Source organism: Kitasatospora sp. NBC_01246 (genome assembly GCF_036226505.1).
In the GTDB taxonomy this organism is placed as follows: domain Bacteria; phylum Actinomycetota; class Actinomycetes; order Streptomycetales; family Streptomycetaceae; genus Kitasatospora.
On the sequence record NZ_CP108484.1, the window covers coordinates 514,960 to 572,630 of the forward strand.

General features: G+C 73.4%; 45 protein-coding genes and 3 pseudogenes (1 of these 48 running past the window's edge). 22 read left to right on the plus strand and 26 right to left on the minus strand.

Annotated elements, in window-relative coordinates; all coding sequences use genetic code 11:
- Positions 1-110 carry the 3' end of an alpha-N-acetylglucosaminidase C-terminal domain-containing protein gene (locus OG618_RS02270; RefSeq protein ID WP_329491985.1) on the plus strand. It extends 718 nt beyond the left edge of the window, so only the last 110 of its 828 coding nucleotides appear in the window; the start codon falls outside the window, past its left edge; it ends in the stop codon at positions 108-110.
- Positions 111-245: 135 nt separating this feature from the next.
- Here the strand turns inward: OG618_RS02270 and OG618_RS02275 are convergent, their stop codons facing one another.
- Positions 246-476, minus strand: a complete 231-nt coding sequence (locus tag OG618_RS02275) for a hypothetical protein (RefSeq protein WP_329485413.1) — start codon at positions 474-476, stop codon at positions 246-248.
- Positions 477-1,248: 772 nt separating this feature from the next.
- Here OG618_RS02275 and rph point away from each other — a divergent pair.
- Positions 1,249-3,846, plus strand: a complete 2,598-nt coding sequence (gene rph, locus OG618_RS02280; RefSeq protein ID WP_329485414.1) for a rifamycin-inactivating phosphotransferase — start codon at positions 1,249-1,251, stop codon at positions 3,844-3,846.
- Positions 3,847-3,924: 78 nt separating this feature from the next.
- On the opposite strand, the gene OG618_RS02285 is transcribed toward rph, so the two are convergent.
- Positions 3,925-5,148 carry a saccharopine dehydrogenase family protein gene (locus OG618_RS02285; protein ID WP_329485415.1) on the minus strand — a complete coding sequence of 408 codons (1,224 nt, stop codon included), beginning with the start codon at positions 5,146-5,148 and terminating at the stop codon, positions 3,925-3,927.
- 165 nt (positions 5,149-5,313) lie between these two features.
- Between OG618_RS02285 and OG618_RS02290 the strand changes: the two genes are divergently transcribed.
- Positions 5,314-6,573: a pyroglutamyl peptidase gene (locus OG618_RS02290; protein ID WP_329485416.1), complete on the plus strand. Its 1,260-nt coding sequence runs from the start codon at positions 5,314-5,316 to the stop codon at positions 6,571-6,573.
- Between the two features lie 75 nt (positions 6,574-6,648).
- On the opposite strand, the gene OG618_RS02295 is transcribed toward OG618_RS02290, so the two are convergent.
- The 8 genes from OG618_RS02295 to OG618_RS02330 form a co-directional block, all read right to left on the minus strand.
- Positions 6,649-7,416 (minus strand): isocitrate lyase/PEP mutase family protein, encoded by a 768-nt coding sequence (locus OG618_RS02295; protein ID WP_329485417.1) that lies wholly within the window; start codon positions 7,414-7,416, stop codon positions 6,649-6,651.
- On the minus strand, positions 7,413-8,030 hold the full coding sequence (locus OG618_RS02300; protein ID WP_329485418.1) for a hypothetical protein: 618 nt from the start codon (positions 8,028-8,030) through the stop codon (positions 7,413-7,415). Before OG618_RS02300 ends, OG618_RS02295 begins: the two co-directional genes overlap by 4 nt.
- A 134-nt stretch (positions 8,031-8,164) precedes the next feature.
- Complete coding sequence (locus OG618_RS02305; protein WP_329485419.1) at positions 8,165-10,255, minus strand: transglycosylase domain-containing protein; 2,091 nt, start codon at positions 10,253-10,255, stop codon at positions 8,165-8,167.
- Between the two features lie 598 nt (positions 10,256-10,853).
- Complete coding sequence (locus OG618_RS02310; RefSeq protein WP_442906737.1) at positions 10,854-11,630, minus strand: 3-oxoacyl-ACP reductase; 777 nt, start codon at positions 11,628-11,630, stop codon at positions 10,854-10,856.
- The gene (locus OG618_RS02315) at positions 11,627-13,000 is read right to left on the minus strand and encodes an aldehyde dehydrogenase family protein (RefSeq protein ID WP_329485421.1); all 1,374 of its coding nucleotides are present in this window, start codon (positions 12,998-13,000) and stop codon (positions 11,627-11,629) included. Before OG618_RS02315 ends, OG618_RS02310 begins: the two co-directional genes overlap by 4 nt.
- Entirely contained in the window at positions 12,997-13,734 is a 738-nt protein-coding gene (locus OG618_RS02320) for a gamma-glutamyl-gamma-aminobutyrate hydrolase family protein (RefSeq protein ID WP_329485422.1), read from the minus strand. The genes OG618_RS02315 and OG618_RS02320 overlap by 4 nt, the downstream gene beginning before the upstream one ends.
- Positions 13,735-13,908: 174 nt before the next feature.
- Positions 13,909-15,264 (minus strand): glutamine synthetase family protein, encoded by a 1,356-nt coding sequence (locus tag OG618_RS02325; RefSeq protein WP_329485423.1) that lies wholly within the window; start codon positions 15,262-15,264, stop codon positions 13,909-13,911.
- Positions 15,261-16,835, minus strand: a complete 1,575-nt coding sequence (locus tag OG618_RS02330; protein ID WP_442906738.1) for an amino acid permease — start codon at positions 16,833-16,835, stop codon at positions 15,261-15,263. The genes OG618_RS02325 and OG618_RS02330 overlap by 4 nt, the downstream gene beginning before the upstream one ends.
- 225 nt (positions 16,836-17,060) lie before the next feature.
- Here OG618_RS02330 and OG618_RS02335 point away from each other — a divergent pair, with 225 nt between their 5' ends.
- Positions 17,061-17,810 carry a FadR/GntR family transcriptional regulator gene (locus OG618_RS02335; protein WP_329485424.1) on the plus strand — a complete coding sequence of 250 codons (750 nt, stop codon included), beginning with the start codon at positions 17,061-17,063 and terminating at the stop codon, positions 17,808-17,810.
- 411 nt (positions 17,811-18,221) lie between these two features.
- A complete protein-coding gene (locus OG618_RS02340; protein ID WP_329485425.1) occupies positions 18,222-20,147 on the plus strand; it encodes a family 20 glycosylhydrolase in 1,926 nt (641 codons plus the stop codon).
- Between the two features lie 16 nt (positions 20,148-20,163).
- On the opposite strand, the gene OG618_RS02345 is transcribed toward OG618_RS02340, so the two are convergent.
- The 4 genes and pseudogenes from OG618_RS02345 to OG618_RS02360 all read right to left on the minus strand — a co-directional run bounded on the left by OG618_RS02345 (position 20,164) and on the right by OG618_RS02360 (position 23,984).
- Positions 20,164-20,823: a hypothetical protein gene (locus OG618_RS02345; protein WP_329485426.1), complete on the minus strand. Its 660-nt coding sequence runs from the start codon at positions 20,821-20,823 to the stop codon at positions 20,164-20,166.
- Positions 20,824-20,896: 73 nt separating this feature from the next.
- Positions 20,897-21,001, minus strand: a pseudogene (locus tag OG618_RS02350) (IS5 family transposase); the annotation flags it as partial.
- 324 nt (positions 21,002-21,325) lie between these two features.
- A complete protein-coding gene (locus OG618_RS02355) occupies positions 21,326-22,537 on the minus strand; it encodes a S8 family peptidase (protein WP_329485427.1) in 1,212 nt (403 codons plus the stop codon).
- 289 nt (positions 22,538-22,826) lie between these two features.
- Positions 22,827-23,984, minus strand: coding sequence for a Dyp-type peroxidase (locus OG618_RS02360; RefSeq protein ID WP_329485428.1), 1,158 nt, complete (start codon positions 23,982-23,984; stop codon positions 22,827-22,829).
- A gap of 172 nt (positions 23,985-24,156) precedes the next feature.
- Here OG618_RS02360 and OG618_RS02365 point away from each other — a divergent pair, with 172 nt between their 5' ends.
- Entirely contained in the window at positions 24,157-25,443 is a 1,287-nt protein-coding gene (locus OG618_RS02365) for a right-handed parallel beta-helix repeat-containing protein (RefSeq protein WP_329485430.1), read from the plus strand.
- A 78-nt stretch (positions 25,444-25,521) separates the two neighbouring features.
- Here the strand turns inward: OG618_RS02365 and OG618_RS02370 are convergent, their stop codons facing one another.
- Positions 25,522-26,400 (minus strand): hypothetical protein, encoded by an 879-nt coding sequence (locus tag OG618_RS02370; protein WP_329485431.1) that lies wholly within the window; start codon positions 26,398-26,400, stop codon positions 25,522-25,524.
- A 125-nt stretch (positions 26,401-26,525) separates the two neighbouring features.
- Positions 26,526-29,225, minus strand: coding sequence for an SdrD B-like domain-containing protein (locus OG618_RS02375; protein ID WP_329485432.1), 2,700 nt, complete (start codon positions 29,223-29,225; stop codon positions 26,526-26,528).
- A gap of 783 nt (positions 29,226-30,008) precedes the next feature.
- On the opposite strand from OG618_RS02375, the gene OG618_RS02380 reads away from it, so the two are divergent.
- From OG618_RS02380 to OG618_RS02410, 7 genes are all read left to right on the plus strand, one after another.
- The gene (locus OG618_RS02380; RefSeq protein WP_329485433.1) at positions 30,009-30,494 is read left to right on the plus strand and encodes an NUDIX domain-containing protein; all 486 of its coding nucleotides are present in this window, start codon (positions 30,009-30,011) and stop codon (positions 30,492-30,494) included.
- A gap of 5 nt (positions 30,495-30,499) precedes the next feature.
- On the plus strand, positions 30,500-30,736 hold the full coding sequence (locus OG618_RS02385; protein WP_329485434.1) for a hypothetical protein: 237 nt from the start codon (positions 30,500-30,502) through the stop codon (positions 30,734-30,736).
- 213 nt (positions 30,737-30,949) lie between these two features.
- Positions 30,950-31,513 (plus strand): papain-like cysteine protease family protein, encoded by a 564-nt coding sequence (locus OG618_RS02390; protein ID WP_329485435.1) that lies wholly within the window; start codon positions 30,950-30,952, stop codon positions 31,511-31,513.
- Positions 31,514-31,538: 25 nt separating this feature from the next.
- Positions 31,539-32,399 (plus strand): hypothetical protein, encoded by an 861-nt coding sequence (locus OG618_RS02395; RefSeq protein ID WP_329485436.1) that lies wholly within the window; start codon positions 31,539-31,541, stop codon positions 32,397-32,399.
- 274 nt (positions 32,400-32,673) lie between these two features.
- On the plus strand, positions 32,674-33,054 hold the full coding sequence (locus tag OG618_RS02400) for a nucleotide pyrophosphohydrolase (RefSeq protein WP_329485437.1): 381 nt from the start codon (positions 32,674-32,676) through the stop codon (positions 33,052-33,054).
- Positions 33,055-33,170: 116 nt separating this feature from the next.
- Positions 33,171-33,659 (plus strand): GNAT family N-acetyltransferase, encoded by a 489-nt coding sequence (locus OG618_RS02405; RefSeq protein WP_329485438.1) that lies wholly within the window; start codon positions 33,171-33,173, stop codon positions 33,657-33,659.
- Between the two features lie 169 nt (positions 33,660-33,828).
- Positions 33,829-34,998, plus strand: coding sequence for a hypothetical protein (locus OG618_RS02410; RefSeq protein WP_329485439.1), 1,170 nt, complete (start codon positions 33,829-33,831; stop codon positions 34,996-34,998).
- Between the two features lie 126 nt (positions 34,999-35,124).
- Here the strand turns inward: OG618_RS02410 and OG618_RS02415 are convergent, their stop codons facing one another.
- A complete protein-coding gene (locus OG618_RS02415) occupies positions 35,125-36,108 on the minus strand; it encodes an SDR family NAD(P)-dependent oxidoreductase (RefSeq protein ID WP_329485440.1) in 984 nt (327 codons plus the stop codon).
- Positions 36,109-36,189: 81 nt separating this feature from the next.
- A complete protein-coding gene (locus OG618_RS02420) occupies positions 36,190-37,374 on the minus strand; it encodes a zinc-dependent alcohol dehydrogenase (protein WP_329485441.1) in 1,185 nt (394 codons plus the stop codon).
- A gap of 334 nt (positions 37,375-37,708) precedes the next feature.
- Here OG618_RS02420 and OG618_RS02425 point away from each other — a divergent pair.
- Positions 37,709-37,912, plus strand: a pseudogene (locus tag OG618_RS02425) (alcohol dehydrogenase); the annotation flags it as partial.
- Positions 37,913-37,984: 72 nt separating this feature from the next.
- On the opposite strand, the gene gndA reads toward OG618_RS02425, so the two are convergent.
- From gndA to OG618_RS02445, 4 genes are all read right to left on the minus strand, one after another.
- Positions 37,985-39,430 carry an NADP-dependent phosphogluconate dehydrogenase gene (gndA, locus tag OG618_RS02430; protein ID WP_329485442.1) on the minus strand — a complete coding sequence of 482 codons (1,446 nt, stop codon included), beginning with the start codon at positions 39,428-39,430 and terminating at the stop codon, positions 37,985-37,987.
- A gap of 24 nt (positions 39,431-39,454) precedes the next feature.
- Positions 39,455-39,715 carry a co-chaperone GroES gene (locus OG618_RS02435; RefSeq protein WP_329485443.1) on the minus strand — a complete coding sequence of 87 codons (261 nt, stop codon included), beginning with the start codon at positions 39,713-39,715 and terminating at the stop codon, positions 39,455-39,457.
- 257 nt (positions 39,716-39,972) lie between these two features.
- Entirely contained in the window at positions 39,973-40,359 is a 387-nt protein-coding gene (locus OG618_RS02440; protein ID WP_329485444.1) for a VOC family protein, read from the minus strand.
- A gap of 122 nt (positions 40,360-40,481) precedes the next feature.
- Positions 40,482-41,699 (minus strand): aminotransferase class V-fold PLP-dependent enzyme, encoded by a 1,218-nt coding sequence (locus OG618_RS02445; protein ID WP_329485445.1) that lies wholly within the window; start codon positions 41,697-41,699, stop codon positions 40,482-40,484.
- Positions 41,700-41,893: 194 nt separating this feature from the next.
- Here OG618_RS02445 and OG618_RS02450 point away from each other — a divergent pair, with 194 nt between their 5' ends.
- The 7 genes and pseudogenes from OG618_RS02450 to OG618_RS37970 all read left to right on the plus strand — a co-directional run.
- On the plus strand, positions 41,894-42,403 hold the full coding sequence (locus OG618_RS02450; protein WP_329485446.1) for a GNAT family N-acetyltransferase: 510 nt from the start codon (positions 41,894-41,896) through the stop codon (positions 42,401-42,403).
- 224 nt (positions 42,404-42,627) lie between these two features.
- Positions 42,628-44,127 (plus strand): FAD-dependent oxidoreductase, encoded by a 1,500-nt coding sequence (locus OG618_RS02455; protein ID WP_329485447.1) that lies wholly within the window; start codon positions 42,628-42,630, stop codon positions 44,125-44,127.
- Positions 44,128-44,307: 180 nt separating this feature from the next.
- The gene (locus OG618_RS02460; protein WP_329485448.1) at positions 44,308-46,557 is read left to right on the plus strand and encodes a protein kinase domain-containing protein; all 2,250 of its coding nucleotides are present in this window, start codon (positions 44,308-44,310) and stop codon (positions 46,555-46,557) included.
- A 2-nt stretch (positions 46,558-46,559) separates the two neighbouring features.
- Positions 46,560-48,935, plus strand: a complete 2,376-nt coding sequence (locus tag OG618_RS02465) for a protein kinase domain-containing protein (RefSeq protein WP_329485449.1) — start codon at positions 46,560-46,562, stop codon at positions 48,933-48,935.
- A gap of 156 nt (positions 48,936-49,091) precedes the next feature.
- A complete protein-coding gene (locus tag OG618_RS02470) occupies positions 49,092-49,406 on the plus strand; it encodes a hypothetical protein (protein WP_329485450.1) in 315 nt (104 codons plus the stop codon).
- A 170-nt stretch (positions 49,407-49,576) separates the two neighbouring features.
- Positions 49,577-50,746, plus strand: a complete 1,170-nt coding sequence (locus tag OG618_RS02475; RefSeq protein WP_329485452.1) for an acyl-CoA dehydrogenase family protein — start codon at positions 49,577-49,579, stop codon at positions 50,744-50,746.
- Positions 50,747-50,823: 77 nt separating this feature from the next.
- Positions 50,824-51,072, plus strand: a pseudogene (locus OG618_RS37970) (NAD(P)H-binding protein); the annotation flags it as partial.
- A 27-nt stretch (positions 51,073-51,099) separates the two neighbouring features.
- Here OG618_RS37970 and OG618_RS02480 read toward each other — a convergent pair.
- A complete protein-coding gene (locus OG618_RS02480) occupies positions 51,100-51,972 on the minus strand; it encodes a serine hydrolase (protein ID WP_329485453.1) in 873 nt (290 codons plus the stop codon).
- Positions 51,973-52,135: 163 nt separating this feature from the next.
- On the opposite strand from OG618_RS02480, the gene OG618_RS02485 reads away from it, so the two are divergent.
- Positions 52,136-52,996 (plus strand): NAD(+)/NADH kinase, encoded by an 861-nt coding sequence (locus OG618_RS02485; RefSeq protein ID WP_329485454.1) that lies wholly within the window; start codon positions 52,136-52,138, stop codon positions 52,994-52,996.
- Positions 52,997-53,169: 173 nt separating this feature from the next.
- Here the strand turns inward: OG618_RS02485 and OG618_RS02490 are convergent, their stop codons facing one another.
- The 3 genes from OG618_RS02490 to OG618_RS02500 all read right to left on the minus strand — a co-directional run bounded on the left by OG618_RS02490 (position 53,170) and on the right by OG618_RS02500 (position 57,053).
- A complete protein-coding gene (locus OG618_RS02490) occupies positions 53,170-54,573 on the minus strand; it encodes an amidohydrolase family protein (protein WP_329485455.1) in 1,404 nt (467 codons plus the stop codon).
- 241 nt (positions 54,574-54,814) lie between these two features.
- The gene (locus OG618_RS02495) at positions 54,815-55,678 is read right to left on the minus strand and encodes a helix-turn-helix domain-containing protein (protein WP_329485456.1); all 864 of its coding nucleotides are present in this window, start codon (positions 55,676-55,678) and stop codon (positions 54,815-54,817) included.
- Positions 55,679-56,069: 391 nt separating this feature from the next.
- Positions 56,070-57,053 (minus strand): aldo/keto reductase, encoded by a 984-nt coding sequence (locus tag OG618_RS02500; protein WP_329485457.1) that lies wholly within the window; start codon positions 57,051-57,053, stop codon positions 56,070-56,072.
- Positions 57,054-57,671 lie beyond the last annotated feature (618 nt).

The window sequence follows — 57,671 nt, forward strand, 5'->3', positions numbered from 1 at the left end:
GGTTCGCCATGGACGACGCATGGTCGCGGCAGACCGCGCCGCTTCCGACCTCCCCCTCGGGGGACCAGGTGGACCTGGCGCGGGAGGTCGCGAAGGCCCTGCCGGGCTGAACGGGGCGGTGAGCGCCACCCGTTCCACGCGGTTCCGACAACGGCCGGGCCCTACCGGTGACATGCCCCCCTCGGCGGACCGCGGGGCCGGCACCCTTCCGGGTACCGGCCCCGCGGGTCAATACAGCTGGCGGATCAGTAGAACCAGACGGAGAGGCGGGCCGTGTTCGGGGCCGCGTCACAGAAGTAGGTGACCGCCTGGCCCGACGACACGTAGGCCTTGCCCGCGGTCTCGCACGCGGCAGCGCTCGGGTACATCCCGATGTAGGTGAAGCCGGTCGCCTGGGCGGCCGGGGCCGCCAGGAGCGCGCCACCGGCCAGGACGCCGGCCAGGGCCACGGAGGAGACCACTCTGCGAATCGCCATGATGGTGTAGTCCAATCTCGTAGAGGAACACCTGGAGGCCGCACCCTCGCTGTCTGAAGGGGAGCCTCCACCAGTCCCGGCACCTGCGGCAATGGGCCTCGGGAAGTTCGGCCGGAAGCCATCGGATCATGGAGCACCGCAAACCGGAACCGGCGCCGCCACCTGTGAAAACGCCTACACAACCCACCCGGGTCCGACGCGGCTCGGCCGAAAACAGCAGCACCGCTGGTGCGGACCCGGCACGTGCCCACCTCACGCACCACGCCGGGCGAACCACCCCACCCGCCCCACCCGCTCCACGTCCGAATCCGGCGGACGGCGGTGGGCCCGCACGTGCGAGAAGCTCGTCATTCCATCGGACGGGAATGGGCCCGGAAATGGCGAAGGCAAGGAGAAGACTCTCCTTGCCGTTATCAAGATATAGCGCAGCGGGGGGCTTGCCGCAAGGCCCCCGGCACGGTGCAGAATCGTCGGCCGAAGCCACCACCTGCGGAAATCGGGGTGCGCCGGCCGTGTGTCGCTGTCGACGCACGGCGGGCACGGTGGCGTCGAATCAGTGGCAGGACCAGAGTCGGGGCCAGCGGCGGGACCAGCGGTGGAGTCGCCGGTGCCCGGTGCGGATGCGTGGGGGCACGCCCCGGCCGACACGCCGGCGGAACGGCCGGCGGGAATGAGGAACGTGCTCGACAGGAAGTTCGACGAAATCGCGGGCGCCGGTGATCCGACCGGCCGCCGCAGCGCAAGGGAACACGGCTGCCCCGGAGGTACGGCAATGAGTGAGCAGTACGTGCGGGATCTTCATGAGCTGGACGAGAGCCAGAGCGCGGTCGTCGGTGGCAAGGGCGCGCACCTGGGCGCGCTCTCGCGGATCGAAGGCGTCCACGTACCGGACGGCTTCTGCGTGACGACGGACGCCTTCCGGCGGATCATGGCGGAGGCTCCGTCGATCGACGGTCTGCTCGACCGGCTCTCGCGCCTTGACCCGGACGACCGCGAGGGGGTCCGCACCCTCAGCGCGCGGATTCGCCGGGCCGTCGAGGAGATCGCCCTCCCCCACGACCTCGCGGCGGAGATCACCGGCGCACTCGGCCGGTTCGGCGAGCGGGCCGCCTACGCCGTCCGCTCCAGCGCGACGGCGGAGGACCTGCCGACGGCCTCCTTCGCCGGCCAGCAGGACACCTATCTGAACGTCGTGGGGCCGGCGGCGATCCTCCGGCACGTCAGCCTGTGCTGGGCCTCGCTGTTCACCGAGCGGGCGGTGGTCTACCGCCGGCGCAACGGCATCGACGACCGTACGGTCCGGATGGCCGTGGTCGTGCAGCGGATGGTCCTCCCGGAGGCGGCCGGCATCCTGTTCACGGCCGACCCCGTCACGGGCGACCGGACGGTCGCCACCGTGGACGCCGGTTTCGGCCTCGGCGAGGCCCTGGTCTCCGGGCTGGTGAACCCGGACGTCTTCAAGGTGCGGGGCGACGAGATCGTCGTCCGGACGATCGCCGCCAAGCAGCGCGCCCTGTACGCCCTGCCGGGCGGCGGTACGCGGGAGGTGGCGGTCGAGCCGCGGCGCCGCGAGCAGCCCGCGCTGACGGATGCGCAGGTCCTCCGGCTCGTGCGGCTCGGGCGGCGGATCGAGGCGCACTTCGGCACCCCGCAGGACATCGAGTGGTGCCTGGTCGACGACGGCTTCCGGATCGTGCAGAGCCGGCCGGTCACGACGCTGTTCCCCGTCCCCGAGCGCGGCGACCGGGAGAACCACGTCTACGTCTCCGTCGGTCACGGTCAGATGATGACCGACCCCATGAAGCCGCTGGGGTACTCCATGTGGCAGCTGACGGCCATGGTCGCGATGCACGAGGCCGGCGGCAGGCTGTTCGTGGACGTCACCCCGCGCCTCGCCTCGCCCACCGGCCGGGTCGCTCTCCTGGACCTCATCGGGAGGGGCGATCCGCTGGTCAGGGACGCGCTGGAGACCGTCCTGGACCGCGGTGACTTCGTCCCGACGGTCCCGGACGCGGCGCCCGTCGGCCCGCCGGCCGGTGGCGCGCCCACCCCGATCGCGACCGATCCGGCGATCGTCACCGGGCTGATCGAACGCAGCCGGGCGTCCGTCGCCGCTCTGGAGCGCGACATCCGGACGAAGACCGGACCGGCGCTGTTCGACTTCCTGCTGGAGGCCTTCGAGGAGCACAAGCGGGTGCTCAGCGACCCGCTGAGCCTCCAGGCGATCATGGCGGGGATGGAGGCCACCTGGTGGCTCAACGACAAGCTGCGGGAGTGGCTGGGCGAGAAGAACGCGGCCGACACCCTGACGCTGTCCGCCCCCGACAACGTCACGTCGGAGATGGGGCTGGCGCTGCTCGACGTCGCGGACGTGATCCGCCCGCACCCGGAGGTGGTGGCGTTCCTGCGGGGCGTCGGGGACGAGGACTTCCTGGACGACCTGGCGAAGCTCGCGGGCGGGACCGAGGCGCGGGACGCCATCGAGGCCTACCTCGACCGGTACGGCATGCGCTGCGTCGGCGAGATCGACATCACCAGGCCGCGGTGGCGCGAGCGCCCCGACACGCTGGTGCCCGTGATCCTCGACCACGTCCGGAACTTCGAACCGGGCGCCGCCGCACGCCGCTTCGAGCAGGGGCGGCGGAAGGCCGAGCAGAAGGAACAGGACGTGCTCACCCGCCTGCGGGCCCTGCCGGAGGGGGACCTCAAGGCCGCCGAGACCAAGGCGATGATCGACCGGGTCCGCACCTTCATCGGGTACCGGGAGTACCCCAAGTACGGCATCATCAGCCGCTACGCCGTCTACAAGCAGGCCCTGCTCCGGGAGGCCGAACGCCTGGTGGAGGCCGGTGTGCTGACCGAGCGGGAGGACGCCTTCCACCTCACGTTCCAGGAACTCCACACCGTCGTGCGAACGCACCGGGTGGACGCCGGGCTCCTCCGGCGGCGCGAGGACGCGTTCCGCTCGTACCACGCGCTCACGCCGCCCCGGGTGCTCACCTCGGACGGTGAGGCCCTCACCGGGTCGTACCGGCGCGACGACGTGCCGGCCGGGGCCCTGGTCGGCGTACCGGTGTCCGCCGGGACGGTCGAGGGAAGGGCCCGTGTCGTCCTCGACATGGCGAAGGCCGATCTCGAAGCGGGCGACATCCTGGTCACGGCCTTCACGGACCCCAGCTGGTCGCCGGTGTTCGTCGGCATCGCGGGGCTGGTGACGGAGGTGGGCGGCCTGATGACCCACGGCGCGGTCATCGCCCGGGAGTACGGCCTGCCGGCCGTCGTCGGCGTCGAGCGGGCCACCCGGCTGATCCGGGACGGGCAGCGGATCCGCGTGCACGGGACCGACGGGTTCGTCGAGATCCTGTCCTGACCGACGCCCCGGCCCGGCCGGGGCGGGGCGGGGCGGGGCGGGCCGGGGCGTTGGGCCCTGCCGTCGTGGTGCCCGGCGCTAACCCCGGCTCGGGGCGGTGGTCGGCGGAGCGTCCAGGACGGTGAAGCGCAGACCGGCCGCGGTCAGGCGGTCGATCAGCGCGCTGCCCATCGCCACCGCCGGGGTGACCTGACCGGCGGTGGGCGGCAGTTCGTCGTAGGCGAGGCTGAGCGCCGACTCGGCGAGCATCTTGGCGGTCTCGGTGTAGCCCGGGTCGCCCCCGGACACCTCGGTGAAGACCCGGTGCCCGGGGCCGGTCTCGCCGACGAAGCGGACGGTGAACCAGGAGGCCGCGCGCTGCTCGGCACCGGGCCCGGCGCCGGGCTTGCGCAGGCCGGTCAGCGCCCTTCGCAGCGGTGGCAGTTGGGCGGCGAGCGCCAGCAGGGCGAGTCCGGCGCCGCCGGCCAGCAGCACCGGGAGCCGCCGGACCGCCGCGTAGTGGCCGTAGCGGAAGACCGGGCCGTAGTCCGGCCGTGCGGCGGCCGAGCGGGCGACCACCAGCGGATCGATGGTGGGCATCGGCACCGCCCAGGCGCGGGCCTCGGCCGACCGCCGGACCGGGCCGGCCTTGGCGCTGATCCTGCGGCCGGCCGGATGGGGGTCGGCGGCGCGGCGCTCCCGCGCGGCCCGGGCGGCCGCGCGGGGACGGGACATCACGGTCAGCGCGGAGGCGAAGGTGCCGCCGGAGAACGTCCCGCCGGCCCGGACGAAGCCCCGTACCGAGACCGCGGCGCCGTCGGGCAGGGCGCCGAGTTCGCGCATCCGCTCCAGGGTGAAGAGCACTCCCAGGTCGTGCGGCACCGAGTCGAAGCCGCAGGAGTGCACCAGCCGGGCACCGGTCTCGACGGCCCGGCGGTGGTGCAGCAGGTACATCCGGTCGACGAACTCGGGTTCGCCGGTCAGGTCGACGTAGTCGGTGCCGGCGTCCGCGCAGGCGGCCACCAGCGGCTCCCCGTGACTGAGGTAGGGGCCGACGGTGGAGACCACCACCCGGGCCGCGGCCGCCACCTCCCGCAGCGAGCCGGGGTCGGTGGAGTCCGCGATGAGCAGCGGGAGGTCGGCGCAGCCCGGCTCCAGGGTGGCGAGGTGCGCGCGCAGCGCCTCCAGCTTGCCCCGGGTGCGGCCGGCCAGCGCCCAGCGGCAGCCGGCCGGCGCGTTCCGGGCCAGGTACTCGGCCGTCAGTGCGCCGGTGAAGCCGGTGGCACCGAACAGGACCAGGTCGTACGGGCGTTCGGCGTCCATGAGCGTTCCCTACCGGGCGGTAATGACGGAGCGCCTCACGCTAGGGACCGGGGCACGACGGTGTCAACCGTCCACGCCGGGGCCCGGCGCCGCCGGCAGCGGCGGGGCAGGCCGCCCCGGGGCGATCTGGCGGAGCGTCAGCAGACCGATGTAATGTCACACTTCATGACATGCACCCGCTATCTCCTGGCCGCGAGCCTCGTCGGCGCGCTCGCCCTCCCCCTGTTCCCGACCAGCGCGGCGGCCCAGGCCCAGCCCGCCTGTCGCACCGCCACCGCGCCCCCGGTCGACGCCGAACAGGCACGGCTGGCGGATCCGAGGGCGGCCGCCTTCACCGAGCGGGCCGGGCTCGGTGACTTCGTCGGGAGGTTCCCCGCCGCCCTGTGCTCCGCGCGGAACGCCGCCGAGGCCCGGGAGCTCGTGGACGCCTGGGGCCGGGCGCTCTGGCGGGCGGCGGTGGACCGCGCCCAGGACCGGCGGCGCGGCGGCGACCTGCCCGCCCGGGACGACCGCCCGCTCTACTGGACGCGGCTGGCCATGACCGTCCGGCTCGCCCAGTGGCAGCCCGCCTTCCCCGTCGACACCGCCGACCTCCGCTCGCGGTTCGAGGACGCCTCCCGCGGGCTGCTGGACAACGAGTTCAGCGGGACGCCGGGCCTGCGCCGGGTGTTCGTCAGCGGCTTCGACCCCTTCGGCCTCGACGGCGAGCTCCGCCGTGCCAACCCCTCCGGAGCCGCCGCCCTACGGCTGAACGGTCTGCGGATCACCCTGGCGGACGGCACCCGGGCCGAGATCAGGGCCGTACTGCTCCCCGTCCGCTACGCCGACTTCGACCACGGCATCGTCGAGCGCGCCTTCGGTCCGCGCCTCTCCCCCGGCCCGCGGTCCGCCGACCAGATCACCACCATCAGCCAGGGCTACCCCGGGCTGTTCACCGTGGAGGCCTGGGCCGGCCGCGCCCGCTCCGCCGACCCGTACCCGGACAACACCGGCACGCTCTCCGGCGGCACCCGGGAGCACCCGGTGACCGCCCCGGGCATGGGGCCCGGTGCCGAGTTCATCGCCACCACCCTGCCCGCCGCGGCCATGACCGCCGTGCAGCAGCCGTACCCCGTCCAGCTGAACACCGTGGTCACCGAGATCCCCGCCGGGGGCGACGCGCCGGTCGACCGCGAGGACGGTCCCACCCCGGGCTCCCGGGCCGTCGAGGGCGGGGGCGGCGGGTACCTGTCCAACGAGGTGGCCTACCGCTCCAACCGACTGCGGCTGGAACTCGCCCCGCGGCTGCCCGGCGGCCACCTCCACACCCCCGTGCTCACCGGCCTCCCCGAGCACGCCGACCGGCTCACCGGCCCGGACCTGGAACGGAACGAGGCCGCGATCACCGACGAAGTCCTCGACATCCTCCGCCACGCCACGCCGTGACCTCCCCGGACCGCCGGGGCGTCCGGCGCCGGCCCCGTGCGGCGGCGTCGGCCACCCCGGCCGGTCGGCCCCGGGCTAGCCGCTGAGCGCGTCGACCTCCACGTAGCCGGGGATGCCGGCGGGCAGCTGTCCGCCGTCCCGGACGGCGACCGCCGTGCCGACCGCGGCGCCCAGGGCCGCACGGAACAGCAGGGAGCCGGTGCTGACCCGGCGCACGCCCAGCTCCGCCAGCCGGTCCAGGCCCAGCGCCGGCAGGTGCAGGACGTTCACCGGGACCGGCACCGCGGCCGTCACGGCGGCGATGTCCTCCTCGCGCGCCAGGCCGGGCACGAAGACGCCGTCCGCGCCCGCGTCCACGTACCGTCGCGCCCGGTCCAGCGTCGCGGGCACCGAGGCCTCGACCCCGAGCCAGTAGGTGTCCGTGCGGGCGTTGAGGAAGATCCCCGGCGCCCGGCGCTTCACCTCGCGGACCAGCGCCTCCTGCGCCGCGGGGTCGGCCAGGTGGTCGTCGCGGCCGTCCTCCAGGTTGACCCCGGCGACTCCCAGCTCGGCCAACTCGACTGCCAGGTCGCCCACTTCGGCCGGGTCCGTACTGAAGCCGGCCTCGATGTCGACGGTGACCGGACAGGGCAGCCGGACCAGCCGCCCGGCCAGTGCCACGGTCTCGTCCCGGGCCAGGCCCGCGGCGTCGGGAATGCCGTTGGCCGCGGCCACGCCGAGGCTGGTGGTGCCGATGGCGGCGAACCCGGCGGCGGACAGCGCCGCGGCCGAGGCGAAGTCCCAGGCGTTGGGCAGCAGCAACGGCCGGTCCGCGTGGTGCAGGGCGTGGAAGGCGGTGGTCATCGGGCCGTCGCCTCCACCAGGCCGGCCGCGAGGGCGAGCGCGTGCGCACGGCCGGGGCAGGCGTGCGGGCCGGCGCCGAACGGTTCGTCCGCCAGGCCGACCTCCACGAGCGTGCCGTCCGGCGCCACCCGGCGGGTCAGGGGCACCGGCGGATCGGTGCGCCCCGCCGCCGTGTGGGCCACCAGGGCCTTGGTCGCGTCGCAGGCCTGGACGAGCAGCCCGATCCGGTTGGCCGTGGCCTCGTCGGCGACGCCTCCGCACACCTCGACCAGCCGGGCGAGCGCCCGGTCCGCCTCCTCCGTGACCGCGGTGTGCGGCTGGTACGACGCCGCCACGACGGCGACGTCCCCGGCCACCTCCGGCGGCAGGCCGAGCGCCTCGGCGAGCACCTCGACCGGCCCGTCCCCCCGCTCGGCCGCCCGCAGCCGAAGAGCGTCCGGGTCGACGGACGCCAGCTCGGCCTCCGCCAGCGCACGTCTGCGACGGTGGGCCGCGCCGCTGCTGAAGCGCGCGACGGACGACCTCAGCCAGGCGACGCCGCCCGGCGGGGAGTCGGGGACCGGTGGGACGAGGAACTCCGGGTCGGTCAGCACGGCGTGACTCAGCAAAGGCATGGCGCCAGGCTAACGGGCGCCTCCGACACCGCCCCTGAGCCGCCGGGCTGCCGGGCCGCCCGGTTGTCCGGCAGCCCGGCGACGGGAGAACCACGGCGGGTGGTCGGGGCGCGCACCCCGACCATCCGCGGGCGTCAGTGCTGCGGACCGGCCGGGGTGGTGGCCGGCGGAGCGGACGGCGGGGTCGAGCCGCTGGCACTGGGGTCGGTCTTCGGCGCCGGGTCGGGGATGTCGGCCATCTTCAAGGACTTCTTCGGCTCCCCGCGAAGGGCCAGGTTCATCGCCAGCTGCCAGATCGGGCCGGGGCCGTCGGCGCCGAACACCTCCGAGAAGTGCTTGCCCCCGATGGTGATGTTGCGCATCTCGACACCGCCGGCCGGCCCGCCGAGCCAGACCGACGTGGCGAGCTGCGGGGTGTAACCGCTGAACCAGGCGGCCCGCTTCTTGTCCGAGGTGCCGGTCTTGCCGGCGATCTGCCGGTCGCCCTCCAGGTTGAGCGCCGAGCCGGTGCCGTCCGCGGTCACGCCGTTGAGGATGGTGTTCAGCACCTGGGCCGTCGAATCGGAGAACGCCTGGCCGCAGTTGGCGGCCGGGACGGCGACGTCCTTGCCGTCCACGGTGGTGATCTTGTTGATCGCGGTCGGGGCGCAGTACTTGCCCCCGGCGGCGAAGGTCGCGTAGACGTTGGCCATGGTCAGCGGGCTCATCTCCTCCACGCCCAGCGCCATCGCCGGCACCTCGTCCAGGGGCTTGCCGCTGGCCCGGGTGGTGATGCCGAGCTTGTTCGCCATCTGCTTGACCGAGCAGAGGCCGATCTCCTGCTCCATCTGCACGAAGTAGGTGTTGATCGAGCGGGCCATCGCCTCCTTCAGCTGGTAGGGGCCCTTCTCACTGGCGGACTCGTTCGGCACCACCGTCTTGGGCTTGTCGGTGTTCTTCCAGGTGCCCGCACAGGTCTTCATCGTCGGGTACTCGAGCTTGTTCGGGGAGGAGTACTCGGTGACCGGCGACAGGCCCGCCTCCATCGCGGCGGCCGCGACGATCGGCTTGAAGGTCGACCCGGGCTGGAAGCCGTTGCCGCCGCCCATCGCCGCGTCTACGTTGAGGTTGACGACCGTCTGGTTCTTCTTCGCGTCCAGGCCGTAGGGGCGGGTCTGGGCCATCGCCAGGATCTTGCCGGTGCCCGGCTCCATCATCGTCGCGGCGGCCGACACCGAGTCGGTGACCTTCACTTTGGTGGTCACCGCGTTCTGGGCGGCGGCCTGCTTGTCCGGGTCCATGGTGGTGTAGATGTTGAGACCGCCCTGGTCCCAGAACCTCTTCCGCTCGGCGGCACTCGCGCCGAACGCCGGATCCTGCTTCACCGCGTGCCGGACGTAGTCGCAGAAGAAGCCCATGCCGGCCTGCGCGGTGATGCAGCCGTTCTGCGGCTCCCGGTACTGCAGACCCAGCGGCGCGGCCTTCGCCTCCTTCGCCTGGTCCGCGGTGAGGTGCTTGTTCTCGACCATCTTGTCGAGCACCACGTTCCGGCGCTTCACCGTGTTCTCCGGAAAGCGCACCGGGTCGTACAGCGAGGGGTTCTGCACCATGCCGGCCAGCGTGGCGGCCTCGGCGACGGTGAGGTCCTTGTTGCTCTTGCCGAAGTAGCGCTGCGAGGCCGCCTCCACCCCGTACGCGCCGTGACCGTAGAAGGTGATGTTCAGGTAGTTGGTGAGGATCTCGTCCTTCGTCATCTCCTCTTCCAGTTTGATGGCGACCTTCAGCTCCTGGATCTTGCGGCCCAGCGTCTTGCGCTGCGCCTCCAGGACGGCCGCCTGGTCCTCGCCGGCCTTCTCCACGTTGACGTTCTTCACGTACTGCTGGGTCAGCGTCGAGGCACCCTGCGAGGCGGTGCCGCTCTCCGCGTTCTTGCCGGCCGCCCGCAGCACGCCCTTGAGGTCCACGGCGCCGTGCTCGTAGAACCGCGCGTCCTCGATGTCGACCTGCGCCTGGCGCATGAACGGGGACATCTGGTCGGCGGGAATGACGGTGCGGTCGCGCTCGTAGACCTTGGCGATCAGCCCGCCCTTGGCGTCGAAGATCTGCGTGGCCTGCGTCAGCGGCGGCGTCTTGAATTCGCCCGGAATGTCCTCGAAGCTCTCCGCCGTGCTCTTGGCGGTCAGCCCGAACGCGCCGACGGCGGGCAGGGCCACACCGGCCAGCAGCGCACCGGACACCACGCTCACGCCCAGGAAGGTCCCACCGTGGCGGACCAGCCGCAGCGGCGAACTTCGCGCCGGCGGGTTCTCTCCGGCGTCGGACGCATTCCATGTCGGGGGAAGTTGAGAAGCCATGCCGGAATGCTAGCGCCCATTTCTGACGCATCGAACGATCAGTCGAACGGTAATGTCCCGGCCGTGTCACAGATACCCGGAGCCTGCCCGTGAATTCCGCCGCGTATTTCTTCGGACGGCATGCGGAAAAAGGGTCTCCGGTGAATTCCCGAGAAGACCCCGCCGATGAGGAGAACGCTGACGAACCACCGGTCCGGCGACGACCGGGCGCCGACACCCGCCCCGGGTCCGCGTGTCCGTGACTACACCTGAAGCACCCCTCCCCCTCACAGCACCCTGACATCAGGTAGATGCGGTGAGCGGGTCGAAAGGTTGCACCCACACCGGGTTTCCGCTTCACGGTGGCCGGAGCCTCATGCCGGAGCGTTCTCACGGAGTGCCCACGCGAGATCGCCGCGACGTCGCCCCCGGACGCCACGGCCAGTAATCGTCAAGCGGCCGGCCGGCGCACCCCGTGGTGCGCCGGCCGGTCCTGGCGGTGCGGTGGGAACTACTGCGGGGTGACGTAAGCGCCGGAGATGCCGCCGTCGACGAGGAAGGTGTTGGCGGTCATGAAGGACGAGTCGTCGGAGGCCAGGAAGGCGACCGCCGCGGCGATCTCCTCCGGCTCGGCGAAGCGGCCGACGGGGATGTGGACGAGGCGGCGGGCGGCGCGCTCCGGGTCCTTGGCGAAGAGCTCCTGGAGCAGCGGGGTGTTGACCGGCCCCGGGCAGAGGGCGTTGACCCGGATGCCCTCGCGGGCGAACTGCACGCCCAGCTCGCGCGACATCGCCAGTACCCCGCCCTTGGAGGCGCTGTAGGAGATCTGCGAGGTGGCGGCGCCCATCACCGCCACGAAGGAGGCGGTGTTGATGATCGAGCCCTTGCCCTGGCGCTGCATGTGCGGGATCGCGTACTTGCAGCAGAGGTAGACGGAGGTCAGGTTGACCTCCTGGACGCGCTTCCAGGCGTCCAGGCCGGTGGTGAGGATCGAGTCGTCGTCCGGCGGGGAGATGCCCGCGTTGTTGAAGGCGATGTCGAGCCGCCCGTACTCGTCCACGGCCTGCTGGAAGAGGTCGCGGACGGCGTCCTCGTCGGTGACGTCGGCCTGGATGAAGAGGCCGCCGACCTCGTTGGCGGCCTTGGACCCGGTCTCAGGGTCGAGGTCCACGCAGACCACCTTGGCGCCCTCGGCGGCGAACCGCCGGGCGGTGGCCAGACCGATGCCGCTGCCCGCGCCGGTGATGACGGCCACCCGGCCGTCGAGTCGCTCGCTCATGCTGATCATTCCTCCGTGGAGATGAAGACGTTCTTGGTCTGGGTGAAGGCGGCGAGGGCGTCCGGGCCGAGCTCGCGGCCGAGCCCGGACTGCTTGAAGCCGCCGAAGGGCGTCGAGTAGCGCACCGAGGAGTGCGAGTTGACGGAGAGGTTGCCGGCCTCGACGCCGCGGGAGACCCGCAGTGCGCGGCCGACGTCCCTGGTCCAGATGGACCCGGAGAGGCCGTACTCGGTGGCGTTGGCGATCCGCAGCGCGTCCTCCTCGTCGCGGAACGGGACGACGGTGACGACCGGTCCGAAGATCTCCTCGGTGAACGCCGGGTCGTCGTGCCGGACGGGCGCCAGCACCGTCGGCGGGAACCAGAAGCCGGGGCCGTCCGGGGCGGTGCCCCGGAACGCGACCGCCGACTCGTCCCGGACGTAGGAGGCGACCCGGGCGTGGTGGGCGGCGGAGATCAGCGGGCCCATCTCGGTCTTCTCGTCGGCCGGGTCGCCGACCCGCACGGCCCGGACGGCCGGCTCCAGCAGCGCCATGAACTCGTCGTGGACGGAGGCCTCGACGAGGATCCGGGAGCGGGCGCAGCAGTCCTGGCCGGCGTTGTCGAAAACGGCGTAGGGGGCGGTGGCGGCGGCCTTGGCGAGGTCGGCGTCGGCGAACACGAGGTTGGCGCTCTTGCCGCCGAGTTCGAGGGTGACCGGCTTCACCTGGGCGGCGCAGCCCGCCATGATCTCCTTGCCGACCCGGGTCGAGCCGGTGAACACCACCTTGCGCACGTCCGGGTGGGTGACGAAGCGTGCGCCGACCACCGGGCCGCGGCCGGGCAGGATCTGCAGCACGCCCTCGGGGAGGCCGGCTTCGAGGGCGAGTTCGCCCAGCCGCAGGGCGGTGAGGGGGGTGAGTTCGGCGGGCTTGACGATGACGGTGTTGCCGGCGGCCAGCGCCGGGGCCAGGGCCCAGGCGGCGATCGGCATCGGGAAGTTCCAGGGCACGATGACGCCGACGACGCCGAGCGGTTCCTGGAAGGTGACGTCAAGGCCGCCGGCCACCGGGATCTGCCGGCCGAAGAGCCGTTCGGGGGCGGCGGCGTAGTACTCGATGACGTCGCGGGCGTTGCCGGCCTCCCAGCGGGCGTTGCCGATGGTGTGGCCGGCGTTGGCCACCTCCAGGGCGGCGAGGTGCTCCCGGTCGCCGTCGACGGCGGCGGCGAAGGCGCGCAGCAGCCGGGCCCGGTCGGCGGGGGCGACCCGGCGCCAGGTGTCGAAGGCGGCCCGGGCGCGGGCGACGGCGGCGTCGGTCTCGGCGAGGCCGGCCAGTTCGACGGTGCTGATCACCTCCTCGGTGGCGGGGTTGACCACCTGGTAGAGGTCGGGGTCGGTCATCGGGTCGTCTCCCTGGGGCGTGCGGAAGCGTGATCGGCGGGAAGGCGGCTCGCCTCGACGAGCGCGCGGAACAGGCGCGGGTCGTCCGGGTCCGTCTCGGGGTGCCACTGGACGCCCAGCGCGAAGCGCTGGCCGGGCAGTTCGAGTGCTTCGACCGTCCCGTCGTCGGCCCGGGCGGTGACGCGCAGCCCGCTTCCGGTGCGGTCGGTGGCCTGGTGGTGGTAGCAGTTGACCTCGGCGGCCGGTCCGAGGACGGCGGCCAGTCGGCTGCCCGCCTCGACGTCGACGCGGCGGCGGACGAACTCGGCCGGGACGATCTGGTGGCTCCGCTCGGGCAGGTGCTGCCGGAGGGTGCCGCCGAGGGCGACGTTCAGCAGCTGCATGCCGCGGCAGACGCCGAGCACCGGCAGGTCGCGGTCGAGGGCGCCGCGCAGCAGGGTCAGCTCCCAGTCGTCGCGGGCCTGGTGCGGTGGGCCGGTCCGCGGGTCGGCCTCGGCGGCGTAGCGGGCGGGGTCGATGTCGGGTCCGCCGGCCAGCACCAGGCCGTCCAGCGCGTCCAGCAGAGGGCCGGCGTCGCCGGGCTGCGGCGGTAGCAGCACGGGCGTGCCGCCCGCCGCGGCGACGGAGTCCACGTAGGTCTGCGGGACGAGGCTGGCGCGCTGGCGCCAGACGGACCAGGCGGCCTCGTCCTGGTAGCTGGTGATGCCGATCAGGGGGCGTCGGTCAGGGTTCACGGTCGCTCTCTGTGGTCACGGTCGCCGGAGGCGGGTCGGTGTCGGGCGGGGGCATCGGTGTCGGGCGCCCGGGGGGGGCGGGTCGGTGTCGGGCGGGGTCGTCGGTGTCGGGCGCCCGGGGGCGGGTCGGTGTCGGGCGGGGGCATCGGTGTCGGGCGGGGTCGTCGGGCGCGGTCACAGCCGTTCGAAGCCGCGGCGGCGCTCCCAGTCGGTCACCGCCCGGTCGTAGGCGGCGAGTTCGACCCGGCCGGCGTGGGCGTAGTGGCGGACGACGTCCTTGCCGAAGGCCTCACCCGCGGCGGCGCTCCGCTCGAAGGCGGTGACCGCGTCGCGCAGGTTGGCCGGTACCCGGGGGGCGTCGGAGGCGTAGGCGTTTCCGGTGAACTCCGGTTCGAGTTCCAGCTGTTGCTCGATGCCGTGCAGGCCGGCCGCGATCAGGGCGGCGACCGCGAGGTAGGGGTTGACGTCGCCGCCGGGGACGCGGTTCTCGAAGCGCAGCGAGGGGCCGTGGCCGACCACCCGCAGGGCGCAGGTGCGGTTGTCGCGTCCCCAGGCGATCGCGGTGGGCGCGAAGCTGCCGGGTACGTACCGCTTGTAGGAGTTGACGGTGGGGGCGAACAGCAGCGCGAAGTCCGCGAGGCAGGCGAGCTGTCCGGCCAGGAAGTGCTCCATGGTGCGGGAGAACCCGTTCGGCCGGTCCCCGGCGAACACCGGCGCGCCCTGTTCGTCGCGGAGGCTGAGGTGGATGTGGCAGGAGTTGCCCTCGCGCTCGTCGTACTTGGCCATGAAGGTGAGGCTGTAGCCCTCCTGCGCGGCGATCTCCTTGGCGCCGGTCTTGTAGACGGAGTGGTCGTCGCAGGTGGTGAGGGCGTCGGCGTACTTGAAGGCGATCTCGTGCTGGCCGAGGTTGCACTCGCCCTTCGCCGACTCCACGGTGAGGCCGGCGCCCGCCATGCCGTTGCGCAGCCTGCGCAGCAGGGGTTCGATCCGGCCGGTGCCGAGGACGGAGTAGTCCACGTTGTACTGGTTGGCCGGGGTGAGCTTGGTGTAGTCCTTGTCCCAGGCCTGTTCGTAGGTGTCCCGGAAGACGATGAACTCCAGCTCGGTGGCGGCCTGGGCCTGCCAGCCGTACCCGGCCAGCCGGTCCAGCTGGCGGCGCAGCACCTGGCGCGGGGAGACGGCGACGGGCGTGCCGTCGTGCTGGGTGATGTCGCACTGGACCATGACGGTGGCCGGGTGCCAGGGCACCGCGCGCAGGGTGGCGAGGTCAGGGCGCAGGGTGAGGTCGCCGTAGCCGCTCTCCCAGGAGGAGATGTCGTAGCCGTCCACGGTGTTCATGTCGATGTCGACGGCGAGCAGGTAGCCGCAGCCCTCGGCGGCGTTCGGGACGACGTCGGTCAGGAAGTAGCCGGCGGCGACGCGTTTGCCCTGGAGGCGGCCCTGCATGTCGGTCATCGCGAGCACGACGGTGTCGACGGAGCCGTCGGCCACGCGGGCGCGCAGCTCGTCGAGGGTGAGCCTGCTGTTCAACGGATCTCCAGTTCGGCGTCTTCGGCGTCCGGTGCGGCGGGCCCCGGCGGGGTCTCGTGGATGCGGGGGCCGGTGAACCAGTGGCGGGCGGAGGCGAGCCACCAGAGGCCGGCGAAGCCGACCACCGCGGTGACGGCGACGGGCGTGTAGTTGAAGCTCTCGGCGGTGATCGGGCTGACGGTGGGGAGCATGAACAGGACGGTGATCACGGCGGTCCAGCCGACCGCGACGGTGCCGATCACCCGGCTCCAGCGGCCCAGGTGCCACGGGCCGCGCGGGAAGGCCTCGCCCTGGCGCAGCCGCAGGTAGACCGGGATGACGTAGGAGATGTACAGGCCGATGACCGAGATCGAGGTGACGGCGGTGTACGCGGTGGAGTTCCAGAGCGCGGGCAGGCCGAGCAGGAGCGCGCCGCCGGTCGCCAGCCAGACCGCGTTGGCGGGGGTCTGGGTGCGCGGGTCGATGCGGTGCCAGAGGGCGGAGCCGGGCAGTGCGCCGTCGCGCGAGAAGGCGTAGATCATGCGGGAGTTGGCGGTGACGGAGGCCATGCCGCAGAAGAACTGGGCGCCGATGACGATCAGCAGGAGCAGCTCGGCGCCGTTGGTGCCGATCGCGTCGATGAAGATCTGGGCCGGCGCCACCCCGGTGTCGCTGTGCAGCGCGCCGTCGTAGTCGCGGATGGCGAAGGTGATGCCGAGCAGCAGGATCCAGCCGGCCACCAGGGAGACGGTGATGGCGTTGACGATGCCGCGCGGGCCGGAGCGGGCCGCGTCCTGGGTCTCCTCGGTCATGTGCGCGGAGGCGTCGTAGCCGGTGAGGGTGTACTGGGCGAGGAGCAGACCGAGCATGGCCACGTAGAGCTGGTTGTGGAAGCCGGTGTTGTTGACGAACTCGGTGAGGACGAAGGACGCGGAGGCGTGCCGGTCCGGCACGAGGACGAGCACCCCGACGATGACGGCGACGCCGACCAGGTGCCACCAGACGGACAGGTTGTTGAGGAAGGCGACGAGCCGCACGCCCCGGGTGTTGAGCAGGCCGTGCAGCACCAGGATGACGGCGAAGATCTCCACGGTGTGCGCGGGGCCGGCTGCGAAGCCGAACTGGAGGCTGAGGAAGGCGTTCGTGAAGAAGGCGGCGCCGTAGTCGACCCCGGCGGTGACCGCGACTTGGCCGAGGAAGTTGAACCAGCCGGTGAACCAGCTCCACGCCGGGCCCCGGCTGCGGGCGAGTTTGGCGGACCAGTAGTAGAGGCCGCCGGCGGTCGGGTAGCTGGAGCAGATCTCGGCCATCGCCAGCCCGACGCAGAGCGTCAGCAGGCCGACCACCGGCCAGCCCCAGATGATCATGGCGGGTCCGCCCGCGTTCATCCCCGTCCCGTACAGGGTGAGGCAGCCGGACAGGATCGAGACGATGGAGAAGGAGACGGCGAAGTTGGAGAATCCCGACATCGAGCGGGCGAGCTCCTGGGTGTAGCCCAGCTCGCGGAGGCGTTGTTCGTCGGCGGAAACGGGTGGTGCGCCGTCCGGAAACACCGGCGGGGCAGGGTGGTCGGGTGAGCGTTCGTCGGTCATGGGCACCCCTGGGGGTTGAGGGTGTGCCGGGCCGTGCGCGACCACGGCGGTGTGGTGCGCGGCTCCCGGCGGGTCAGACGGTCGGGCGGCTCTCCAATGGTCTGGAACCAGACCATTGAGGTGGGTGAGCAGCATCGTTCACCCAGCGGCAGGGCCGCGTCAAGGGCTCCGGGGGCGCGAGTCGGAAGGTGCGTACCGGAGGGCGCTCATAGGTACGATTCCGGCGTGGACGTCGACGAAGCACGCGAACAGGCGCGCCTGGACTGGCAGGCCGGGGCGATCTTCCGGCCCGTCCGGACCGGCAACGCCTTCGAGGAGACCGTCGAACGCCTGCTGCAGGCGATCAAGCTCGGGGTCTTCGGGCACGGCGACCGGCTGCCCGCCGAACGCGACCTCGCCGCCCGGCTCGGGGTCAGCCGCGAGACCCTGCGCGAGGCCCTCCACACGCTCCAGGAGGCCGACTGCGTGGAGTCGCGCCGCGGCCGCTACGGCGGCACCTTCGTCACCTACCGGATGCCGCCGCCGGACGTCGGCGAGCTGCGCCGCGCCGTCCGCGACCTCGGCGGCGAACTGGAGGACGCGCTGACCTACCGCCTGGTGCTGGAGACCGGCGCCGCCGAGGCCGCCGCCCGGCGCACCCTCTCCCCCGACCAGCGCGCCTACCTGGAGCGCCGGCTGGCCGACCTGGAGGGCGCACCCGCGGAGCGGTACCGCCAGCTGGACTCGCGCTTCCACCTCGCCGTCGGCGAACTCACCGGCTCGCGCACGCTGGCCACCGGCATCGCCGAGGCCCGGATGCGCCTCAACGACCTGCTGAACGCCATCCCGATGCTCGACCGCAACATCGAGCACGCCGCCGACCAGCACCGGGCGATGGTCCGGGCGATCCTGGACGGCGACGGCGAGGCCGCCCGCCGCGCCACCGAGGAGCACCTCGCCGGGACGGCTGCCCTGCTCCGGGGCTTCCTGGCCTGAGGGGCCGTCACCTACGGCGCCAGCAGCGTCTCGATGGCCAAGGGCAACGGGACGCCGGTCAGGAACAGCAACCTCCAGATCCAGCACGGGACGCTCTCCATTTCCTCCGGCGGCAACCCGCCGCAGGTCCGGGAGCTGTGAGGAACCCCGCGGCACCTGACCGGCGCCAGGCCCCGCCCCCCGCGGTCTCGGGGGGCGGGGGGGCGTCTCATGTGCCTCATGCGCCGGGACCGGGGCCGTCTCATGGACCAGAACCAGCCGAATGACGATTGTTGATCAATGACTGCCAACTGTTGCTCGTAGTCCATTGACATCGATCAGGAGTTTGCACTGTACTTCCGACGCAAGGTGCGTGCTATTGGTCTAGACCATGGGCGTCACAACGCCCTGCCCCACCAAGGAGGATCACCCATGAAGGGTCTTCGACTCCCGGTACGCCTACTGGGCGTGCTCGCTCTGGCCGTCGCGGGGGTGACGGCCACCACCCCGCCGCAGGCGGTCGCGGCGGGCACCGCCCCGCAGACGATCCCCGCGCTCCAGCAGTGGAGTGCGGGCTCCGGCCCCTCGTACACGCTCGGCACCGGCTCGCGGATCGTCACCGACAGCGCCTACGCCTCCCAACTGGCCGACGAATCCGCCGTGTTCGCCGAGGACATCGCCGCGCTGACCGGCATCACCGTGGCCCGGACCACCGGATCGGCCGCCTCGGTCGCGACCGGCGACATCTTCCTCACGCTGGGCTCCGCCGACACCGGCCTCGGCAGCGAGGGCTACTCGCTCACCGTCGGCCCGTCCGTCCGGATCCAGGCCGCGACCGACGGCGGCGCGTTCTACGGCACCCGCTCGGTGCTGCAGCTGCTGAAGCTCTCCCCCACCATCCCGGCCGGCACCGCCCGCGACTGGGCGGCCTACCCCGAGCGCGGCCTCATGGTCGACACCGGCCGCAAGTTCTTCCCCATCCCCTGGCTGCGGAACCAGATCAGGGACATGGCGTACACCAAGCTCAACACCCTGCACCTGCACCTCAACGACACCTTCGGCTTCCGCCTGGAGAGCTCCACCCACCCGGAGATCGTCTCCGCCGACCACTACAGCAAGCAGGAGATCACCGACCTCGTCGCGTTCGCCGCGAAGTACCACGTGACCGTCCTGCCCGAGCTGGACATGCCCGGGCACATGGACGCCGTCCTCGCCGCGCACCCCGAGCTCAAGCTCCGGGCGGCCAACGGAAGCACCCCCGACGGCAGCAACATCGACCTCTCCAACCCCGCCTCCTACGTCCTGATGAAGGACCTGATTACCGAGTTCATGCCGCTGTTCCCCCACGGCACCTGGCACCTGGGCGCCGACGAGTACGGCGTCGACTACGGGTCCTACCCCCAGCTGCTCGCCTACGCCAGGCAGCAGTACGGCGCGAACGCCAAGGCCAAGGACGTCTACTACGGGTTCGTGCGGTGGGCCGACGGCATCGTGCGCGCCGGCGGCAGGACGGCACGCATGTGGAACGACGGCATCAGCGGCGGCGACGGCACCATACCCGTGAACGCCGACATCACCGTCGACTACTGGTACAACCTCGGGATGACCCCTCAACAACTGCTGAACACCGGCCACCGGATCGTCAACAGCTCCTGGACGCCCACCTACTACGTCCTCGGTGGCGCGAAGCCCAACACCACCTACATGTACGAGCAGTGGAACCCGGGGATCTTCCAGAACGGGGGCACGATCGACGACCGCTCGCGCAACAGCGGGTCGCTCCTGCACGTGTGGTGCGACCGGCCCGACGCGGAGACCACGACCCAGATCGCGGCCGGCATCAGGAACCCCCTGCGGGCCCTGGCCCAGCAGACCTGGGGATCACCGAGGCCGGCGGCCTCCTACACCGGGTTCCAGCAGGTGATCGCGGCCGTCGGCGGTGCTCCCGGGCAGCCCACCGACACCGGCCCGGGTGACCTGGCGCTGAACCGGCCGACCACCGCGTCCTCCACCGAGACGGCGGACCTGCCGGCCACCGGCGCCACCGACGGCAGCTACGGCACCCGGTGGTCCAGCCAGTACACCGACCCCCAGTGGCTGCAGGTCGACCTCGGCACCACCCGCACCGTCCACGAGGTGAAGCTGACCTGGGAGGCCGCCTACGCCCGGGCCTTCCGGATCCAGGTCTCCGACGACGCCGTCACCTGGCGCACCGTCTACTCCACCACCACCGGCACCGGTGGAACCAGCACCCTCACCGGACTCGACGGCACCGGCCGCTACATCCGGATGTACGCCACCCAGCGTGCGACCACCTGGGGCTACTCCCTCTGGGAGTTCGAAGTCCGCGGCGTCTAGCTGGTGCGAAAGTGGATCAAGAGGTGGGGTCGACCTCGGAGGTTGTCTGATCTGGCCAGCCTCGTGATAGTGCGAGGCGGCCGGATCGGAGGGCCTCGCGTTGTCCGGCGATCCATTGCGTGACCTGGTCTGCGGAGTCGGTGATGGGCTGGTCCGTGGTATCGATCAGGTGGGTGGACCATCGCCGGTCGTCGGCCGTCCACTCGGTCCAGTGTTGCCAGGCCATCTCCGGCCAGCTGTCGTTGATGATGACGTCGGGCCGGTATCGGGGGTCCCGCGCGTGCTTGCGGTGCCAGTCGGCCCATCCGAGAAAGGCGTCGACCGCCGGCGGGTCCCACCGGCCGGGGTCGCGGTGGGTGAGTCTCCGGCGCCGGATCTCGTCGGACACATCGACCAGGCATACCGCGATGCCGTCCAGCAGTGGCGCCGAAGGCACCGCCAGGACTTCCCCGAGCGGGGACTGGCCGGTCAGCAGGAGATCGAGTCCGTGGTCCTGGTACTCCAGCGCGCGACGCACCCACATCTCGGTCATGCGGTTGCGCCATTGACGGTCGGCGCCTTCCGGCACGCCGAGTTCGTCGAAGTCGTGCACGACGGCCTTCTCAAGTCGTTCGCCCACGGCGTTGGCGAGCGTGGTCTTGCCCGAGCAGCTGGAGCCGGTCAATTTGAGCAGCATCGTGCCAGGGTGTCAGGTGAGGTGGGTCCTCCCCAACGTGTTTTCCGGTGCTTTCTGCCGTAGACCGGACTGGTCAGAGCCATGCGTTGACGGCTGCGATCAGCACGGTCGCTTCGTAGCGGACGGCGAGTTTGTCGTACCTGGTGGCGACAGCGCGGTGGCGTTTGAGGCGGGGGAAGCCGCCCGGGACGGCGGCTCGGATCGGGGCGGGTTTGAGGAACAGCCGGTGCCCTGGCTCTTCGAGACGGCAGGTCTCCCACACATCCGGCCCGACCGTCTCCCGGGCCCATTCCCCCGTTGCCACAGACACGAGTCTGGCCCCACCACTCACGCGGCAGGGCCAGAACCCACATCCTCATCAGTCTCCCAGCCCTGTCCGGTCGATCATGTGCGGAGCTGTATTGGGCTTCGGGTGGGGGCCGTACATGGTGTGGGCCTTGACGTGGGACCGCCCCGCCGGCCTTGTGGGCTCGGCGGGGCGGCGGCTGTGTGCCAGGGCAGGTCAGAGTCCGCCGGTGTACAGCAGCGCGTTGGGGCTGGACTTGGTGATGTTGGTCAGGGTGTCCTTGGTGGCTTCGGTGTCGAGCCACTCGTTGATGTCGGCGGGGGTGGCGTCGGGGTGGGCGGCGAGGTAGAGGGCGGCGGTGCCGGTGACGTGCGGGGCGCTGAAGGAGGAGCCGTCCAGGGTGGCGCTGCCGCCGCCGAGCTTGGCGGAGGTGATGCCTTCGCCGGGCGCGTAGAGGGACAGGCAGGGGCCGAAGTTGCTGAAGCTGGTCTCCTCGTCCCACTTGTTGGAGGCGCCGACCGTGAGGACGCGTTGGGCGGCGGCGGGGGAGATGAAGCAGGCGTCCTTGGCGCTGTTGCCACCGGCGACGACGGGCAGGACGCCCGAGTCGGAGAGCGCGGTGGCGGCCTTGTCCAGCGCGTCGTTCCTGTCCCCGCCGAGGGAGAGGTTGGCGATGGCGGGCTTCTTGGCGTTGGCGGTGACCCAGTCGATGCCGGCGATGAGCTGCTCGAAGGTGCCTCTGCCGTCGCAGCCCAGAACGCGTACGCTCACCAGGTTCACCTTGCCGGCGATGCCGTAGGTCTTGCCGCCGACGGTGCCGGCGACGTGGGTGCCCTGGCCCTGGCAGTCGGCCCCTTCCTTGCCGTCGCCGATGGTGTCGGTGCCGAGGGTGGCGCGGCCCTCGAACTCGTCGTGGCCGTACTCGATGCCGGTGCCGATCATGTAGGCGGTCACACCGGCACCGTCACCCTTGACGTTGAACTCCCCGTCGCCCTTGCCGTTGACCGGGTCCCACGTCTGCTGGTCGATGCGGTCCAGGCCCCAGCTGGTGGCTGCCTCCCGGTGCTGGGAGGCGGGCGTCGTGGTGGCGTCCGGCGCGCTCACGACGCCGTTCTCCTCCACGCTCTCCACCCCGGGCAGGGCACGCACCCGCTCCAGCTGGGCGGCGTCCAACCGGGCGGAGAACCCGTTCAGGGCGTGCCGGTAGGTGTGCAGCGGCTCGACGCCCCCGACCCTGGCCGCCACCCGAGCCGGGTCCAGGGCCTTGTCCACCGTGACGATGTACTCGCCGGGCACAGCTGCGGCCGTCCTGTGCAGGGGGGCCGCAACGGCCCGCCCGGACGGGCCGTCGGCTGCCGCACCCTGCGAGGCGACCAGCGGAATGAGAAGGATGAGAGCGGCGGACGCGCAGCGCGCGGACAGTCGCATCAGATCTCCGTTCACGAAAAGGGACCGCCCCGGGGCAGTGAGAGCCCCGCACACGACGACCCGCTTCTCTTCCTTCGTCCACCAACCCCCACGCCTTGAGCCGCACCGGCGCGGTCCCGTGCCCAAGATCTTCATCGGTCTGCTAGCCGGCGTTGGTCCGGCGCCGCTTCCGGCCCCGGCGCCGGGTCGGGGCGGGCGAGAGCTGGGAGGACCGGTCGCCGGTCCTCCCAGCGACGTGCTCGGGGGTCGTAGCTCTCACCCGGCCCGGCGGGCGCGACCGCCGGCGGCCCTACGCCCAGAGCTGTTCGCCGAGCGTCCCGCCCGGTGCGGCGCCGGGGAGCACATAGGCCACGGCCGACGCCTGGTGCTCGACGAACGGACCCAGCGCGTCGCGTTCGGCCAGGCGGTTCTGGACCCGGGTGAAGAGGGCGGGATCGCGCATGAAGGCGCAGAACAGCAGGCCGCGGTCGTTCAGGCCGTCGTCGTAGCTGTAGCTGCGGCGGAGCATCCGGGCGCCGCCGTCGAGACGGGGGCTGCTGAGGCGGACGTGCGCGGACGCGGGGATGACGTAGGAGCCGTCCGGGTTCTTGGCGTAGATGTCCGGGTCGTCGTGCTCGGCGGTACCGGTGAGCGGGACGCCGTCGCCGCCGCGGCGGCCCATCACCGCGTCCTGCCGGTCCCCGGGGAGCGCCGCGAAGCCGGCGACGTCCATCCGGATCCGGCGGTACACGAGGACGGTCCCGTTCTCGTGCGGGCCCGGCGGGCCCCAGACCCACTGCCGGGCGGCGTCGTCGTCGGGATTGGCGGTGCCGTCCTTGAAGCCGAACAGGTTCCGCGGTGTCACGCCCCTGGGCGTGAGGGGCAGGAAACCGGACTGGGTCCAGCGGGGGACGAGGCCGGCGGCCTTCGCGGCGGCGGTGGCCAGTTCCGCGACGACGGTCGGGGTCCAGCGGTCGGCGGCGCACAGCTGGACCACCAGATCGCCGTGGCTGCGCGCCGGGTCGAGGCGCTCGCCGGGGAACGGCGGCAGGTCGGCCAGTCCGGCGGGCACGTTCAGGCCGAGCCGGGAGGCGAGTCCGGGACCCACGCCGACCAGGGAGGCGAGCCGGGTCGGCACGCCCGTCCCCAGGCGCGGGTCGGGCAGCGTACCGGCGGCCGCGCCGGAGAGGGTGCGGGTCAGCGCGTCGAGGACGGCGCGGAGGGTCTGCCGGTCCGCGGCCGCGGTGGTCGCCGGGAGGTCGAACGACAGCAGCTGTGCGACAGGCAGTTGAGGCTCCGTCACCCCGGCCTGCCGGGGCCCGTGGAAGGGTACCGCCGACCCGGGCGGCGGGCCGGCGGGGTGCGACCGTTCGTCCGGCGCCAGGACGTCGCCCGCCAGCGCCTCGGCGGCCGCGCCGATCCCGGCGGCCAGCACCGCGCCCGCCGCGAGCACGGCCCTGCGTCCCAAACCGGCCGCGGCTGGTCGTGCCGGTTCCTGCGGATTTCCCGGTTCGGTATGCATGGCCGATATTGGAGACGATAGAACACGTATCATGCAAATCCCCTCTCCTCAGCGCCTGTTGTCCGCTCGGGCCGCCCGGCCCGCCGCATTCCGGGCTTCGCTGCCGAGACGCCTGTCGGTGCTGGTCACCCTGGTCGCGGTGGCGGCGACGGGGTGCTCGGCGACGGATTCCCAGCCGCCCGGGAAACCGCATCCGGCCGGGAACGTCGTTCGCGTACCGGAGGACTTCGCCACGGTGCAGCAGGCGGTGGACATCGCGCGCGAGGGTGACACCGTGCTGATCCAGCCGGGGGTGTACCGCGAGAGCGTGCGGGTCACCGTGCCGCGGGTGGTCGTGCGCGGCACGGACCGGAACGCGGTGGTCCTCGACGGCGGGGTGCGGCTCGTCAACGGCATCACCGTCACCGGCGCCGGCTCGGTGGTGGAGAACCTCACTGTCCGCGGCTTCCTCGCCAACGGCGTCCTGTTCACCGGGGTCACCGACGACCAACTGCAGCATCACGGCGCCGGCGGCTCGGCCTACGACCCGCTGGACACCGTCCGCTTCCCGCCGGTGCAGGGCTTCCGCGCCTCCCGGGTGACGGCGTACAACAACGGGCTCTACGGCATCTACGCCTTCGACGCGCGCGGCGGCGTCATCGAGGACTCCTACGCCTCCGGCGGCGCCGACTCCGGCATCTACGTCGGCCAGTGCAAGCCCTGCGACACGCTGGTGCGCGGCAACACGGTCGAACGCAACGCGGTCGGCATCGAGATCACCAACGCCTCGGACAACCTCACGGTGCTCGGCAACCGCGTGGTCGGCAACCGCGTCGGCGTGACGGTCAACTCCAACGACCTGGAGGCCCTCGCCCCGCAGCACGGCGCGGTGATCGCCGGCAACGTGATCGCCGGCAACAACGCCGCGGACTCGCCCGAGCAGGCCGACGGCGGCTTCGGGATCGGCATCGGCATCGGCGGTGGCACCGCGAACCAGGTGCTGCGCAACCTCGTCCGGGACAACCGCGCGGCCGGGGTCGTCATCACCGACCCGCCCGGACACCCCGCCGTCGGCAACCGCGTCGAGGGCAACCACGCCACGGCCAACGGCGTCGACCTCGTGCTGGCCTCGACCGATCCCGCGAACTGCTTCACCGGCAACTCGCCCGCGACGCAGAGCCCGAACGGCCTGGAGGACGTGGCCGGGTGCGGCGCCGCCGCGCGCCAGGCCGTCCCGGCCGGTCGGCCGGCCCCCGTCGAACCACCGCCCGGCACACCGTTCAACTCCGTGCCCGTGCCGCCCGCCCAGCCGTCGATGCCCGATCCGACCGCGCCCGGCCGCCCGGCGACGGACCTGCCCGGCCCGGTCGATCCGAACCGCTACCCGCTGCCGACCGACGTCGCCGCCATGCCGCGGCCGAACTGAGCCCGACCGGCCGCCAGCGCTGCCCGCCGGTCGGGGATCCCGGGGGGGACCCGGCGGCGCCCGGCCGGCGGCGCCGGTTCAGCCGGCGGCCCAGGGTGCCTCGGGCAGCTTCGCCGCCTCGTCGCGCCCGGTGATCTCGACGGTCGTCGGGGTGCCGAGGCCGGGCATCCGCATCGTCACCCGCCGCAGACCGCCGTCACCGTCGATCCAGTAGGTCAGCGGCGACAACTCACCGTCGGCCCCCGCCCCGTGCGCGGCGTCGCCGGAGCGCGGCCCGGAGAACCGGTCGTAGCTCCGGCCGTCGATCAGGTCGCGGCCCAGCCATCGCGGACCGGACTGCGCGAGCAGCAACGGGTTGTCGGGCCGGTCCGCGCCCAGCTGGATCAGCAGTTGGAGGCCGGAGTCCAGGGGGTCCGCCGTGTAGCCGCGCGGCGACCAGCCCGGGCGGGGGATGTGCTCGGCCTGCTGCCAGGCCGGGCCGCCGCCACCACCCGCCTGCGGCGCCAGCCCCAGTCCGGCGCCGTCCCACACGATCAGCCCGTGGTCCAGCTCACCCGTGGGCCCGGTGACCCGGTAACTTCCCGCCGCCCGGTGGGTGCGGTAGTCCACGACCCCCTCCACCCGCACCATCACGCCACCGCCCTCGGCGGCGGTGAGGGTCACCGTCGCCGGGCTCGCCTGGTACAGGTTGAGGCGCGACACCGCGATGCGCGATGCCTCGTCGACGGTCACCGGCCGGTTGGTGGTGCTGTCGGACACGTTCCGGTAGACGACCACGCCGCCCGTGGCGGCCCCGCACACGGTGACCGCCAGCAGTGCCCTGAGCCAGACGGTCCGCCGCGGCGCGCGGGCGCCGCCGGACCGCTCCCGCGCCGTGGCGCCACCGGACTTCCACCGGGCCGTGAAACCGCCGGGATTCCGCCCGGCCGCCTTGTCGCCGGACTTGCTCAGGGCCATGACCATGCCTTCTCTCACGTCGGTGACACACTCGGGCGGGTTCGCGGACCCGATGGTCAGCGAACCCGCCCGATCCGCCCCTGCCGGCCGCCGGCCCGTCGGGCTCCGACGGCCGGGCCGGGGTGTTACCGGTGCCGGGCCCTACGCCCGCGCAGTCCTACCAGCACCCCACCGAGCGCCGTGAGCGCCACGGCGACGAGGGCCATCGGTACGAGCGGCCCCGTGCCGGTGCTCGCCAGGGGCGAACCCGGCGCGGGCCGCGGCGGGCCCGGTGCGGCGGCCGGCACGACGGGCGGCTCCGGCGGGTACGACGCGGGCGGGACGCCGGCCGTCTCCGTCGGGGTCGGCGTCGCGGCCGGCGTCGTCGGCGTGGGGGTGGGCGACGGGGTGGGCAGCAGCCGGTTGACCGCCGTGACCGAGACGCCGTCCGCGAGGTTCTCGGACGTCAGCACCAGCGGACCGAAGACCGTGCTGTCCGGCGCCGCGTAGCCTTCGGGCGGGCTGAGCTCCTGCCAGTAGTACGTCCCCGGCTCACCGGTGCCCCGGCACAGGCCGTCGGCACCGGTGGTGCACGGGCTCCCCAGCTTCGCGTCCGGCTTGTCACCGGTGGGCTGCAGCCCGTCGGTGCCGTTCGTCTCGTGCCACAGCTGGAACCTCGCCCCCGCCAGCGGCTTGCCGTCCTGGTCGTGCTTGACCAGGCGCAGCGCGCCCTCCTGCCGGCGGAACCCGAAGTCGAACGTGTGGTCGTTCTCGCCCGGCCCGCCGGTGGTCAGCGCCCGTTCGGGGAACCGTCCGCCGTCGGGGACGACGCCCTTGGAGTCGATGAAGTGGTTGTCGCCGACGTCCGCGTCGGTGGGCACCCACTGGTACAGGGGGCCGCCCTTGGCGTAGTCGGCCGGGTTGTCCAGCCTGATGGTGTACTTGGTGCGCGGCTTGAGGCCGCCGTCGACGTCGGAGTCGTCGAAGTAGTACTCGCCGCGGGTGGTCGTCCTCGTCGTGCCGACGAGCTTCCCCGACTCGTCGTAGAGGTGGACGGTCGCGCCCGGGACGGGGCGCTGGCCCGGCCGCTGGACGCCGGTGCGCTCCGGGTCGTACCAGACCCGGTTGCCGATCTGCAGCGGCGCCTGGTCGCAGAGGACCTCCAGGTCGCCCATCGACGCGCCCTTGCCGAACGGGGCCACCGTTCCCGGCGGGTTGAGCCGCAGGCCGAACTTCGGGTCCTGCTTCCCGTCGCGCTGGAGGAACGACGTGCCGTACCCCAAGGCGGTGTGGTTGGGGTCGAAGGCGGAGACCGCGATGGTGTTCTCGACCTTGGAGAGCGCCATGCCGGCGAACGCCGTGTTGCGGTGGCCGCCCCAGCTGGTGTCGAAGAACCGGGTGCCCCGGGGGGACAGCCCGCAGCCGTTGTTGGTGTCCAGCACGAACGTGCCGCCCGCCGGGCAGGCCTTGTTCAGGTCGCCGCCGGACATGACGACGGCGACGGAGCCCGGTGCGGGGGCGGCCGGGGCGCGGTCGGCGAAGCGGTCGCGGAAGGCCAGCAGCATCGAGCCGTCGCTCTCGAAGGCGATCTCGCCCAGCTCGGGCTCGGGGTTGGCGATGGTGGAGGCGCCGCACGGATTGCCGTTCTGCGACGTCGGGTAGGTGCTCGTCCACGGGAACCAGCCCGCGCCGTCGCACGGGCCACCGCCGACGGTCGACTGCCGCGGGTAGTCGAGCGGCTGGTCCAGCACCGGCTTGCCGAACACCCCGGTGGCGAGGTCGAACGGCAGGACGACCGCGCGGAGGTCGGCGACCTTGCCGGTGGACTCGCCGGAGCACACCCCGCCGAGGTAGCCCTTGCCGTCCTGGAGGCCCAGGCCGAAGGGGCGCCAGTCCCCCGCCGCCGGGCAGCCCGGGTCCGGGACGGCGTAGGAGGCCTTCGGCGCCGCCGCGGTGGGCGCGGTGGCGTCGTAGCGGTAGAGCCTGCGGTCGTTGAGGTTCACGACGAACAGGTCCCGGCCGTCATCGGTGATCTTGAGGCCGCCCAGGCTCTCCTTGCCCGGCACACCGAGGAAGGCGTCGTCGGTGCCACCGCCGTGAACCGTCGCACCGGCCTCCGGGACGGTGGTGAACAGGGTCGTCCTCTTCTGGGCGAGGTCGGTGACGTAGATCGCCCCGGCGCCGCCCGGACCGTAGTCGGTGGTGCGCTTGGCCAGCGCGGAGGAGAACACCCGCCGGTCGGAGCGGTTCCACCCGATGCCGTAGAGCGTGCCGGTCTCGGCGTCGGTGGCGATGTCCGTGGCGTTCACGTCCACGCCGTCCTGGCCGCGTGCGCTGTAGGGGAAGGACACCAGCGTGCGCTGGGCGCCGCCCTCGCGCGAGGTGGGCTGACAGGTCGTCACCAGCGGTGCGTTCTTCTGGCAGTAGTCACCGGGGTTCCACAGCCCCGTCGTGAACGCGACGTTCTTGCCGCCGGAGAGGTCGACGAACTCCTCGTTGCTGCTCAGCCTGTTCGGAGCGCCGTCCAGTCCCTCCCGGGAGGCGAAGGCCGGGAACAGCACGCCCGGCTTCGGATTCACCACCTGGACGCGGTACTTGCCGCCGGACAGCTTCGCCGCCGGGGCGAGGGTGACCGTGCCGTCCGCCGCCGTCGCCCCCTGGACCGCGGTGCCGGCGTCATCGGTGAGCGTCACCGTGACACCCGCGAGGCCGGGTTCCAGTGCCGGCGTCCAGACCCCGCTCGTGTCCACCGCCCGCACCACCCGGACCGTCACCGACCCGTCGCCGGACTGCGGGAACGCCGCCGGCGCCACGGCCAGCGAGCAGCCCGCGATCCCCAGTGCCACTGCCGCGGTTCTCGCCACGGCCCGGCGGCCGGGCGAACCCGACCGCCCCCAACCCGGCCCGCGCGCGGAGCCGTTCAACCGATCACTTGTAGATGTCATTCCCACTCTCATCGTCGAGGGCCTGCGCCCGGCCGCCTGAGGAGCCGTGTGGAGTGACGGAGCACCCGCCATTCAGCGGAAGCTTAAAGGCGTCGTAAGGAAGGTGCGGGCACAATCGTCATTTTGACGCTCCATCAGGTGACTCTCCCCGATCTCGGCGGCGACCAGGAGGTCCGCGGGCGGTACGCCTGCGGACCGACCGCCGACCCCGACATACCGACGCCCCAAACCTTCCCGGGCAACTCGCCAGCCGAACGGGTGAATCCGCCGACGACTGTCCGCCGCGCACCCTCCCCACCCGACGAGCACCCGCCACCGGCGCGAAGCCGCACGGTCGGCCAGTGCTCGAACGCGCGCTCGCCGCCTGTGCACTGGGCTCCGCCACCCTCGCCGCACTCCCTCGCGACCACCTCGGGGTGTCCTCGGAAGCGCGCACGGTGCTCGAAAAGTCCCCGTTCGCCCCGGGCACGCCCGACGGATATCCGCTTGAACGCCGCACTCGAACAGCACCATCATCAGACGCCACCCGACCCGAGGTGACCACGCGAACTCGACCAGCCCACAGCCTACTTGACGCTCATCGCCGGCCAGACGGCGCGCCGGCCGGCCTGAGCACGGGTGCCCCGCCGCACCCCGCCGACCACCGCGAGTCCCCGTCAGCCGAGCAGTCCCGGAGGTAGCACCGTGGAGATCCTTCGCCAGGCCGTGTCCGTCATCGTCCACGACCAGGACCGAGATCTGGTCGCGACGCTCCGCTACGCCGCGCACGGCTGGCGCGCGACGCCGGCGTGGACGATCCCCGGCGGCAAGGTCGAGGAGGGCGAGCGGCTCGACGAGGCCGCCGCCCGCGAGTTGCGGGAGGAGACCGGGCTGATCACCGATCCCGGGGGCCTACGGCTCGTGCACACGATCCAGGTCCGCCAGGGCTGGGACGGCGAGGGCCCGTTCCTGCTGTCGGTGTTCCTCGCCACCGCCTGGAGCGGGGAACTGACGAACACCGAGCCGGACAAGCACCTCGGCGCCCACTGGTCCCCGGTCGACGCGCCACCGCTGCCGATGTTCGCCACCGCCCACGCCGCCCTCACGCTCTACCGGGGCGGGGGCCGCGGCTTCTCCACCCACGGCTGGGGCGGCGAAGGGTCCGACCCGCGTGCGCTCGTCGGCGCGTGAGACCGGTGGGCCGACACCGCCGACCGCCCGACCCGCACCTGCCGGACGACGCCGACCTGCGGCTGCGCGCGATCGCGCGGCAGCAGAACGTCGTGGAGGAGGGCGTCGCCGTCCTCCCCGGCAGCGCCGCCCCGTACGCCTACCGGACGGTGCACCGGCCGGACGGCGGAGTCGACCACCACCTCGTCCGCCTCGATCCCCCGCCGCCCCCGCTCTCCCGCCGGCCGGGTGAGCCGCGATGACGCCCGCGCCCGCCCCGGCCCCGCCGTGGAACCGCACCGCGGCCATCACCTCCCCCGGCGTGAGGTCCTCGGCGTCGTCGGCCCTGCATATATGACGATTCATCCTTGTAGGTGCAGTTTCTATACACACCATGGGTGACAGCGCGAATTCGTGCTGTCATAGCTGCGCCAGATCCCCCGGCACGCATCGCACCTTCGCGGGAAGGCAGGAAGATGGGCAGATCCACGTTCGCGGCCACGACGATGGCCGTCGCACTGACGGTTTCGGGGTTGCTCGCCGCCGTAGGGAGCCCGGCCCACGCCGAGGCGGGGCAGGACAACATCGGCATGTACAAACAGGAGAAGACCCAGTGGTGCTGGGTCGCCTCCGGGCTGACGATCGCCAAGTTCCAGGGCTACGGCAGCACACAGACGGACTTCTGCACCCGGGCCCAGCCCTCCTACGGCTGCAACAACCAGCCCGCCACACTCGACGACATGGCCAGGGGCTGGAACAGCCTCGGCATGGCCCACCCCGGCTCGGGCCTGAACAGCGCGGCCACGTTCAACCAGGTCTACACCGACGTCAAGGCGGCCCGCCCGGTCGCCGCCCGCATCGGGTGGACGTCCGGCGGTGGCCACATGAACGTCGTCTACGGCTTCGACACGTCGAACAACACCATCGGCGTCGCAGACCCGTGGCCGGACACCGCCACCTACACGTGGTGGAACTACAACGACTACGTCAGCAACAGCTCGTTCAAGTGGACCCACTCCCGGATCGGCATCTCCCGTTAAGGCAGGCGGCATGCACCGAGCAAGAATGTCCAGCAAGCGGGCGGCCTCCCGCCGCTCCCGCCTGACCACCGTCCTGGTACTGAGCGCGGCCGCGCTGCTGACAGTCACCGGCCCCGCCCACGCGACCGCGCCCATGGACCCGCTCCCGGCGGACATCCCGGACTACCAGGCCGCCCTCGACCTGGTGAAGTCGGCCGACGTCCGCGCCACCGTCTGCCGGTTCCTCAGCGTGCCGGTGCCCCAGGGGGACGCGGTCGGCGCACCGCAGGCGATCCCCGACAAGGCCGACCCGTGCGAGGGCCTGCCGGCGTTCACCGTCAAGGACCCGTTGGCGCTGAACGAGATCACTCCCGGCTTCGCCGCGGGGACGTCACTGCCGATCGCCACCGAGGCGGTCAAGCTGAGCTATCTGGTCTCCGCGCTGAACGCCCCGGTCAACGGGCGGAACGCCACCGTCATGCTCGCCCCCACGCAGGGCGGCGGGTGGCATCTGGCGGCCGTGCGCGAGGGCGACAGCGACGCCACGTTCGCGGGCAGGGCCACGGTGGGGACGCTGGTGTTCTCCGAGCCGCAGATCCGCGGCTGGTACCAGCTGAAGCTCACCACGGTCGAACCGCTCAACGACCAGGCGCGGCAGGGGCTGGACGGCCAGTCGGCGGTATCGCTGAGCACCTACCAGAAGCTGGTCAAGGCCCGCTATGCCGACAAGCTGCCCGGCTCGGTGTACGACACCACGGGCATGTCCAGCGGCTACGGCGTCGCGAAGAAGTCGGCAGCCGCCCCTTCCTCGACACCCGTGCTCGTCGGCGGTTCGGGCGTGGCCCTGGCGCTCGCGGGTGGCGCCTTCGCCCTCCTCCGCCGCCGCCGGCGCGACAACGTCGCCTGAACGCGGCCACCGTCGCCTGAACGCGGCCACCGTCGCCCCGGCCCCGCCGCCGACCGGGGTCGGGGCGAGGCCGCCCACCGGTGCTGTCCCACGACGCCATCGAACGGCACGACGTACCGCAGGGTGAATCCCTCGGGAGAGGTTCGACCGGGAATCGACTGTCAGAACTGACGAGGCGTCATAGAACGGGACCGACAGCGACTCAGGTGAATCGCCGGGCGTGCGTCGACGTGATGACGACGCACGCCCGGCGCCGTCCGTACGGGAGCCGACCATGTCCGTACGGGAGCCGACCATGTCCGACCGGGAGCGGCTGCACGACGCGGTGCTCGAAGTCCGTGAGTCCTACGACCGGCTGAACGAGCAGCGGCTCGGCCGCCGGTGGGACCTCACCGACTACGCGCTCGGTTTCGTGGGCGACGTGGGCGACCTCGCGAAGCTGGTGATGGCCCACGAGGGCCACCGCACCGACGTGGCGGGCGGCCGCGAGCTGCTCGCCCACGAGCTGTCGGACTGCCTGTTCTCCCTCCTGGTGATCGCCGAGGAGACCGGCATCGACCTCGAAGCCCGGTTCGCGGCCGACATGTCCGCCCTCGCCGCCCGGGTCCGCGCGCAGCTCACCACGGGAGCGACGCCGCCTCCCGCCACCCCCTGACCCAACCGGGTGCCACGCAGTACGAGCGACGAACGCCCCGCCCCGGGGCGAATGCCCCGAATGGTGTTGCGCCTCGCCGACGTGTGGTGGAGCCTCTCAGGCTGGAGGTGGTCCAGGTGACCGACATCAGGGTCTCGCTGTCCGTGCGCGACCTCACCCACGAGGACCTGCCCTCGTGCGGCTGGGCGGGCTCCGCCCTGCACGTGCGCCGGCTCGCCGACCAGGTGCGGCGGGCCGAGCGCGGTGAGGTCGACTACCTGGCCGTGCACGGGCCCGCCGGCCTGCCGGTGGCGATCGGCGGCGTCGACTACACGGTCAGGAACGGTGCCGGCACGCTCTGGCAGCTCGGCGTCCATCCGGCGCTCCGGTCGTGCGGCATCGGCACTCTGCTGATCGCCTCCGCGGAGGCCCGGATCACCGCCCGGGGCCTGACGGTGGCCGAACTGGGCGTGGAGGAGGGCAACCCCAGGGCCCGCGCCCTCTACGAGCGGCTCGGCTACCGGGCCTACGGCCGCGAACCGGACTCCTGGGAGGCGGAGACCGCGGAGGGCTCGGTCGAACGGTACGAGACCGTGTGCACGTTGATGCGCAAGGACCTCACGTAGCCGAGGACGGGCTGCACCGACGAAGTCGGCTGGGTGCCGCAGGCTCCGCCGAAGTACCCCGTCCTCGTGCGGTGCGTCACCGGGCGGAAAAGCTCACCCCCGGCCGCGGCGCACGCCAGAATCACCTCAGGCCAGTCGGTGCGCCGACACGATCCGAAGGAGCGCCGCCATGACCCGCTACAGTGTCGACCCCGCCCGGCACGAGCTGATCGCCGCCTGGGGAACCGGCGGCGGCGACCTCTCCGCCCGCGTCGCCGTCCTCCCCGCCGAGGCCGACACCGCCGCGCTGCTGCGCCTGGCCGGCACGCTCACCCAGCTGTCCGAGGCGGCCTGGCGCACCTACACCCACCCGGCCAGCGCCGCCGACTCCCTGGAGTCCGGCAGCGAGGGATGGCGGCGCGAGCGGGAGCGCGAGGCCTTCGGCGAGGTCGCCGCCGCCGTCGCCCGCCCCAACCTGCCCCAGGGCGGGATGCTGACCGTCTCCTACAGCCCCCTGGTGGAGTCCGCGAACCGGATCGGCCGTGCCCTGGTGGCCCTGGGCGACCCGGAACTCACCGCGACCGTCCTGGCCGAGGCCGCCCAGGAGCTCGCCGCCGTGGAGAGCGCCGAACTCGGCGACCTCTCCGGCCGCGCCCAGCAGGCCGTCCTGCTCAGCCGCGAGGACGCCTCGCCCGCCCAGGTCGCCGCCGCCGACCACCTCTTCCGTCAGGACCCGTTCGGCCCCGCTGAGCTCTTCTCCGGCATCGACCCCACCGCCGCGGCCGTCGCCGCGGCCCACTGGCTCACCGCCGCGGCCGAGATCGCCGCCGAGGCCTCCGGCCACGACCGCGCCACCGTCGTGGTCGAAGCCGACGCCATCGAGGCGCTCGCCCACGAGACCCCCACCCTCGTCCTCGAACTCATCGACGCCGGAGCGTCCCCGCACGACGCCGTCGCCGGGCTCGTCCGGCACGCCCTTCAGGTGGCCGACGGTCTGCTGCCCGACCCCACCGCCCTGCGGGACCAGCTCAACGACTTCGAGGAGGCCCTCGCCGAGTACGCGGAGGACGACGGCGACGAGGGCCTCGCCCCGGAGGACACCGGCCTGCGCCTGACCCCCCTCGACCCGCGGCGCCCTGCCCGCGACCTCCTCGAAGACCTCCTCGCCGGCATCCACGGCTGCTGGCTCCTCCACGACCAGTACACCGACGCCGACCACGACGAGGACGCGACCCCGGAGACCCCCGCCCACGAGGACGACGAGGAGGCCGCTGAGGAGTTGCACCAGCAGCGCAGCCGTGGTCAGTTCGCCGCCCGGGTGCGCGCCGTCGCGGCCCGCGATCGCGACCGGCTGGTCTGACGCCGCAGCGCTGTCGAACCGCCACCGGCGGCGGCCGCTCCGCCGGCGCGACCCGGCGCGACCCGGCGCGTGCCGGCGGCGACGGACCCGACACGCCGCCGGGATCGGGGGTCCGCCCGGAACTCGTCAGCGGCCGGGTCCGGGTTCGCCGTAGCGGCGCCCCGCGCGGTCGCCGAGCACGGTGACGGCCGCGGGGAGCGGCGAGTCGGCCGCGGCCCGGGACCCGCGGACGTTGCGGCGCGGGTCCTGCCCCGGCCCCGGCAGGATCCGTGCGGCGAGGCCGAGCAGGCGGGTCGTGGTGGCGGGAGCGAGGCCCTGGAGCCGGACGCCCACCTTGGCCGCCGGGGTGAGGACGAGTTCGGGCCTGCGGCGCTCGGCGGCGCGGACGATGGCGCGGGCGGCGCGCTCCGCGTCCATGGACAGCAGGGGGAGCGACGCCGCCGCGGCGAACCAGCTGTACTCGGCGCCGGGCCTGCCGTGGAAGCGGGCCGCGGTGTGCGAGCCGGTCCGCATCAGGCCGGGCAGCACGGTGGTGACACTGACGCCGGCCCCCTCGCCCGCTCCGGCTCCCGCTCCGGCGAGTTCGGCCCGCAGTCCCTGCGACAGGCCGGCCGCGGCGAACTTCGCGGTGGCGTACGGGAGCAGGTGGGGTGCGGCGATGCGTCCGCCGACGGAGGAGATGTTCACCAGCGTGCCGGCCGTACTGGCCCGTAGGTCGGGCAAGGCCGCGAGGGTCAGCCGCAAGGGGGCGAAGAGCATCGTCTCCATCGCCTCGCGGAAGTCCTCCTCCCGCAGCGCGTCCAAGGGGCCGACCTGGATGATGCCGGCGTTGTTGACCAGCACGTCCAGGGGCCCGAAGCGGTCGTGCACCGCGTCCAGCAACGCGCGCGGGGCGGACTCGTCGGTGATGTCGCAGACCACGGACGCCACCTCGGCGCCCTCGGCACGCAGACGGCTCTCGGCGAATCCGAGCTCGCGCGGGTCGCGGGCGCAGAGCATCACCCGGCAGCCGCGCCGGGCGAGTTCCCGGGCGATGAGCAGGCCGAGGCCTCGCGACGAGCCCGTGACCAGGGCGGTCCGGTCGGCGAAGCGGTGCAGCGTTCGGGACATGGGGGCTCCCGGGAGCGGTCACGCCGGTGCGGCGTCGGGGACGGGGATCAGGCGGGGACGGGGATCAGGCGGGGACAGGGATCAGGGATTGAAGAGGATCTTGACGGCGCCGTCCTGCTTCTTCTGGAAGAGGCGGTAGGCGTCGGGCGCCTCGGCGAGCGGGAGATGGTGGGTGGCGAAGGCCTCCACGCCCAGCGGGTCGTCGTCGGAGAGCAGCGGGAGGATGTCGTCGGACCAGCGGTGGACGTTGGCCTGGCCCATGCGCAGCTGGATCTGCTTGTCGAACAGGGTGAGCATCGGGAGCGGATCGGTCATGCCGCCGTAGACCCCGGACAGGGAGATGGTGCCGCCGCGGCGGACGATGTCGATGGCGAGGTGGAGGGCGTGGAGACGGTCCACTCCCACGTGCTGCATGAGCCGGGCGGCCAGGGCGCTCGGCAGCAGGGCCGTGGACTGCTGGGCGAGGGTCGCGGCCGGCGAGCCGTGCGCCTCCATGCCGACGGCGTCGATGACGGCGTGCGGGCCGCGGCCCTCGGTCATCTCACGGATCGTGTCGGCCAGGTTCTTGCCGTGCCGGTCGAGGTCGAGGACGGTGGTCCCGCGGGCGCGGACCCGCTCCAGGCGTTCCGGTACGAGGTCCACCCCGATCACCTGGCCGGCGCCGCGGTGGGCGGCGATCCGGGTGCACATGTCGCCGATCGGCCCGAGGCCCAGGACGACCAGGCTGCCGCCATCGGGCACGTCGGCGTACTCCACGGCCTGCCAGGCGGTCGGGAGGACGTCGGAGAGCAGGACGTACCGGTCGTCGGGCGGGCCCTGCGGCACCTTGATGGGCAGCGTGTTGCCGAACGGTACGCGCAGTAGCTCGGCCTGCCCACCGGGCACCTGGCCGTAGAGCTTCGTGTACCCGAACAGTGACGCCCCGGTGCCGTACTCGCGGACCTGGGTCGTCTCGCACTGCGAGTGCAGACCCTGCACACAGGTGAAGCAGGTACCGCAGGAGACGTTGAAGGGCACCACGACCCGGTCGCCGGGCCGGACGGCGGTGACCTCGGGGCCGACCTCCTGGACCACGCCCATCGGTTCGTGGCCGAGGATGTCGCCCGGATCCAGGAACGGGCCGAGGACCTCGTAGAGGTGGAGGTCCGATCCGCACAGTCCGGTGGTGGTGATCTTCACGATGACGTCGGTCGGGTCCTCGATCACGGGATCGGGCACCGATTCGACCCGTACGTCCCGCCTTCCTTGCCAGGTCAGAGCCTTCACGGCCACTCCTCTCACTGGATCCCCCCTCGGCGCCGCGGCTCGCACGCGAGCCGCGCGGACGCGCGATTGCCGGTGCGCGCCCACCGGGAGGCGACTGGTGCCCGCCCTCCCGCACGGCCCGCGCCTGCCCGGGCGCGGGAACGTGAAACGCCCCCCGCGCAGGGGGGGCGGGTCGCCGCCGTCGCCCTCGCCCGCCGTGCGCGATCGGGCCGAAACTGCTCTGCTGGGTGCGGATGTGCCTTCCGCGCGGGATGCCGTACCCGCACCCGGTCGTGCCCGTACCCGGTCGTGCGCATCAGTACCCGGTCGTGCCAGTGCTCGGGAGAGGTCCGGGCCGAACCAGCTGCTGATGAGCGGCAAGATCATCCGCGGTCATCCCTCGGGCACCGCGCGGGACGTGCAGGACACCATGGAGTTCAGCGTGCTCCACGGCATCCGGCCGATGATCGAGACGGTGCCGCTGGACGGGACCACCGCGGCCTACGAGCGGATGCCGGCCGGCGCCGCCCGCTTGCGGCTGGTCGTCACCAGCGGCTGACCCGTGGCGCCCGCGTGGCTCGGCCCTCCCGGGTGGACCCGGGAGGGCCGAGCCACGCTTCGGGCGGGCCGCTCAGCGCCGCTCCTCCGGGCGCTGCGGCTCCTCCCAGCGGGTGTGGAAGACCCCGTCGCGGTCGACCCGCCGGTAGGTGTGCGCGCCGAAGAAGTCCCGCTGCCCCTGGACCAGGGCGGCCGGCAGCCGCTCGGCCCGCAGGCTGTCGTAGTACGCGAGCGCGGTCGCGAAGCCCGGCGCCGGCACGCCCAGCTGGGCCGCCGTCGAGACCACCCGCCGCCAGGCCGACTGGGCGGACCCGAGCGCCTCCGTGAAGTGGGCGTCGGTCAGCAGGGTGGGCAGCTCCCGGTTCCCGTCGTAGGCGGCCTTGATCCGGTCGAGGAACCTGGCCCTGATGATGCATCCGCCGCGCCAGATGGCGGCCATCTCACCGGGGTCGATCCGCCAGGAGTACTCGGCGCTGCCGGCCTGGATCTGCTGGAAGCCCTGGGCGTACGCGACCATCTTGGAGGCGTACAGGGCCTGCTCGACGTCGTCGGCGAAGCGGTCCGCGGCGGCGCTGTCCAGCCAGGTCTCGGTCGGTCCGGGCAGGCCGCGGCCCGCCTCGCGCAGGGACACGCCGCCGGACAGCGACCGGGCGAAGACCGCCTCGGCGATGCCGCCGACGGGCACCCCGAGCTCCAGCGCGGTCTGGACCGTCCAGCGCCCGGTGCCCTTCTGCTCGGCCCGGTCCAGCACGACGTCGACGAAGGGCCGGCCGGTGTCCGCGTCGGTGTGGGCCAGGATGTCCGCGGTGATCTCGATCAGGTAGGACTCCAGCCGCCCGCCGTTCCAGGTGCGGAACACCTCGGCGATCTGCGGCGGCTGCAGGCCCGCGGCGTGCCGCAGCAGGTCGTAGGCCTCGGCGATCAGCTGCATGTCCGCGTACTCGATGCCGTTGTGGACCATCTTGACGAAGTGGCCGGCGCCGTCCGGTCCGACGTGCGTGCAGCAGGGCTTGCCGTCGACCCGGGCCGCGATGTCCTCCAGCAGCGGTCCCAGCAGCCGGTACGCATCCGCCGTGCCGCCCGGCATGATGCTGGGGCCCTCCAGCGCGCCCTGCTCGCCGCCGGAGATGCCGCTGCCGACGAAGTGCAGCCCGCGCCCGCGCAGGGCGGCCTCCCGCCGTCGGGTGTCGAGGAAGTGGGCGTTCCCGCCGTCCACCAGCACGTCGCCCTCGTCGAGCAGCGGGACGAGTTCGTCGATGACCGCGTCGGTCGGCTCCCCGGCCTTGACCATGACGACGATCATGCGCGGGCGTTCGATCGCCGCGACGAACGCCTCCGGCGAGTCGGCCGGGACGAACTCGCCCTCGTGCCCGAACTCCTCCAGCAGGGCGGTGGTCCTGGTCCGGGTGCGGTTGTGCACGGCGACGCGGTAGCCGTGGCGGGCGAAGTTCCTGGCCAGGTTGCGGCCCATCACGGCCAGTCCGGTGACGCCGATCCGGGCCTTCGACTGCTCGGTCATGACGTTCTCCTCCTCGGCGGGCTCCTACTCGGCGGACAGCGAGAGGACCTCGTCCTCGGGGACCTCCAGGTACCGCTCCCCCGCGACCTCGATCTCCGAGCCCGAGAACGTGGCGAAGACGATCCGGTCGCCGACCTTGACGTCCACCGGGTGCGGCTTGCCGCTCTCCAGCGGCCGGCCGGGTCCCACCGCCACCACCTCGCCCGTACGGGTGTCGGCGTCGGCGGCGGGTTCCCCGATCGGCCTGACGACCAGGCGATCGTGCTCCGGGTGGAAGTCGGGCATGGGGTGCTCCTCTGCACTGGGCGGTACGGGTACGGCCGGTGGAATCGGCGGAACCGGGCGGCCGACGCGCGGCCGAACCGGTCCGCCTCCGATTCTCCCGGGGTTCCCGGATCCTGCACGGTCTGGCCGCGCGCCTTCGGCCTCCCGGGGCTCGCCGGGTCCTTCCGTGGGCCTCACCCGGAGCACACGCGGACCGCACCGCCACCTCGCCCGGACCACACCCGGACAGCGCAGCGCCGCGGGCGGTCGCTCAGCGGTCAGCGGGGCTGGAGCCGGGTGCGCAGGAGGCAGAACTCGTTGCCCTCCGGGTCGACCAGCACGCGCCAGTCCTCGGCGCCGGTCTGGCCGATGTCGACGGGCCTGGCGCCGAGCGCGAGCAGCCGGGCCAGTTCGGCGTCCTGGTCCCGGTCGGTGGGGCTGACGTCGATGTGCAGCCGGAGCTTCCTCCCCGGCCGGGGGTCACCACTGGGGCTGAGGACCAGGGTGGGCTGCGGGCCGCCGAAGCCGACGCCGGGCGGCCCGATCTCGATGCTCCCGTCGGCCTCCCGGCCGAGTTCGACGTAACCGAGGACCTCGCTCCAGAACGCGGCGAGTTGCTCGGGGTCGGCACAGTCGATGACCAGCTCACTGATGCGGCATGTCATGCCCGCCAGTGTACGGAGCCGGGCCGGGCGGCCGGCCTCGGTGCTCCCCCGAGCCGCCGGTTCCGTCCCCGGCGGCTCGGAGGACTCCGACGGGAGGTGGCGGCCTCCCGTCGGAGGCCGGCTCAGTGCCGCTCCGCCGTACCGCGGGCCCAGCTGCCGAGCACGGGGACGCAGCGCTCGGCGAAGTCCTCGTAGTCGGCGGCCGTGTTGTAGACGTGGGTCGAGAGGCGGAAGTAGCCGACGCCGTCGAAGCTGGTGAACGCGGCCTCGACGCCCAGCTCGGCCGCCACCCGGTCGCGCAGGGCGTCGGCTTCGAGTCGGGTGGCGGCCAGGCCGTCGGGGAGCCGGACCAGCCGCAGGGCGTTCACCGGCATGCCGACGTCGACGGCGGCGCTCTCGCCGGTCAGCTTCGTGACGGCCTCGCCGACGATGCGTTCGGCGTAGTCCGCCAGCTCGCGCAGGTAGTCGCGGGCGGCCGCCCAGCCCCAGGTCCGCTCGATGAAGCCCAGCGCCTCCGGGGCCGCCAGGTAGCTGCTGGCGTCGATCGTGCCCTGGGTGTCGAAGCGCTCGGGGAACGGGGCTTCGGCCGCCCAGGAGTCGATCAACGGGTAGAGCTGGTGACGGAGTTCGCTGCGGACCACCAGGGCCGAGGCGCCGCGCGGGGAGCAGCCGAACTTGTGCAGGTTGCCGACCCAGACGTCGAACTCCAGCCCGGCCAGGGGGTCTTCGGCCAGGCCCGGTACGTGGGCCCCGTCTATCAGCAGGGGGATGCCCAGCTCCCGGGCCGCCGCTCCGATCTCCTTCACCGGCATCCAGCGGGCGGTGGCCGAGGTGATGTGGTCGAGGACGATCAGCGCGGTCCGGTCGGTGACCTCGGCGAGCACCGCGGCGCAGGCCTCCTCGGCCGTGGCGTCAAGCGGCACCCGTGCTGTCCGGACGCTGCCGCCCCAGCGGCGGGCCAGCCGCTCGGCGCCCATGGTGACGGCGCCGTAGCCGTGGTCGGTGACCAGCACCTCGCCGCCGGGCCGGGCCGGGAGGTTGCCGTACACGACGCTCGCGCCCGCGCTGGCGTTGGGCACGAGGGCGAGGTCGCGCGGGTCGACCCGCAGGAAGTCCGCGACCTTCGACCGGGCGGCCGCCACCCGCCCGGGCAGGGCCGGGAACCACACCACCGGCGCCCGGTCCATCTCGGCGCGCAGCCGCTGCTGCTCCTGCTGCGCGGCCTCCGGGACGGCGCCGAAGGAGCCGTGGTTGAGGTGGGTCAGCGCCGGGTCCAGCGTCCAGGCGCCGGCGGCGGGCCGACCGTCCGGCAGCAGCAGGGGAAGCGGGGCGGGACTCATGTCGTCTCCAGGAGGGTGCCGTCGGTCGCAGGGTGAGGGTCGTCCGGTGGGGCTGCCGGAGAATCCGGTCCATCATGACGTCCGAGGCCTACGGTGCCTACCGCGGCCCCCGGTTCGGGCCCCGGGCCCCGGGCGGCCCGTGGTGCTCGCGCCCTCCGGTGCGGGAGCGGCGCCCGGCCCGGTAGCGTGCCGGGATGGGAAAGATCGTCACGTATCTGGAGATGACCGGTCGCGAGGAGCTGACGCCGGGTCGGGCGGTGCCCGGGATGGAGCTCCGGCGCGAGGAGGGCTTGTCGGCGCTGGTGCGTTCGGTCCAGGCCCGGGTCGGGGCCCCGTACGGCTGGCGCAGTTCCAGCCGGACCGACCAGCAGTGGACGGAGCTGGCGCGGGCGCACCCGCACCGCCAGTACTGGCTGGTCGAACTGTCGGGCACGACGGCCGGGATCGCCGCCCTGGAGCCCCAGGCCGGCGGGGAGGTGGAGATCGTCACCTTCGGGCTCCTGCCTGAGTACGTCGGGCAGGGGCTCGGCGGCCACGCGCTCACCCTCGCCCTGCGGCAGGCCTGGGCGACCGAGCCGTTCGAGGCGGAGTCGGTCCGCAGGGTGTGGCTGCACACCGATTCGAACGACCACCCGACCGCGCTGGGCAACTACCTGCGCCGGGGTTTGCGCGTCCACCGCACCGAGACCGTCGAGGGCGCCTGACCGGGCCGTCTCCCGCCGGCCGCGGCTGCCCCGGCGCCACACCGCGGCGGCCGCGGCCGCCCCCTCCTGCCGGTCGTGCTGCCCGCGCACCGCCTGGATCGCCTCCCGTGCAGGCTTGCTGTCAGCGGCCTGTGATGCCGTGTCAGTGAGCTGTGTGCGATCCATCAGTGGCCCCGTGGAACCTCGGAGTGCCTGAAGGGTTCAGGCTTCGGAGGGGAGTTCCCGTGCATGACGTGGTAATCGTGGGCGCCGGCCCGGTCGGTCTGTTCCTCGCCTGTGAGCTCGGCCTCGCGGGCTGTTCGGTCCTGGTTCTCGAACGGGAGGCCGAGCCCGGCTCCCCCTGGCGGGCGGCGCCGCTCGGGAGCCGGGGCCTCAACACCGCGTCGGCCGAGGCGTTCCACCGCCGGGGGCTGCTGGACCGGCTGCGGAAGGCCGCGGGTCTCGACGACGCGCCCGGGTCGGCCCGGCCGCGCCTGGGCGGCCACTTCGGCGGAATGATGCTCGACCCGGCCAGGATCGACGTCGCCGCCCTGCCGTTCCGGCTTCCCGGCTCGGCCACGGAGAGCATGATGGCGTCCCTCGACGTGGTCGAGGGGCTGCTGTCCGAGCGGGCGACCGCACTCGGCGTGGAGATCAGGCGCGGCGTCACGGTCTCGGCGGTCACCCAGGACGACGAGGGCGTGGTGGCCTGGGCGGGCGAGGACGCGTACCCGGCGCGCTGGCTGGTCGGCTGCGACGGCGGACGCAGCGCCGTGCGCCGGCTCACGGGCTTCGACTTCGTCGGCACCGGGCCGCAGCTCACCGGCTACTCGATGCGCGCCACCCTGGCCGATCCCGAGGAGCTGGCTTTCGGCTTCAACCTCACACCGACGGGCCTGTACGTCCGGATGCCCGGCAAGGGCCACCTCGCCATGATGGACTTCGACGGCGGCGCGTTCGACCGCTCGCAGACGCCCACCCGCGCGCACCTCCAGTCGGTGCTGCGCCGGGTCTCCGGGACGGACGTGACGCTGGGCGAGGTCGACCTGGTGTCGACCTTCACCGACCGGGCGATGCAGACGACGACCTACCGGCAGGGGCGCGTCCTGCTCGCGGGCGACGCCGCGCACATCCACTCCCCGCTGGGCGGCCAGGGGCTCAACACCGGCATCGGCGACGCCGTGAACCTGGGCTGGAAGCTCGCGGCGACCGTGCACGGGCACGCGCCGGACGGACTCCTCGACAGCTACACCCGGGAGCGCCACCCGGTCGGCGCCGCGGTGCTCGACTGGACGCGCGCCCAGGTGGCGGCCATGCGGCCGGACCCGCACGGGCGGGCGATCCAGGCGGTGGTGCGCGAGCTGATCGGCACCCGTGACGGAGCGACCTTCGTGTTCGAGCGGATATCGGGCGCCTCGGTCCGCTACGACCTCGGCGACGAGAACCCGCTGGTCGGCCGCAGCGCCCCGGACTTCCTCCTCGGGGACGGCACCCGCCTCGGCGAGCTGCTGCGGGACGGCCGGGGCGTCCTGCTCGACTTCACGGTCGACCGGCACCTGCGCGAGGTGGCCGGGGACCGGGAGAGCCGGATCCGGTACGCGGCCGGGCCGGCCGCGAACGACCTCGGGTTCGGCGCCGTACTCGTCCGGCCCGACGGCACCGTCGCGTGGGCGGACGGCCACGACCCCGACCGCAAGTCCCTCGCCTCCGCCGCCGACCAGTGGTTCGGCGCTCCGGCGTCCTGACGCGGTCCCGGCTCCTCCCCTCCTCTCGCCTGCTCGACCGAGTTCCAGGAGCACGCCCATGACGATCGCCGGTTGCCCGTGAGCAGCCGGCCGGACCGGGTTCCTGCGGGAAACCGGTGATCGCCTGTCATGACCCCACCGTTCCCCCTAGCCTGTGAGGGCTCACGGGAGGGGGACACGTTGGAGCGACTCGGGGCCGGGGACCCACGTCAGGCCGGGCCGTACACGCTGATGGGGCGGCTCGGGGCCGGCGGCATGGGCGCGGTGTATCTGGGGCGGTCGGCCGGCGGGCGGACCGTCGCGGTCAAGGTGGTGCGGCCGGAGCTGGCCGGGGACGGGTCCTTCCGGGCGCGCTTCCGGCAGGAGGTAGCGGCGGCCCGGCAGGTCTCCGGGGCGTTCACCGCCCCGGTGGTGGACGCCGACACCGAGGCCGCCACGCCCTGGATGGCGACCGCGTTCGTGGTCGGCGTCCCGCTCCAGGATGCGGTGGCCCGGCACGGCCCGCTGCCCGGGGTGACCGTGCGGACGCTGGCCGCCGGGCTGGCGGAGGCGCTGACCGAGGTGCACCGGGCCGGGCTGATCCACCGTGACCTGAAGCCCGGCAACGTGCTGCTGGCACTGGACGGGCCGCACGTCATCGACTTCGGGATCTCCCGGGCGGCCGACGGCACCGGGCTGACCACGACCGGCGCGGTCATCGGGTCGGCGCCGTACATGTCGCCGGAACAGGCGCTGGGCGAGCCGCTCACCCCGGCGAGCGACGTGTTCGCGCTGGGCTCGACGGTCGCCTACGCCGCGCTCGGCACCCGGCTGTTCGGCGACGGCGCCGGGGCGGCGGTGCTGTTCCGGGTGGTGAACACCGACCCGGACCTGAGCGGCCTCCCGGACGGGATCCGGCACCTGGTCGCCGGGTGCCTCGCCAAGAACCCGAACCACCGCCCGACACCGCGCCAACTGGTCGAGCTGGTGGAGCGGATCGGCCGCCCGGACCCGGCGGACGGCTGGCTCCCGCCGGCCGTCGCGACGGACGTGATCGCCGCACGCGGTGTGCTGACCGCCCTGCCCCTCCCGGACCCGGGCCCACCCGGCGCTCCCCCCGCGACGACTCCGCTGCCCGCCGACCCCGGCCCCGGGGGCCGGCCGCCCGAGGACGCGGTGCCCGCCCGCCGCCCGAGCCGCCGGACGGTGCTGTTCGGCGTCGGCGGCGGCGTGCTCGCGGCGGCGGGGGCCGCCACCACGATCGCGCTGCTGAACGACCGGGGCGGCCGCGGCGCCACGGCCGGCAGCACGGGCGGCAGCACGCCGTCCGCCCCCGTCCGCCCCTCGGGCGCCGAGGTGCCCGAGATCGGGCCGAGCTGGCAGGCGACCCAGCCGAACCCCTGTCCCCAGGTGCTCTCCGCGGACGGCGTGGTGGTCAGCGTCTCCATCCTCAACATCTGGGGGGTGGACGACACCGGCCGCACCAAGTGGACGGTGGACGGCGCCACCGTGGGCGGCGCCTTCGCGATCGACCCGACCACCCCGCGGTCCGTCGCCGGGCTCGACGGCGACCGGCTCTACGCCATCGGAGGGTCACCCACGGCGCCCGAGCTCCTGGCGTTCACCCTGGCCGAGGGCAGACTCGACTGGCGGCTGCCGCAGGGCCGGAAGAACGCGGCGGGCGTCCTCTCCTTCGCCGGGATCCGCGCCGGCAAGGCCTACTGGCTCGGCTTCGGCGACGGCAACGACCACGGTGACCTCGTCCCGGCCGGCACCCACGTCTGGGCGGTGGACCTCGCCACCCGGCAGAGCCTCTGGTTCCACGGCGAGGACACCATGCTGCTCCAGTCGACGGTGCCGACGGACGACCGGATCGTGGTCTCCGACCTCGACCAGCTGAAGGCCCTGGACGCGAAGGGCGGGACCGTCTGGGAACGCAGGCTCGCCGCGTTCGGCCTCGGAACCGCCGGGAGGTACGTGCTCGCCCCGGACAAGGACGGCACGCTGACCGCCCTGGACCCGGACACCGGCGGCCCGGCGTGGACGGCGAGCGGCGTCGTCGGCGCCTCGAAGCTCGGTGACGGCTTCGCCACCAGCGAGGACGGCCGCCTGCTCTACCTCCTCTGGCGGGACGGGGACGGCGGTTGCTCGATCGGCACCGTGGACCCGGCGAACGGCCGCCCCGGCTGGCGGACCCCGCTGCCGCCCGACTCCCCCGACGCCCCCTTCCTCGGGGCCCGCCTGCTCCGCGCCGACGGCAACCTCTACCGGATGGGCGCCGACGCCGTGCTGTGGGCGCTCGACCCGGCCGACGGCAAGGCCCGCTGGAAGTACTCCGGGCTCAAGGGCCGGGACGCCACGAAGCTGGCCTGGAGCGCCGGCGCCGGACGGCTCTGCGTCTCCGACACGACGACCCGGACGATCACCTCGCTGCCCGCGAAAGGGGCCTGAGCATGCGCCGGCTGGAACCCGCCGACCCCACCCGGATCGGCCCGTACGCCCTGCTCGGCAGGCTGGGCGCCGGGGGCATGGGGGTGGTCTACCTCGGCCGATCGGCGGGCGGCCGGACCGTCGCGGTCAAGGTGGTCCGGCCCGAACTGGCCGCCGACCCGGGGTTCCGCGCCCGCTTCCGGGCCGAGGTGAACGCGGCGCGGGCGGCCTCCTCCGCGTTCACCGCCCCGGTCGTGGACGCCGACACCGACGCGCCCGTGCCCTGGATGGCGACCGCCTTCGTGCCCGGGATCGCGCTGGACGAGGCGGTCCGGCTGGTCGGCGCGTTCCCCGAGCACGTGCTGCGCATCCTGGCGGCCGGGATCGCCGAGGAACTGAGGAACATCCACGCCGCCGGGCTGACCCACCGGGACCTCAAGCCGAGCAACGTGCTGCTGGCGCTGGACGGGCCGCACGTCATCGACTTCGGCATCGCCCGGGCGGCCGACGGCACCGCACTGACCGCCGAGGGCACCGTCCTCGGCTCGGCCGCCTTCATGTCGCCGGAACAGGCGAGCGGCGAGCGGGCGGGCCCGCCGAGCGACGTGTTCTCGCTCGGCTCGACGCTGGCCTACGCCGGTACCGGCGGGACCGCGCCGTTCGGCGGCGGGCATCCGCTACAGGTCCTGTACCAGGTGGTGCACGAGGAGCCGGACCTCGCGGCGGTGCCCGCCGGAGTTCGGTTGCTGGTCGCCGCCTGCCTGGCCAAGGCCCCGGGCGACCGGCCGACGCCGCAGCAGCTCGCCGCCTCCCAGGGCGCGGGACCGCTGACCCCGGGGACGTGGCTGCACCCCGCGCTGGTCGCGGCGATCGAGGAGGCGGCGGCCGTGATGGCCCCGTCGTCCGCCGCGGCGGCCCAGCCGCCGTCCGGGCTGTCTCCCCTGCCGCCCCTGCCGCCCGGGCAGTCGGCGGCGGGCCCGGACTCGCCGCCGACCGCGCGGCAGACGGTGCGGCTCGGACCGGTCGACGTCCGGCCCCGGCCCGGTCGCCGCAAGCTGCTGCTCGGCCTGGCCGGCGGGGTCGTGGTGGCCGCGGCCGGCGGCGGCACGGTGTTCCTCACCGGCGGCGGCGCGCCCGAGAAGCCGACAACCCCCGGAGCCGGTGGGCCGCCGGCGACGGCGCCGGCCGCCGACCCGACCGACTCCTCGCGCTCGCTGGACACGGACGTGGTGGCGACCCCGCTCTGGACGGTTCCGCTGGTCGAACCGGTGATCGCGCTGACCGGGAGCGGCGACACCGTGGTGGCCGCCGGGATGACGGGCGTGTGGGCGGTCGACCGCGCCGGGCAGACCCGCTGGGGGCCGTTGACCAACTACACCTCGCCGTCCGGCGCCGGCCTCGGTGACCGCCCGGTGGCCGTCGACGCCACCATGGCCTACCTGATGGGCTACGGCGGCCCCGGCAACCTGACGTACGCCCTCAAGGCCGTCGACCTCGCGACCGGCGCCGCCGCCTGGACCCTCTCCCCGCCGGACCTGCACGTCTCGCCGTCCGCCTCGGTGGTCGGCCTCCTCGACGGCCTCGTCTACGTCGCCGGCGAGGCGAAGGGCACCTTCCACCTGGCCGACCCGACCGCCCCGGTCACCTACGCGGCGGCCTTCGTCTGGGCGGTGGAGCCGGCCACGGGCCGGCTCCGGTGGCAACTGGTGCGCCCGCACGACGTCCTGGAGAACTCCAGGCTCTCCGTCCCGTCCGCCGGGACCCGCCTGCTGTTCGAGACCTACGCGATGGACCTCACCACCTACCGGAGGACCGGGAAGCTGGAGGCGCTCGACACCGGCAACGGCGGAAAGAGCCTCTGGGAGCAGCTGGCCCCCGGCAGTGGCGCCCTCGTGCCCGGGCTGCCCTACTTCGCCGACGGCCCGCACACCTCGGCCGGCGGCTACTTCCTCCACCTCGCCGACCGGCTGTACGCGGTCGACCCGGCGGACGGCAAGGTGGTGTGGCAGTCGGCCGGGGAGTGGAACTTCCGGAGCGCTGTGGCGAGCCCCGACGGCACCGCCGTCTTCGCCGTGGGATCGCACTACGCGAAGGGAGTGGTGGTCGTCCAGTCCTTCGACGCCCGGACCGGCGCCGTCCACTGGTCGGGCTCGCTGCCGAGCGCGCCGCTCCTCGACATGGCGGCGCACTACGCGGACGGCACCGTCTACATCTGGGTCCACGGCAAGGTCTGGGCGCTGGACCCGGCCACCGGCGCACCCCGCTGGACCTTCGGGTTCCACCCCAACGGAGGTTCGACGACCCCCGTGCCGTACTGGGCGGGCGGCGGGCGGATCTACGGCCCGACCGACAAGGGACTGGCGGCGATCGCCGCCGACGGCAAGGCGGCCCACGGCTGAACCCGCCCGCCCGGGCCGGGAGCCGGGCGAGGCGGGGAACCCGGTCGGGGCGAGGAACCCGCCGGGCAGCGGAACCGGCCGGGCCGGGTGCCGCGTCGAAGCGAACGAGGGCGCGCCGGTTCGGCGGCAGCGCCGGGACGGGGGTCCGCACCGGTCATGGGATTCGTCATCCTGCTGCTCGTACTCGCCGGCGGGGCGGGCCTGATCCTGTCCGGCGTCAGCAAGCTGAACACCGCCGTACCCACCTGCTACGGCAAACCGATGGTGCCGGGCGACGTCTGCCACCCCAAGGTCACCGGCTCGTTCTCCGAGGGCATGCCCGAGCCCCACGACGCCACCTACCAGGAGCAGTTGAACAGCCTGACCAGCGGCGGCTGGACGTCCATCGGGCTCGGCGCGGTGCTGATGGTGCTCGCCGTGGTGATCGGCCTCGCCTGGGCCGCCGCCGCGGGCCGCGCCCAGGAGCCGTGAGGCGGCCCGCCGGCATCCGCGCCTCCCGCACGTCGACCGCGGCCGGGCCGGTGCCGTACGGGGTCACCCGTCCGCCGGGCTGCGTTTGGAGGGCGATCAAGGGGTAGGCGGGGCATGGTGGCGGCACCGATGTCGCCGCCCCTGTCGTCACCGAGCCGAGGAGCACACCCATGACCGACGACGTACTGGTCGAGGACCTGTACCGGTTCGAGGACCTGCTGGTCCCCGAGGAGGCCGAGGTGCTGCGGCGGGTCCGTGACTTCCTGCGGCAGGAGGTCGCCCCGCACGCCAACGAGTGGTGGGGCCGGGCCGCGTTCCCGCACCACCTGATCCCCCGCTACGCCGAGCTGGGCATCTGCGGCCTCGCCTACCGGGAGAATCCCGCAAGCAGCCTGCTGAACGGCTTCATCGCCCTGGAGATGGCCAGGGTGGACGCCTCCCTGTCGACCTTCTACGGGGTCCACGCCGGGCTGGCGATGGGCAGCATCGCCCGTTGCGGCTCGCCGGAGCAGCGCGAGCGCTGGCTCCCGGCGATGACCCGGATGGAGCAGATCGGCGCCTTCGCGCTGACCGAGCCGCAGGGCGGCTCCGACGTCGCCGCCGGGCTGCGCACCACCGCCCGGCGCGAGGGCGACACCTGGGTGCTCAACGGCGCCAAGCGGTGGATCGGCAACGCGACCTTCGCGGACCTGGTGGTCGTCTGGGCCAAGGACGAGGAGAGCGGACACGTCCTGGGCTTCGTGGTGCACGGTGACAACCCCGGCTTCACCGCCACCAGGATCGAGAACAAGATGGCCCTGCGCACCGTGGAGAACGCGGACGTGGTGCTCACCGAGTGCCTGGTCCCCGAAGCGGACCGGCTGCAGCGGGCGGAGGGCTTCCGCGACACCGCCGACGTGCTGCGGCACACCCGGAGCGGGGTGGCCTGGGAGGCGGTCGGGGTGATGCTGGGCGCCTACCGGATCGCCCTGGACTACACCCGTGAGCGCGAGCAGTTCGGCGGCCCGATCGCCCGCTTCCAGCTCGTCCAGGACCTGCTGGTGCGGATGCTCGGCAACGCCACCGCCTGCCTGGGCATGGTGGTGCGGCTGGCACAGCTGGAGGACGCCGGCACGTTCCGGGACGAGCACTCCGCGCTGGCCAAGGCGTACTGCACCAGCCGGATGCGGGAGACCGTCGGCTGGGGCCGCGAGCTGCTGGCGGGCAACGGCATCGTGCTGGACTACAGCATCGCCCGCTTCGTCGCCGACGCCGAGGCGCTCTACTCCTACGAGGGCACCCGGGAGATCAACACCCTGATCGTCGGCCGCGCCGCGACGGGCATCGGCGCCTTCGTCTGACGCCCGCCCAGGACCCCCGGGCGCTGCCGGATGCCTCTCCCCCGGACCGACCTGCCGAAACGATCGGAGCCTTCGTGGTGGACGTCTTCATCCTCGGTATCACGGGCAAGGTCGGCCCCCTGCTCACGCGGGAGCCGCTCGCCAGGGGCGACACCGTCCGTGGCGTCGTACGCCGTGAGGAACAGCGGGCGGAGCTCGCCGAGCCGGGTGTCCACGCGCTGGTCGGACACCTCGCCGGACCGTCCGTGCCGGAGCTGGCGGAGGCCTTCGGGAACGCCGACGCCGTCGTCTTCGCCGCCGGATCCAACGGGGGCGCCGCACGGACCACGAAGGCGATCGAGGGCGGCGGTCGGTCACCGGCTCGCCGCCGCCACCCGGGCGGCGTGGACGACCTGCGCGACCGCCTGGACGGTGTCGATCCCGTACTCCTCGCTGGGGTTGTCCCGGGTGAGGATCGCGATGCGGTACGGCTCGCCCGGGTCGGTGAAGATCCCGAGGCTGTGCACGTGCCAGGCGTGCCGCTCCCGCGGCGCCCAGCCGTTCTTCACGTGGACGGTGGTGCCGTCGGGGGCGCCGAGCGGGGCGCCCCAGGCCTGGTCCTCCTCGACCTGGTTCATCAGGTCCAGGCCGAACGCGCGGTGCTCCGGGGTGAGCACCGGGCCCGGTGCGGCGAAGACGGCGAGCTGCTTCATCTCGTCACCGGCGGTGATCTGGGTGCGCCCCCACCGGTCGCCGTCCGCGAGGACGGTGTCCGCCATGCCGGAGAGGCGCAGGAACTCCGCCAGCCGCGCCCGCCCCAGGTCCCGCCAGAGGGCGGTGGCCGCGTCGTTGTCCGACTGGACGATCATCGGCCGCAGGTTGTCCTCCTCGAACGGCGTCAGCGCGCGCCCTTCGTCCTGGGCGCGGCGCAGCACCGCACCCATGATCGTCACCTTGATGACACTGGCCGAGTCGAACCGCTCGCGGGCCCGGACCGCGCAGGACAGCCCGGTGCCCGGGTCCTCGACCGCGACGGCGACGGTGCTGTGACGCTCCGACACCACGCGGGTGATCGCGCGGGTCAGCTCCTCGGCGGGCCGGGAGTGGGCCACCGAGGAGCAGCGGCCGGACTCCGGGCCTGCGGGGCCGGTGACGGCCGGTGCGGGTTCCGAGGCCACGAACAGCAGGGTCGCGGCGGTGATCAGCCTGGTCGTGGTGCGGCTGCCGGCGGGGAGCGGAAGGGTCATCGCCCGATCATCGCGGACGGGACGGGCGCCCGGCCGATGACGCACCGTGGCCGCCCGGGGCGGCGTGCCGGGGGCGCCGGCCCGGGTCCCGGTGACGTCGCCCCCGGTCCGGGTGGATGCTGGGAGGAGCGAGGCGGGCCGATCGGGATCGAGGAGGTCCGGGATGGGATTCATCGGCACGGTGGGGCTGGTGCTCCACCCCGAACGGACCAGCGCACCCACCGTGGCCACCGTGGTCCGCTGGAGCCGGGCGCGGGACGCCAAGGTCCTCGGACTGACGGCGGAGGTGGCCCGGATCGGGTGCGACGCCGTGGCGGTCGGGGCCGAGGAGATGGCCGCCACCGCCGATCTGCTGATCAGCCTGGGCGGGGACGGCACGATGCTGCGCGCGATGCGGCTGGTCGCCGGGAGCCGGGTCCCGGTGCTGGGCGTCAACGTCGGGCGGCTGGGCTTCCTCGCCGAGGTCGACATCCCGGAGCTGCCGGACGCCCTCGACGCGATCGACGATCTGCGGTTCACCGTGGAGTCCCGCTCCGGTGTCCAGGCCACGTTCGGTGACTCCCGGGAGACGGCGCTCAACGACGTGGTGCTGCTGCGCAGCCCCGGGCACAGGTCGGCGGCCGTGGCGGTCCGGGTCCAGGGGCAGCCCTTCGTGTCGTACACCGCCGACGCCGTCGTCGTGGCCACGCCGACCGGCTCCACGGCGTACAGCTTCTCCGCCGGCGGGCCGATCGTCTCCCCCAACGCCGAGGGCCTGCTGGTGACGCCGGTGGCCCCGCACGCGGCGTTCAACCGGTCCGTGTTCCTCTCCGGCGGGGAGCGGCTCGCCCTGGAGGTCCTGCCGCACAGCGGGGACCTCGCCATCGAGGCCGACGGCCTGCTGGTCGGCCGCGTCCGGCCGGGCGACGTCGTCGAGGTGACGATGCTCCCCGCCGCCTCGCGGGTCGTCCGGCTCGGCCGCACCACCTTCTACCAGCGCGCCCAGCGCAAGCTCCGGCTCACCGGCTCGGCGGAACCCGCCTGAGGAAGGCCCTCTCCCGAGGAAGGGCCGTCTCCCGACGGTGCCCGGCCGGTGCGCTGCTCGGGTCGGCCGGAGGCGGTCGTCGTCGCCCGAGCCGCTCGTCGGCGGCCGGTGAGGGACCGGCTCCGGCCACGTCACCGGCGGTGTGGTGACGTGCCCCCGGGCCTCAGGGGCGCTCAGGACGTGGGCGGGGCGCTCAGCACGTGGGCGCGGGAGGCGTGGACGTCGGCGCGCAGGGCGGTCAGGTCGACGTCGAGGACGTGTCCGTTCCACTTGCGGGGCTCACCGTCGATCAGGACCGCGGCGATGTTGCGGGCGTCGGAGCCGAGGACGAGCGTGCCGATCGGGTCGTTGAGCGGCATGTTGTTGAGGTCCTCGGCCCGGACCACCAGCAGGTCGGCCTTCTTGCCGGGGGTGAGGGAGCCGGTGACGGCGGCGAGGCCGTTGGTGCGGGCGCCCTGGAGGGTGGCGAAGTCCAGCACGTCGTGGGTGGTGATCCGGGAGGGCTGCCGGTCGGTGCCGTGGGCGGCGTTGACGGCGCGCATTCGCTGGATGGCGTGCAGGGTCCGCATCTGGGTGAACATGTCGCTGGCCAGGGCGACTTCGACGTCGATGCTCAGGCCGGGGCGGACGCCGGCGGCGAGGGCCTCGTCCACGGCGGGGATCGCGGTCTCCAGGCCGATCTGGGCGTCGGAGGTGGGGGCGAGTGCCACGGTGGTGCCGGTCTCCCCGATGGCCTTCCAGGCGTCGGAGGTGAGCCCGGTGGCGTGGATCAGGGTGACGTCGGGGCCGAGGATGCCGTGCTCCGCCCAGCGGAGCACGGCCTCGGAGGAGGCCGTGCCGAAGACGGCGTCCACGCTCACGCCGATGCCCAGGTCCTCGGCGACGCGGGCGAGTTCGGGACCGTAGGCGAGCGCGGGGCCGGCGATCTCCTCGGTGGCCAGGGCTGCCAGGCGCAGGGTGAGCAGTTGGTCGTCGCTGCCGAAGTAGCGGTCCCTGAGCCGGGTGAGGTCGCCGGGCCACTGCTGGTCCCAGGTGCCGAAGTGCGGGCCCATGGAGGCGTGCACGCCGCGGATGCCGGTGTCGAGGAGGGCCTGGACGGCGGCGTCGGAGTGGTCGCCGGTGCGGGAGTTGTGGGAGAAGTCGAGCATGGTGGTGATACCGCTGTCGATCGCGGTCAGGGCGGCCAGCCTGGTCCCGGTGTACATGTCCTCGGGCCGGTAGACGGTGGCGTAACCGGCCAGGGTCGCGGTGACGTAGCCGCCCAGGTCGTCGACGTCCGGCATGATCCGGCGCAACTGGGCCTCCCAGGCGTGGCGGTGGGTGTCGACGAAACCGGGGCAGAGGATCGTGCCGGTGGCGTCGACGACCACGGCGTCGACCGCGCTCAGGCCGGGCCCGACGGCGGCGACGGTGTCGCCCTCGACGAGCAGGTCGCCCCGGTCGAGGACACCGAGCGCCGGGTCCATGGTGACGACGGTGGCGCCGGTGAACAGGATCCGCCGCCGGTCGGCGGGCAGGCTCCGGATCCGGGCGAGGGCGGCGTCTTCGGCGGTGGGGCGGGCGTGGGGGACGTGCACGGGGTTCCCTTCCGGCGGTGGGTACGGCGACTGCCGCGGAGCCAGCCTGCCGCTCCGCCGTGGCCGGAACCAGGCCGCGCCGTCCCCGGGTGCCGGGCACCCACCCGCCGCAGCGCGCGGCGGTGCCGACCCGCGCCGAGGAATGCGGAACACCCGGCCCGCCTCGATGGAGGCGGGCCGGGTTGCGGGTGTGGCGGGAGGGCACGCGGGGTCGGGGGTGTGGCGCGAAGGGGGCGCCGGGTCAGCCGGTGCTGAGCGCGCGGGCGGGTGCCACCCGCGTCGCCGGGGTGAGCCCGGCCAGGGCGCGGAGCCCGGCCAGGGCGGCGACAGCGGTGGGTTCGGCCTGGTAGACGACCAGTTGCTGGTGCGGTGCGCCGTTGACGGTGAAGGCGGAGAACTCGATCTCCAGGGCGCCCACCTCGGGGTGCGCGAGCCGCTTCGACTGCTGGGTCTTGGCCCGCACGTCGTGCCGGGCCCACAGCTCGCCGAACTCCGGGCTCCGCGCGCGCAGGGTGGCGACGACTTCGGCGATCCGCGGCGAGTCGGGGTGGTGTCCGTGGGCGGCGCGGAGTTCGGCGACGCAGGAGTGCGCGGAGCGCTCCCAGTCCCGGTAGAAGGAGCGGCCGGCGGGGTCGAGGAAGGCCATCCCGGCCAGGTTGTCGAACCTCTGGAACCCGCTGTGCAGGGCGCCGGCGAGGCGGTTGTGCGCCAGGACGTCCAGGGCCGGCCCCAGGACGAAGGCGGGCGTGTCGGGCCAGCTGTCGAGCAGTCGCCGCAGCTGGGGGCCGACGCGTTCGTGCCCGGCGGGCGCGCCCCGGCGTTCCTGGGGTGCCCGGACGAGTCGGCGCAGGTGGGCGAGCGCCTCGCCGTCGAGGTGGAGGGCGGCCGCGACGGCCTCGACGACCTGGGGCGAGGGATTGGTCTCGCGCCCCTGCTCCAGGCGCGTGTAGTAGTCGGCGCTCACGCCCGCCAGCATCGCGACCTCCTCGCGGCGCAGCCCCGGGACCCGACGGCGGCCGTGCTCCGGCAGGCCCACGCCCTGCGGCCGGAGGGCTTCGCGCCGTGCTCGGAGGTACTCGCCCAAGGAACTGCTGCTGTCGCTCATGACCCGACCCGGTGGAGGAGGAGGCCGGCTCCGTCGGTGCGGTGCGGGAGGCCCGGGCGTCCCGCACCGCACCCGCGGGGCCGATCCGACGCGGATCGGATCGCCGGGCCGCGGTCCGCGGTGCCCGGCGGCACGAGGTCATTCCTACCCTGTCAGCAGCCGGTGAGCCTGGCCCTGCCGCACCCAGGCAACCCCGCCCCTGGTCCCGGACGTCCCGGTCGCCAACCGGCCCGTCGTCGCCGCCTTTCTGGCGCACGGCTTCGCCGGTGCCGTCGCGGCCCGGCTCGGCGACGACACCGTGACCAAGGCGGACCTGGTCGACGCCGCGAGGGCCGCCGCACCCTCCTGGTGGCGCTGTCACCCCCGGAGCGCGGGCTCCGTCGGCCGGCGGTCAGCCGTTGAGCGTCTTCATGTACTCCGGCGGGTACCGGTCGCCGGTGACCGCGCCGTGGGGTGCGACCGCCTCGATCGCGGCGATGTCCTCGGGGGTGAGGGCCAGCTCGGTTGCGGCGACGTTCTCCTCCAGGTAACTGCGGCGCTTGGTGCCGGGGATGGCGACGGCGCCCTGGTGCCGGACCCAGGCGAGCGCCAGCTGGGAGGGCGTCACGCCCTTGGCGGCGGCGATCCGGCGAACCTCGCGCACGACCTCCAGGTTGCGGTCGAAGTTCTTCCCCTGGAAGCGCGGATCCGTCCGGCGCCAGTCGTCCGCGGCGAAGTCGTCGGGGCTGGTGATCGCGCCGGAGAGGAAGCCGCGGCCCAGCGGGGAGTAGGCGACCAGACCGATGCCCAGCTCCCGCAGCGTCTCCCGCACCCCGTCGTGCTCGATGCCGCGCTCGAAGAGCGAGTACTCGGTCTGCACGGCGGTGAGCGGGTGGACGGCGTGGGCACGCCGGATGGTCCGCGCGGACGCCTCGCAGACGCCGATGTAGCGGATCTTGCCGGCGGCCACCAGCTCGGCCAGCGCGCCGACGGTCTCCTCGATCGGCACCCCGGGGTCGATGCGGTGCAGGTAGTACAGGTCGACGTAGTCCGTGCCCAGGTGCCGCAGCGACCGGTCGAGCGCCCGCCGCACGTACTCCGGGTGGCCGTTGAGCCCGGACGCCCGACCGTCGTCCGCGAGCTCCACTCCGGTCTTGGTGGCCACCACCGCGTCCGCCCGGCGCCCGTGCAGCGCTTTGGCCAGCAGCTGCTCGTTGCGGAACGGTCCGTAGCTCTCGGCGGTGTCCAGCAGGGTGACGCCGAGCTCCAGCGCACGGTCGATGGTCGCCAGGGACTCGGTCTCGTCGGTGGCGCCGTAGAAGGCGCTCATCCCCATGCAGCCGAGACCCTGTACGCCTACGGTCAGGCCCTGGCTGCCCAGTGCTCGGTCTTCCATGATCTTCCCCTTACGTGACCGGTGACCGGTGACCGGTGACCGGTGACCGGCCAGCCCGGTGCGGGCCGGCGGCAGGTAGTTGACACCTGTACGTTACGCGCGCACCGGCCGTGACGCCCTCGGACGCCTCTCCGGCGCGCCCTCGGGCACGGGGAGCGCGCGGACCGGGAGCGCCTCGGCCGGAGCCCTGGGCAGTCGCCTTCCCTGCCTCCTGATGTCTAGTCAGAAACCCGCGCCGCCGTGCCCAATTCTCCTGGGTCGGGCGCAATGCGGACGGCCGCTTGGAAATCTTCGTCCACGACGGCGCGAGCGGGCCGCTCTGGCACAGCTGGCAGTACACCGCCGGTGACGACGGGAGCTGGTCGAACTGGCGGCCGCTCGCCGGCGGTGTCGCCGGAGCCCCGGTCGTCGCCCCGAACGCCGACGGCCGCCTGGAGGTCTTCGCCCCCTTCACCGGCGGCAGCATCCGGCACATCCGGCAGGTCACCGCCGGCTCGACCGCCTGGTCGGACTGGCAGTCACTCGGCAGTCCTCGACCGGCCGGCGCGGCCGAGCACGCGACCGGGCGACGGGGCGAGGGCGTCCTCCCCCGGAACGGCAGGTCGGCCCGGTGGTGTG

Excerpts from the sequence above, each read along its gene's own strand:
- OG618_RS02275 (WP_329485413.1), bottom strand. The coding sequence starts at position 476 with ATGGCGATTCGCAGAGTGGTCTCCTCCGTGGCCCTGGCCGGCGTCCTG.
- rph (WP_329485414.1), top strand. The coding sequence starts at position 1,249 with ATGAGTGAGCAGTACGTGCGGGATCTTCATGAGCTGGACGAGAGCCAG.
- OG618_RS02285 (WP_329485415.1), bottom strand. The coding sequence starts at position 5,148 with ATGGACGCCGAACGCCCGTACGACCTGGTCCTGTTCGGTGCCACCGGC.
- OG618_RS02290 (WP_329485416.1), top strand. The coding sequence starts at position 5,314 with ATGACATGCACCCGCTATCTCCTGGCCGCGAGCCTCGTCGGCGCGCTC.
- OG618_RS02295 (WP_329485417.1), bottom strand. The coding sequence starts at position 7,416 with ATGACCACCGCCTTCCACGCCCTGCACCACGCGGACCGGCCGTTGCTG.
- OG618_RS02300 (WP_329485418.1), bottom strand. The coding sequence starts at position 8,030 with ATGCCTTTGCTGAGTCACGCCGTGCTGACCGACCCGGAGTTCCTCGTC.
- OG618_RS02310 (WP_442906737.1), bottom strand. The coding sequence starts at position 11,630 with ATGATCAGCATGAGCGAGCGACTCGACGGCCGGGTGGCCGTCATCACC.
- OG618_RS02315 (WP_329485421.1), bottom strand. The coding sequence starts at position 13,000 with ATGACCGACCCCGACCTCTACCAGGTGGTCAACCCCGCCACCGAGGAG.
- OG618_RS02330 (WP_442906738.1), bottom strand. The coding sequence starts at position 16,835 with ATGACCGACGAACGCTCACCCGACCACCCTGCCCCGCCGGTGTTTCCG.
- OG618_RS02340 (WP_329485425.1), top strand. The coding sequence starts at position 18,222 with ATGAAGGGTCTTCGACTCCCGGTACGCCTACTGGGCGTGCTCGCTCTG.
- OG618_RS02345 (WP_329485426.1), bottom strand. The coding sequence starts at position 20,823 with ATGCTGCTCAAATTGACCGGCTCCAGCTGCTCGGGCAAGACCACGCTC.
- OG618_RS02355 (WP_329485427.1), bottom strand. The coding sequence starts at position 22,537 with ATGCGACTGTCCGCGCGCTGCGCGTCCGCCGCTCTCATCCTTCTCATT.
- OG618_RS02370 (WP_329485431.1), bottom strand. The coding sequence starts at position 26,400 with ATGGCCCTGAGCAAGTCCGGCGACAAGGCGGCCGGGCGGAATCCCGGC.
- OG618_RS02390 (WP_329485435.1), top strand. The coding sequence starts at position 30,950 with ATGGGCAGATCCACGTTCGCGGCCACGACGATGGCCGTCGCACTGACG.
- OG618_RS02395 (WP_329485436.1), top strand. The coding sequence starts at position 31,539 with ATGTCCAGCAAGCGGGCGGCCTCCCGCCGCTCCCGCCTGACCACCGTC.
- OG618_RS02400 (WP_329485437.1), top strand. The coding sequence starts at position 32,674 with ATGTCCGTACGGGAGCCGACCATGTCCGACCGGGAGCGGCTGCACGAC.
- OG618_RS02410 (WP_329485439.1), top strand. The coding sequence starts at position 33,829 with ATGACCCGCTACAGTGTCGACCCCGCCCGGCACGAGCTGATCGCCGCC.
- OG618_RS02415 (WP_329485440.1), bottom strand. The coding sequence starts at position 36,108 with ATGTCCCGAACGCTGCACCGCTTCGCCGACCGGACCGCCCTGGTCACG.
- gndA (WP_329485442.1), bottom strand. The coding sequence starts at position 39,430 with ATGACCGAGCAGTCGAAGGCCCGGATCGGCGTCACCGGACTGGCCGTG.
- OG618_RS02435 (WP_329485443.1), bottom strand. The coding sequence starts at position 39,715 with ATGCCCGACTTCCACCCGGAGCACGATCGCCTGGTCGTCAGGCCGATC.
- OG618_RS02440 (WP_329485444.1), bottom strand. The coding sequence starts at position 40,359 with ATGACATGCCGCATCAGTGAGCTGGTCATCGACTGTGCCGACCCCGAG.
- OG618_RS02445 (WP_329485445.1), bottom strand. The coding sequence starts at position 41,699 with ATGAGTCCCGCCCCGCTTCCCCTGCTGCTGCCGGACGGTCGGCCCGCC.
- OG618_RS02450 (WP_329485446.1), top strand. The coding sequence starts at position 41,894 with ATGGGAAAGATCGTCACGTATCTGGAGATGACCGGTCGCGAGGAGCTG.
- OG618_RS02465 (WP_329485449.1), top strand. The coding sequence starts at position 46,560 with ATGCGCCGGCTGGAACCCGCCGACCCCACCCGGATCGGCCCGTACGCC.
- OG618_RS02470 (WP_329485450.1), top strand. The coding sequence starts at position 49,092 with ATGGGATTCGTCATCCTGCTGCTCGTACTCGCCGGCGGGGCGGGCCTG.
- OG618_RS02475 (WP_329485452.1), top strand. The coding sequence starts at position 49,577 with ATGACCGACGACGTACTGGTCGAGGACCTGTACCGGTTCGAGGACCTG.
- OG618_RS02480 (WP_329485453.1), bottom strand. The coding sequence starts at position 51,972 with ATGACCCTTCCGCTCCCCGCCGGCAGCCGCACCACGACCAGGCTGATC.
- OG618_RS02485 (WP_329485454.1), top strand. The coding sequence starts at position 52,136 with ATGGGATTCATCGGCACGGTGGGGCTGGTGCTCCACCCCGAACGGACC.
- OG618_RS02495 (WP_329485456.1), bottom strand. The coding sequence starts at position 55,678 with ATGAGCGACAGCAGCAGTTCCTTGGGCGAGTACCTCCGAGCACGGCGC.
- OG618_RS02500 (WP_329485457.1), bottom strand. The coding sequence starts at position 57,053 with ATGGAAGACCGAGCACTGGGCAGCCAGGGCCTGACCGTAGGCGTACAG.